The sequence below is a fragment of the Streptomyces sp. NPDC057287 genome (assembly GCF_042667905.1).
GTDB lineage: Bacteria > Actinomycetota > Actinomycetes > Streptomycetales > Streptomycetaceae > Streptomyces.
Genome location: NZ_JBHUYV010000001.1, coordinates 203,698 through 261,368, shown reverse-complemented (window position 1 = coordinate 261,368; position 57,671 = coordinate 203,698). Strand labels below are relative to the sequence as shown.

Genomic DNA, 57,671 nt, shown 5'->3' with positions numbered 1-57,671 from the left:
TCGCGATGATGAACGGCGCGACGGTGGAGGGCGCGCTCCCGCCCGTCGAGCAGCTCTCGGCCACCGACCGCTGGATCCTGTCGCGGCTGAACAAGACCGTCGCCGACGCCGACGCGTTCTACGAGGACTTCCAGTTCGCCAAGCTCAGCGACGCCCTCTACCACTTCGCGTGGGACGAGGTCTTCGACTGGTACGTCGAGCTGTCGAAGACCACGTTCTTCGCCGGGGGCGAGCAGGCGCAGGTGTCCGCCCGGGTCCTCGGCGAGGTCCTCGACGTCACGCTCCGGCTGCTGCACCCGATCGTCCCGTTCGTGACCGAGCAGCTCTGGACGACCCTCACCGGTCAGGAGTCCGTCGTCGTCGCCGACTGGCCCCAGGACAGCGGCTTCCGTGACGAGGCGGCCGAGAAGGAGATCGAGCTCGTCCAGCAGATCGTCACAGAGGTCCGACGCTTCCGCTCGGACCAGGGCCTCCAGCCGGGCCAGAAGGTCCCGGCCGAGCTGACCGTCACCGGCACGGTGCTCGCCCCGCACGAGGCGGCCATCCGCCAGCTGCTGCGCCTCCAGCCGGCCGGCGACGGCTTCCACGCGACGGCCACGCTGCCGGTCGCCGGAGCCACGGTCGCCCTCGACCTGTCCGGCACGATCGACGTCGAGGCCGAGCGCAAGCGCCTCACGAAGGACCTGGGCGCCGCCGAGAAGGAGAAGGCCCAGGCCACCGGCAAGCTCGGCAACGAGGCCTTCCTGGCCAAGGCACCGGACAACGTGGTCGACAAGATCCGTGGCCGGCTCGCCAAGGCGGAGGCCGACATCGAGCGGATCGCCGCCCAGCTGGCGAACCTGCCCCAGGGCTGATCACCTGAGTGCGGAGCCCCCGCGCCCCCGACCGACCGGGAGCGCGGGGGCTTCGTCATGCCCGCACGGGGCCGCTCCGGAGCGGCGCAGCGGGCGCTGCGTGCGATGTCCGCGGCCATCCGTAGACTGACCCTGTGAGTGAGCCCCGCCCTTCAGACCGGCACGACGCGTCCGACCCCGACGACGCCTTCGCGGAGATCGTCGACGAAGAGACCCAGCGCGACCCCGACCTGGCGGTGATCGAGGCCGGGAGCCGGACGCTGCGCACCCAGTCGGGCCCGCCGCAGGGCGAGGCCGTCCCCGACCGCCCGGCCGACCCCGAGACCGACAGGGCACTGCGCGAGGTGGAGCAGGAGCTCGCCGGCCGCTGGGGCGAGACCAAGCTCGAGCCGTCGGTGACCCGTATCGCCGCCCTGATGGACGTGCTGGGCGAGCCCCAGCGCGCCTACCCCTCGATCCACATCACGGGGACGAACGGCAAGACCAGCACGGCCCGCATGGTCGAGGCCCTGCTGAGCGCCTTCGAGCTCCGTACCGGCCGCTACACCTCACCGCACGTCCAGTCGATCACCGAGCGGATCAGCCTGGACGGCGCGCCCATCGAGGCCGAGCGCTTCATCGAGACGTACAACGACATCAAGCCGTACGTCGAGATGGTGGACGCCCAGCAGCCCTACCGGCTCTCCTTCTTCGAGGTCCTGACCGGCATGGCGTACGCGGCGTTCGCCGACGCTCCGGTCGACGTCGCGGTCGTCGAGGTCGGCATGGGCGGTACCTGGGACGCGACGAACGTCATCGACGCCTCGGTCGCCGTCGTCACCCCCATCTCGCTGGACCACACCGACCGCCTCGGTTCCACGGCAGCCGAGATCGCCGGTGAGAAGTCCGGCATCGTCAAGCAGGGCGCGACGGTGATCCTGGCCCAGCAGCCGGTCGACGCCGCGCAGGTCATGCTGAAGAAGGCCGTCGAGGTCGACGCCACCGTCGCCCGCGAGGGCATGGAGTTCGGCATCGTCTCCCGTGAGATCGCGGTCGGCGGGCAGCTCCTCACCCTGCGGGGCCTGGGCGGCGAGTACGACAACATCTTCCTGCCGCTCTACGGGGCGCACCAGGCGCACAACGCGGTGGTGGCGCTCGCCGCCGTCGAGGCGTTCTTCGGTATCGGGGCGGAACAGGCCCGCAGCCTCGACGTCGAAGCGGTCCGCAAGGCCTTCCTGTCCGTCCTCTCACCGGGCCGCCTGGAGGTCGTCAGGTCCAGCCCCACCGTCGTCCTGGACGCGGCGCACAACCCGGCCGGTGCGCTCGCCGCGTCGGAGGGCGTCTCCGAGGCGTTCAGCTTCTCCCGGCTGATCGGGGTCGTCGGCGCGAGTGACGGCAAGGACGTCCGGGGACTGCTCGAAGCGTTCGAGCCGATCTTCGCCGAGGTCGTCGTCACCCAGAACTCCAGCCCGCGCGCCATGGACGCGGACGCGCTGGCCGCTGTCGCCGTCGAGGTCTTCGGCAACGAACGCGTCCAGGTCGAACCGCGTCTGGACGACGCGCTGGAGGCGGCCATCACCCTCGCCGAGGAAGAGGCCGAATACGCGGGCGCCGGAGTCCTGGTGACCGGATCCGTGATCACGGTCGGCGAGGCCCGGCTGCTCCTGGGAAGGCGCTGACCTGTGCGTACGCTCTGTGCATCGACGCTGATCGGTGAATTCTTCGTCATCGGCTTCGCCGGGCTCGTGGCGATGAAGTCCGACGACATGTCCATGGGCACCGTCTGGACGGTCTGCGGCATCGGCATGCTCCTGTCCGTCCTGCTCTGCGGTGTTCTCACCCGGCCCGGTGGCGTACAGCTCGGCTGGGCGCTCCAGGTCCTGCTGGTCCTGAGCGGCTTCTTCGTCCCGATGATGTTCATCCTCGGTGTGATCTTCGCTGCCCTCTGGTGGGCCTCGGTGCACTACGGCCGCAGGATCGACGAGGCCAAGGCGCGGTGGGCCGCCCAGGCCGAGGCACAGGAGAGCACGCAGGCTCCGGCCCGAGGATGACGCTGTGTAAGCCCGGCGGCGGGACCGCCGGCGCGCCCCTGTAATCTCGCCCTCACCCGCCCCGAAAGCCCGCAAGGAGCCGCACATGACTCAGCGCACCCTCGTCCTTCTCAAGCCCGACGCCGTACGGCGCGGGCTGATCGGCGAGATCGTCGGCCGCATCGAACGCAAGGCCGGCTGGACGATCACCGCGCTGGAACTGCGCACGCTCGACCAGGAGACCCTGGAGCAGCACTACGGCGAGCACAAGGGCCGTCCGTTCTACGAGCCGCTCGTCGAGTTCATGGCGTCCGGCCCCGTCGTCGCCCTGGTGGCCGAAGGCGAGCGGGTGATCGAGGGCGTCCGCGCGCTGGCAGGCCCGACCGACCCGATCGCCGCCGCGCCCGGCTCGATCCGCGGTGACTTCGGTTCGATCACCCGCGAGAACCTCATCCACGCCTCGGACTCCGAGGAGTCCGCAGAGCGAGAACTCAAGCTGTTCTTTCCGGGACTTTCCTGACTTCGGCTCCGCCAATCAGCGCTCATGACCTGGGCGACCGAAGTAATTCGGTCGCCCTTCGGCATAGGGTCACGTCTCGCGGGAACGCATCCCTCCGACGTAACGTCACCATGGGTGGAACGGGCAGCCGTTCTGCTCGCCATGGCGAAGGACCCTCGCGCTGTGTCCGTGCATACGGCACTACGATGGAAGCTTCCACGCCCGCAGCGCCAACCCTCGCCTACCTAAAACAAGCCATTCTTCGCTTCTTGGGAAGGCCCGACACATCCTCATGGGGAACAAGGGGAACTCAATGTCGTTCATCGGCCGTGACATGGCTATCGACCTCGGGACTGCCAACACGCTGGTGTACGTCAGGGGGCGCGGCATCGTTCTGAACGAGCCGTCCGTCGTGGCCATCAACACCAACACCGGCGGAATCCTGGCGGTCGGCTCCGAGGCAAAGAAGATGATCGGCCGCACGCCGGGCAACATCGTTGCCGTGCGGCCACTGAAGGACGGCGTGATCGCCGACTTCGAGATCACGGAGCGCATGCTCCGCTACTTCATCCTCAAGATCCACAAGCGCCGCTACCTGGCCCGCCCGCGGGTCGTCGTCTGTGTGCCCTCCGGCATCACAGGGGTCGAGCGACGCGCCGTCATCGAGGCGTCGACGCAGGCCGGCGCGCGCCAGGTGCACATCATCGAGGAGCCCATGGCCGCGGCCATCGGTTCCGGTCTGCCGGTCCACGAGGCCACCGGGAACATGGTCGTCGACATCGGTGGCGGCACCACCGAGGTCGCCGTGATCTCGCTCGGCGGAATCGTCACTGCCCAGTCGATCCGGGTCGCCGGTGACGAGCTGGACAACGCGATCATCCAGCACATCAAGAAGGAGTACTCCCTCCTCCTCGGTGAGCGGACCGCCGAACAGATCAAGATCACGATCGGCTCGGCGTTCGAGATGGAGAAGGACGAGCACACCGAGATCCGCGGACGCGACCTGGTCTCGGGCCTGCCCAAGACCGTGGTCATCTCCGCGACCGAGGTCCGCAAGGCCATCGAGGAGCCGGTCAACGCGATCGTCGACGCCGTGAAGACGACGCTCGACAAGTGCCCGCCGGAGCTCTCCGGCGACGTCATGGACCGCGGCATCGTCCTCACCGGCGGCGGCGCGCTCCTGCGCGGACTCGACGAGCGGCTCCGCCACGAGACGGGCATGCCGATCCACATCGCCGAGGACCCGCTGGACTCGGTGGCGCTCGGATCCGGCAAGTGCGTCGAGGAGTTCGAGGCGCTCCAGCAGGTGCTGGACGCCCAGCCCCGGCGCTAGAACACGATGTTCCGCCGTACGGGCACTGCCGTCCCGTACGGCGGAATGTTGGTATACAGGCACGAACATTCCGACGAGGAAGGCACGGCCGCCGCACGTGAGGGACACACGAGAGAGCCGGCTGCTCCTGGTGCTGCTGATCGCCATCGCATTCGCCCTGATCACGGTGGATATCCGCGGTGGCGAGGAGTCTCCGGTCGACGGAGCCCGGCAGGCCGCAGCCACGGTCTTCGGACCGGTCGAGAACGGCGTCTCCGCGGCGGTGGACCCGGTGGGCAACGCCATCGGCGCCGTACGGGACTCCGGTGACCGGCACGACCGGATCGCGGCCCTGGAGCACGAGAACGCCACGCTGAAGACGAAGCTCGGCAGCGACGACCGCAACGCCAGCAAGGTCCGTCAGCTCGACACCATGCTGAAGAGCGCGGGGGCCGGCCAGTACGGCATCAAGGCCGCCGAGGTCATCGCCATAGGAGCGGCCCAGGGCTTCTCCTGGACCATCACCATCGACGCGGGGGCCGATGACGGCCTCACGCGCGACATGACCGTACTGAACGGCGAAGGGCTCGTAGGCAGGATCACGACCGTCGGCCCGAACACCGCGACCGTCCTGCTGGCCAACGACCCCGACTTCACCGTCGGCACCCGGCTGGAGAAGACCGACGAGCTCGGCTTCGCCACCGGTCAGGGCTCCCGGCCGCTCTCGGTCCAGTTCCTCAACGGCAAGGCCGAGGTGAAGAAGGGCGACCGCCTCGTCACCTTCGGCTCCAGCAAGGACAAGCCCTTCGTCCCCGGCGTGCCGGTCGGCCAGGTCGTCCGCGTGGACCCGTCCGGGGGCGACCTGACCCGGACCGTCTACGTCGAGCCGTTCGTCGGCTTCACCAAGCTCGACATCGTGGGCATCGTCGTCCAGGCGCCCCGCGAGGACCCCCGCGACATGGTGCTGCCGAAGCAGCCCAAGAAGCCGGAGAAGCCCAAGCCCACCCCGACCGTCACCGTCACCGTCCAGCCGAACGGCGACCTCGTCGACGGCAGCGGGAAGGTCGTCGGGAACATCAACGAGAAGCCCGACGCGTCCGCTTCACCCGGCGCCTCGGGCAGACCCGACCCGGCCGCCGGTGACGCGGCGAACGAGCAGGAATAGAGCTGATCCCCATGCGCTTGAACAGGACTCTGCTCTCCGTCGCCCTGGTCGTGGTCGCCCTCGTCATCCAGGTCTCCGTCCTCGCCCGCCTCCAGCTCCCCGGCGCCACCCCGGACCTGCTGCTCCTCGTCGTCCTCGGACTCGCCTTCGTGTACGGGCCCGTCAGCGGCGCCCTCATCGGCTTCGGCGCGGGCCTCCTCGCCGACCTCGCGCCGCCCGCCGACCACGCCGCCGGGCGCTACGCCCTGGTGCTCTGCGTCATCGGCTACCTCGCCGGAATGGCCCGGCCCGAGAACGGCCAGCTCAAGTCGGCCTTCACCCCGATGGCCTTCGTCGTCGCCGCGGCCATCGGATCGACCCTGCTGTACGCCGGAGTCGGCGCCCTCGTCAACGACACGGCCGCCCGTCATGTGGGCCTGGGCAGCCTGCTGTTCACCGCCGCGGTGTACGACCTGCTGCTCGCGCCGTTCACCGTTCCGCTGATCATGGCGCTGGCCAGACGCACGGAGAACGACCCGGTCGCCGACAGCTCCGGCAGCGGTGACGTCGCCGCGGGCTGGCTGGCCTCGGGCACCGGGCTGCGGATCGGCAGCCAGCGCGGCGGGATGCGCCTGAGGGCGGCCCGCAGCCGCGCCGCACGCGCGGGAAGGATCAAGGGGGTCAAGCGACTGTGAGGCCGTACCGGCACCGGACGGGCACCGGGGGCAGCCACCCCCGTACCCCGGGCCGACCCACCACCACCGGGGGCGCACCGTGAGCAACATTCCGGAGACCGGACGGACCCCGCGGGTCCAGATCCGTCTCGTCGTCATCCAGGTCCTCGTCTTCTCCCTGCTCCTGACGCTCGGCGGGCGGCTCTGGTACCTCCAGATCCGCAACGGGCAGGAGTACACCGACGAGGCGAAGAACAACCACGTCCAGCAGGTCGTGCAGCCCGCCGTCCGGGGGGCCATCCTCGACGCGCGGGGCGTCCCGCTCGCGGACAACGAGACCCGCCTTGTCGTCTCCGCGAGCCGCACCGAGCTGATGAAGATGAAGGACGACGGGGTCGGCGTCCTCGCGCGGCTCGCCGACGTGCTCGACATGAAGCCCAAGGACGTGCAGGACAAGGTCCGGCTCTGCGACGCGAAGACCCCGCAGCCCTGCTGGAACGGCTCGCCCTACCAGCCGATCCCCGTCACCGACGAGGCCACCACCCAGCAGGCCCTCACGATCCGTGAGCGCGCCGAGGACTTCCCCGGCATCACCGCCGAACCCACCGCCGTGCGCCGCTACGCCGCACCGGGCAAGGCCAACACCGCCCAGGTCCTCGGCTACCTCTCGCCGGTCACCGACGACGAGGTCACCAAGGCCCAGGACACCGACTCGCCCTACCTCCGCTCCGACCAGGTCGGCCGCTCGGGCCTTGAGCGCACGTACGACAAGGAGCTCCGCGGCAAGGCCGGCGTCACCCGCTACGAGGTCGACAACCTCGGCCGTGTCATCGGCCAGGCGCAGAACGACGAGGCGGAGCCCGGGGCCAACGTGGTCACCTCCATCGACGCCCGTGTCCAGGCCGTCGCCGAGTACGAGCTGAACAAGGCGATGGAGACGGCCCGCAAGGAGATGGACCGCAACACCAACGAGCTGTACAAGGCCGACTCCGGCGCCGTCGTCGTCATGGAGGCCAAGACCGGCCGGATCGTGTCCATGGCATCCCTGCCGACGTACGACCCGAACGCCTGGATCGGCGGCATCTCGGCCAAGGACTACGCCAAGCTCACCGGCAAGAAGTCCAACTTCCCGCTGCTGAACCGCGCCATCCAGGGCACCGCCGCCCCCGGCTCCATCTTCAAGGTCATCTCCTCGACGGCCGCGGTCAACGCCGGGTACCCGTTCGACGGGAACTACCCGTGCCCCAGCTCGTACTCCATCGGTGGCCAGACCTTCAAGAACTTCGAGTCCCAGGGCTACGGAAGCATCAGCATCGGCCGCGCGCTCGAGGTCTCCTGCGACACCGTCTACTACGGCCTGGCGCACAAGGAGTGGGCGAAGGACGGCGGCAACAAGCCGAAGAAGGCCCCGTCGGACTGGTTCTACAAGACGGCCCACCAGTTCGGCCTCGGCAAGGAGACCGGCATCGACCTCCCCAACGAGGTCTCCGGCCGCGTCCCCGACCGCCAGTGGAAGCAGAGCTTCTACGACGCCAACAAGACCTCGTGGTGCAAGCAGGGCAAGAAGGACGGCACGTACGTCGAGAAGATCGCGTACGAGGGCTGCCTCGAGGGCTACAAGATGCGCGCCGGTGACTCGGTCAACTACTCCATCGGACAGGGCGACACGCTCGTCACCCCGATCCAGATGGCGACCATCTACGCCGCGATCTCCAACGGCGGCACCCTGTACGACCCGACCGTCGGCAAGGCGGTCGTCAGCGGCGACGGCCGGACCGTCCAGGAGATCGCACCCCAGGCGCACGGCAAGCTGCCCTTCAAGGGAGACACCCGCGACGAGATAGACGAAGCCCTCGCGGGAGTCGCGACCCGGGGCAGCGCCGCCTGGCGGTTCGGCGGATGGCCCCAGGACAAGATCCCGATGCACGCCAAGACGGGCACGGCCGAGGTCTACGGCAAGCAGACGACCTCCTGGTTCGCCACGTACACCAAGGACTACTCGATCGTCATGACGATCGCCCAGGGTGGTACGGGCTCCGGCGCCTCCGGCCCCGCCGTGCGCAACATCTACAACGCGCTCTACGGGCTCGACGCCAGCGGCAAGCAGAACCTCAAGAAGGCGCTGCTGCCCACGCCGCAGAAGACCCTGCCCAAGATCAAGCCGGACGGACAGATCGAGTCGCCCAAGATCAGGCCGTACGTCCCCGCCCCCGTCGACGACGGCACGCAGGCTCTCGCGGGTGCCCTGCCGGCGACCGTCGGGAGGCGTGACTGATGGCCGGATTCTCCGTCTCGCGCTACGGCCCCGAGGATCGCTCCCTCTGGGTGAGGCTCACCGCCCGCGACTCCGTCGTGCGGCGGCTGGACTGGCCCCTGCTCGGATCGGCCGTCGCGCTGTCCTTCGTCGGCTCGCTCCTGGTCTGGTCGGCGACCCGGGGCCGGGACTCCCTCACCCACGGCGACCCGTACTTCTTCCTCTTCCGGCACGCGCTCAACACCGGCATCGGCCTCGCGCTGATGATCGGCACCATCTGGCTCGGGCACCGGACCCTGAGGGGAGCGGTACCGGTCCTCTACGGCATCTCGGTCGTGCTCGTCCTCGCGGTGCTCACCCCGCTGGGTGCGACCGTCAACGGCGCGCACGCCTGGATCCTCCTGCCCGGCGGGTTCTCGCTCCAGCCGTCCGAGTTCACCAAGATCACGATCATCCTCGGCATGGCGATGCTGCTCGCCGCCCGCGTCGACGCCGGCGACCAGCAGCACCCCGACCACCGGACCGTCGCCAAGGCCCTCGGGCTGGCCGTCATCCCGATGGCGATCGTCATGCTGATGCCCGACCTCGGCTCCGTCATGGTCATGGCCGTCATCGTGCTCGGCGTGCTGCTGGCCTCCGGGGCGTCCAACCGCTGGATCTTCGGACTCCTCGGGGCGGGCACCGCGGGTGCTCTCGCCGTCTGGCAGCTCGGGGTCCTCGACGACTACCAGATCGCCCGCTTCGCTGCCTTCGCCAACCCGGCGCTCGACCCGGCCGGCGTCGGCTACAACACCAACCAGGCCCGCATCGCCATCGGCTCCGGCGGACTCACGGGCACCGGGCTCTTCAACGGCTCGCAGACGACCGGGCAGTTCGTCCCCGAGCAGCAGACCGACTTCGTCTTCACCGTCGCGGGTGAGGAGCTCGGCTTCCTCGGGGCCGGACTGATCATCGTCCTGCTCGGCGTCGTCCTGTGGCGCGCCTGCCGGATCGCCCGGGGCACGACCGAGCTGTACGGCACGATCGTGGCCGCCGGCATCATCGCCTGGTTCGCCTTCCAGTCCTTCGAGAACATCGGGATGACCCTCGGGATCATGCCGGTGGCCGGGCTCCCGCTGCCGTTCGTGTCGTACGGAGGCTCGTCGATGTTCGCGGTCTGGGTGGCGATCGGGCTGCTCCAGTCGATCAAGGTGCAGAGGCCGATGTCGGCCTGACCACTTCGCTCCGCCCTGCATATCCGCGCGCATGACGGAAAGATTCGTCCTATGGCGGACTCCAAGCGTGAGGTCGAGCGGAAGTACGAAGCGACTCCCGAAACCCGGCTGCCGGACCTGACCCGTGCGGCCGGGGTCTCGGACGTCGTCCACCGGGGCCTCGCCGAGCTCGACGCCGTCTACTACGACACCGAGGACTTCCGGCTGGCAGCGGACTCCCTCACCCTGCGCCGCAGAACGGGCGGTGCGGACGCCGGCTGGCACCTCAAGCTCCCCGTCTCCGCCGATGTCCGCGACGAGATCCGGGCCCCGCTCTCCGACGTCCTGCCGCCCGACCTCGGCGAGCTGCTCCGCTCCCGGGTGCGGCACGCCCCGGTGATCCCCGTCGTGCGGATCCTCTCCTCCCGGGACGTCCACCACCTCCTCGACGAGGACGGTGCCCTGCTCGCCGAGCTGAGCATCGACGAGGTCCTCGCGGAGCGCCTCACCGAGGAGGGCCACGGCACCACCTCCGCATGGACCGAGCTTGAGGTCGAGCTGGCCGACGACGGCGACCCGAAGCTCCTCGACGCCGTCGAGCGGCGGCTGCGCAAGGCCGGTGTCCGGCCTTCGGCCGCGCCCTCCAAGCTGAGCAGGGCTCTGGCGGAGACCGCCCCGAAGAAACGGCGGCGGACCGGGAAGCCGCCCTCCCCGCGCACCGCGGGCGACCACGTACTCGCCTACGTGCGCCGCCAGGTCACGGCCCTCGTCGCGCTGGACCCCGCCGTACGCCGCGACCTGCCGGACAGCGTGCACCGCATGCGGGTCGCCACCCGGCGGCTGCGCAGCGCGTTCAGGACGTACCGCGGAGCGCTCGACCGCGCCGTCACCGACCCGCTCCGTGAGGAGCTGAAGTGGCTGGCCGCCGAGCTCGGGGTCGACCGCGACCAGGAGGTCCTCGACGAACGGCTCCGCCGCGATGTCGCCGCGCTGCCGGCGACCCTGATCCTGGGCCCCGTGAGCGCCCGGCTGCAGCTCGCCTCCGTCGCCGGGCGCACCGGTTCGCGGCGCCGTGTGGCCTCCGTGCTCGACGCGGAGCGCTACCTGGCCCTGCTGGACTCCCTGGACGCCCTCCTCGCGGACCCGCCCCTGCTCCCCGCCGCCGCCGGGGCGCCGCGGGACGTCCTGCCGCGCGCCGTGCTCAAGGACCACGACCGCCTGGCCACCCGGATCGGGCACGCCCTGCAACAGCGGCCGGGGGAGGAGCGTGACGTGGCCATGCACGAGGCGCGCAAGGCCGCCAAACGCGTCCGCTACGCCGCCGAGGCCGCGAAGCCCGCCCTGGGGAAGCCGGCCAAGAGGTTCGCCGAACGGATGAAGTCCGTCCAGTCGGTCCTCGGCGACCACCAGGACAGCGTGGTGGCCCGGGACGCCCTGCGCACCCTGGCCGTCCAGGCCCACGACGCGGGGGAGTCCGCCTTCACCTGGGGACTCCTGTACGGCCGGGAGGAGGCCGCGGCGGACGCACGGGAACGCGAACTCCCCGAGGTCTGGGCCCGGGCGTCGCGCCCCGGTCCCCGGGCGGCGCTGAAAGGCTGAGCACCGGGTTACGCTTGATGGTCACCCCTGCCAGCTACGAAGGTCCACAGATGTCTGCCGAGTCGGTCTTCCCGCAGCTCGAAGCTCTGCTCCCGCATGTGCAGAAGCCCATCCAGTACGTCGGCGGTGAGCTGAACTCCACCGTCAAACCGTGGGACGAGTGCGACGTCCGCTGGGCGCTCATGTACCCCGACGCCTACGAGGTCGGACTCCCCAACCAGGGCGTCATGATCCTCTACGAGGTGCTCAACGAGCGTGAGGGCGTCCTCGCCGAGCGCACCTACAGCGTGTGGCCCGACCTCGAGGAGCTGATGCGCGAGCACAAGGTGCCGCAGTTCACCGTGGACAGCCACCGCCCCGTCGGAGCCTTCGACGTGTTCGGCCTGAGCTTCTCCACCGAGCTCGGCTACACCAACATGCTCACGGCCCTGGATCTCGCGGGTATCCCGCTGGAGTCCAAGGACCGCACCGTCGACCACCCCATCGTGCTGGCGGGCGGCCACGCCGCGTTCAACCCCGAGCCCATCGCGGACTTCATCGACTGCGCGGTCATCGGCGACGGCGAGCAGGCCGTGCTGGAGATCACCGAGATCATCCGCGCCTGGAAGGCCGAGGGCCGGCCCGGCGGGCGCGAAGAGGTGCTGTTCCGCCTCGCGCGGACCGGCGGCGTCTACGTCCCCGGTTTCTACGACGTCGAGTACCTCCCCGACGGCCGTATCGGCCGTGTCGTGCCCAACAAGTCCGGTGTCCCGTGGCGCGTGTCCAAGCACACCGTCATGGACCTCGACGAATGGCCGTACCCGAAGCAGCCGCTCGTCCCCCTCGCCGAGACCGTCCACGAGCGGATGTCCGTCGAGATCTTCCGCGGCTGCACCCGCGGCTGCCGTTTCTGCCAAGCCGGCATGATCACGCGCCCCGTGCGGGAGCGAAGCATCACCGGCATCGGCGAGATGGTGGAGAAGGGGCTCAAGGCCACGGGCTTCGAGGAGGTCGGCCTCCTGTCGCTGTCCTCCGCGGACCACACGGAGATCGGTGAGATCGCCAAGGGCCTCGCCGACCGTTACACCGAAGACAAGATCGGGCTCTCGCTGCCCTCCACCCGCGTCGACGCGTTCAACGTGGACCTGGCCAACGAGCTGACCCGCAACGGCCGCAGGTCGGGCCTCACCTTCGCCCCCGAGGGCGGCTCCGAGCGCATGCGCAAGGTCATCAACAAGATGGTCTCGGAGGAGGACCTGATCCGCACGGTCTCCACCGCGTACGGCAACGGCTGGCGCCAGGTGAAGCTGTACTTCATGTGCGGCCTGCCCACCGAGACCGACGAGGACGTCCTCCAGATCGGTGACATGGCGGTCAACGTGATCGCCAAGGGCCGCGAGGTCTCCGGGCAGAACGACATCCGCTGCACCGTCTCCATCGGCGGTTTCGTGCCCAAGCCCCACACCCCGTTCCAGTGGGCCCCGCAGCTCAGCGCCGAGGACACCGACGCCCGGCTGAAGAAGCTCCGGGACAAGATCCGGGACGACAAGAAGTACGGCCGTTCCATCGGCTTCCGCTACCACGACGGCAAGCCCGGGATCGTCGAGGGCCTGCTCTCCCGCGGTGACCGCCGCGTCGGCTCCGTCATCCGCGAGGTCTACGAGTCCGGCGGCCGCTTCGACGGCTGGCGCGAGCACTTCAGCTACGACCTGTGGATGAAGAGCGCCGAGAAGGCGCTCCCCGTGTTCGGCGTCGACGTCGACTGGTACACCACCCGAGAGCGGACGTACGAGGAGGTCCTGCCCTGGGACCACCTGGACTCCGGCCTCGACAAGGACTGGCTCTGGGAGGACTGGCAGGACTCGCTCGACGAGACCGAGGTCGAGGACTGCCGCTGGACGCCGTGCTTCGACTGCGGCGTCTGCCCGCAGCTCGACCTCGACATCCAGATCGGCCCCACCGGCAAGAAGCTCCTGCCGCTGACGGTCGTGAAGTAGACCCTCCGGGTGACAGCCCGGTGACGAACGCCCGGCCCGGGAAACCCTGGGCCGGGCGTTCGCGTCTTCCCGGGCATGGACCTCGACAAGCACAGCACCGCCGCGCCGTACGAGGGCGGGGAGGGCTGTCTGACCATCTTCGTCCGGATTCCGGTGCGGATCGTGGTGCTGGTGCTCGTCCTGCCGGTCCGCATGCTCTGGGACCTGCTCGTCGCGGGCGGCCGCCTCCTCGGCCGGGTGCTGCTGCGGCCCCTGGGCCGGGCGCTCGAGTGGCTCCACGACGAGGTGCTCACCCCGGTCGGGAAGGCTCTGGCATGGCTCGCCCTGATCCTCCTCGTACGGCCCTGGGTGGGGCTGTGGCGGTATGTCGTCGTCCCGGTCGTCCGGTACGGGGTCGTCGTCCCGCTGGTGTGGCTCCACGCGGCCGTGCTCACCCCCGTCGGACACGGGCTGCGGTGGGTGTACACCGAGCTGCTGGTCCCGGCGGTGACCGCGCTCGTCACCGTTCTGCTGGTGTGGCCGGCGGTGGGGGTGTGGCGGTACCTCCTCAGGCCGCTCGGCATCGGGGGCGCGTGGCTGGTGGCGACGCTGGTCGTGCTGCCCCTCGTGTGGGTCTACCGGAGCGTGCTGACGCCGCTGGGGCACGGCGTCGCGTGGGCGCTGGTCATGACGGGACGGGGTCTGGCGTTCCTCGGGCGGGGGCTGTGGACCGGCCTCGCGTGGCTGGTCACGAACCTGCTCGTGGTGCCCGTCGTGTGGGTGGTCACGAACCTGCTCGTGGTGCCGGTCGTGTGGGTGTACCGGAGGGTCCTCACCCCCGTCGGTCGCGAGATCGTGGCGGCGGTCGTCGTCGCCTGGCGGATCGCCGGGTTCGTCTCGCGCGCCGTCGGCCGCGCGCTGGCCTGGCTGGCGTGGCATCTGGTCGGAGCGCCGGTGGCCTGGGCCTACCGCACGGTGTGCATCCCGGTGGGGCACTTCCTGCGGGACGTGGCCTGGGCGCCCGTGAAGCGGGCCGCGCTGGAGGCGGGACGAGCGGCCCGCGCCGCCCTGGCCTCGGCCCGCGTGACCCTGCGCGCGGCGCGCCGGGACGCGTGGCGCGCGCTGGTCGGAGCGCCCCAGGTCACGGACGTGCGGGAACTCGAGGGGTCCGCTGCGCGTACCCTGGGTAGGACAACGACTGTCCCCAGCGCGGCGCCCGCGTCCGAGATCTCCCTGCTCGCCGAGAAAACCGTCGAGCGGGGGTGAGCCGGAGCGGCACCCCGGGGCACCCTGTACTTCGTGGGCGGCACGCCACCGCGGCCGCCCCGCACCGAGGAGAAGAACCACTGGGCAAGCGACAGCCCGAAGGCCCGCCGCCCGCACCGGCGGTGCAGCGCATCCGACTGCGCTACACCAAGCGGGGCCGCCTCCGGTTCACCAGTCACAGAGACTTCCAGCGCGCGTTCGAGCGGGCGCTGCGCCGCTCCGAGGTGCCCATGGCCTACTCGGCGGGCTTCACCCCGCACCCGAAGGTGTCGTACGCCAACGCCGCCCCCACCGGTACGGGCAGCGAGGCGGAGTTCCTGGAGATCGCCCTCACCGAGGCGCGGGATCCGGAGACCCTGCGCAGGCTGCTCGACGCGTCGATGCCCGACGGGCTCGACGTCATCGACGCGGTGGAGGCACGCACCTCCGGCCTCGCCGACCGGCTGACCGCCTCCGTATGGGAGATGCGGCTGGACGGGGTGGCCGTGCAGGACGCGGAGAAGGCCGTCGCCGCCTTCCTGGCCGCCGGGACCGTCGAGGTCCAGCGCCGTGCGAAGAACGGCGTGCGCACCTTCGACGCCCGTGCGGCCGTCGCCGGTCTGCAGGCGCTTGATCCACAGCCTGATAGGTCTGGGGACGGGCCCTGTGCGATACTGCGGCTGGTAGTGCGGCACGTGACACCTGCCGTACGACCCGACGACGTCCTGTCCGGTCTCCGAGCTGTGGCCGACCTAACGCCGCCGGTCCCCGCTGCGGTGACCAGGCTGGCGCAGGGGCTCTTCGACGAGGAGTCCGGCACGGTGACCGACCCGCTCGCGCCCGACCGCGAGGCAGCCCCGGCCGTTTCCACGGCCGATCCGGCCGCCGCCGCGACGGCGCCGGAAGGTGCAGGTTCCGCGTAAGGCGGTCGTTGTAGCGCAGCCCTTGGACTCGGGAGCCACCTGGGTCGGGCCGCGCACCGCCCCATAAGACTTTCGCCAGGCCGTGCGTCACGCGTACGGAACCGGCGAGCCAGACATCAGCTCCCGTGCGGCGCCCGCGCCCCGGACGGCGGTAGCGCGCACATCGCGCGCATCGCGTCGGACCGGAATCAGGCGTGGCGCCCGGGAGCGCGACGGGAGAACCGCCCGCATGCACGAGCCGATCGATTCCGGTATCACCGGAAACACAGAAGACAGCAACGCCCCCGGGGACAAGCTGCCGCCGCGCCGCAGGCGCCGCGCGGCGTCCCGGCCCGCCGGCCCGCCGTCGGGCGCGCCGGGTGCGGCCGCCGCCGAGGACGTCACGCCGGCCGTACCGGCCGCTGCCACCGAGACCCCCGAGCCCGTCGCCGAGGCCGCGCCCCCGGCGCGCCCCCGTCGCCGTGCCGTCCGCAAGGCGACCGCCCCGGGTGGCGCGCCGCAGACCGGCGAGGCCGTGGAGACCGTGGCGGAGACCCCGGTCCCCGAGCCCGTCGCTGCCGAGCCCGCCGAGTCGGCGGAGTCCGCTCCGCCGGCGCGTGCGCGTCGCCGTGCCGTCCGCAAGGCGACCGCTCCGGCGGGTGCGCCGCAGGCGGCCGAGGTCGTGGAGCCGGTCGTGGAGACCGCCCCGGCCGAGGAGGACGAAGAGGCAGCCGAGGCCCCCGCCGCGGAGTCCGCTCCGCCGGCGCGTGCGCGTCGCCGCGCCACCCGTAAGGCGACCGCTCCGGCGGGCGCCGCGCAGGCGGCCGAGCCCGTCGTCCAGGACACCGCCGCGGCCGAGCCGGTGCAGGCCCCCGAGCCCGCTCCGGTCGCCGAGCCCGAAGAGACCGCCGCGCCGCGCGGCCGTGCCAGGCGCCGTGCGTCGGCACCGGCAGGTGCGCCGCAGGCCGCGCAGACCACCGAGGCCCCGGCCGAACCGGTCGCCGAGCCGGTCGTCGAGCCCGCCCGCGCGGAAGAGGCCGACCAGGCCGCGCCCCCGGCACGCTCCCGCCGCCGCGCCTCCCGCAAGGCCAGCGCCCCGGCCGGCAGCCCGCAGCCCGTCGAGGAGGTCGCCGAGGCGACCGCCGAGCAGGCGGAGAGCCTCCCCGCCGCTGTCGCCGAGGAACTGGCCGCCGAGACCGATCAGGTCGAGGAGGCCGCGCCCCGAGGCCGTCAGCGCCGTCGCGCCACCGCCGCGGCGGGCCGTCCCGAATTCACCGGCAAGGCGGAGGAGCCGGCCCGCAAGGGCCGTCGCGCCACGCGCCCCGCCGTGGCCGTGTTCCAGGCCCCGGTCTTCGCCGAGCCGATGTTCCAGACCCCGGAGACCGCGGCCGCCGCAGCTGCCGCCGCGGGTTCCACCCCGGCGTACGACGAGAGCGACGACGTCGAGGAGCAGAAGCCCCAGGAGCGGGCGCCGCGCAAGGCCGAGGCCAAGCAGCAGCCCGCCCCGGCCGCAGCGCCCGCCGAGCCCGCAGAGGCCGCCGAGGCCGCGCCCCAGGGCGGTTCGCGTCGCCGCCGTCGCCGTCGTGGCGAGGCCGTCGAGACCGAGCCGGCCACGACCCCGGTCACCCTTCCGGCCGAGGAGGCCCCCGCCGCCTCCACCGCCGTCGAGGACGAGCACGAGGCCGAGCCCGAGACGGACGCCGAGCACGAGGGCGACGAGTCGGACGAGTACGGGGACCGCCCCTCACGCCGTCGCCGTCGTGGCGGCCGTCGCCGCCGTCGCGGTGAGGCCAACGACACGGACGACGCGGAGCAGCAGGACGACTCCGAGGACGAGCAGCACGCGCAGGACGAGGAGGACGACGAGCACGAGTCCTCCTCCAGCAGCCGTCGTCGCCGCCGTCGTCGCCGCCGCAGCGGGGACGCCTCCGGCGAGGACACCGGTTCGGGCACGGACGACCCGGAGCGCACGGTCGTCAAGGTCCGCGAGCCGCGTGAACGGCGTGCGAAGGAAACGGTCGAGCGCGAGCCCGGCACCGGCTTCGACGAGGTCCAGTCCATCAAGGGCTCGACCCGTATGGAGGCCAAGAAGCAGCGTCGCCGCGAGGGGCGTGAGCAGGGCCGCCGCCGCGTCCCGATCATCACGGAGGCCGAGTTCCTGGCCCGCCGTGAGGCCGTCGAGCGCGTCATGGTCGTCCGCCAGAGCGGTGAGCGCACCCAGATCGGTGTCCTCGAGGACAACGTGCTCGTCGAGCACTACGTCAACAAGGAGCAGGCCACCAGCTACGTCGGCAACGTCTACCTGGGCAAGGTGCAGAACGTACTGCCGTCCATGGAGGCCGCCTTCGTCGACATCGGCAAGGGCCGCAACGCCGTCCTCTACGCGGGCGAGGTCAACTTCGAGGCGCTCGGCATGGCCCACGGGCCGCGCCGCATCGAGACCGCGCTGAAGTCCGGCCAGTCCGTCCTCGTCCAGGTGACGAAGGACCCCATCGGCCACAAGGGCGCCCGCCTGACCAGCCAGGTCTCGCTGCCCGGCCGTTACCTGGTCTACGTGCCCGAGGGCTCGATGACCGGGATCAGCCGCAAGCTGCCCGACACCGAGCGCGCCCGGCTGAAGACCATCCTCAAGAAGATCGTCCCCGAGGACGCGGGCGTCATCGTGCGCACCGCGGCCGAGGGTGCGAGCGAGGACGAGCTGCGCCGCGACGTCGAGCGGCTGCAGGGCCAGTGGGAAGAGATCCAGAAGAAGTCGAAGAGCACCAGCAGCAGCAATGCGCCGACGCTGCTCTACGGCGAGCCGGACATGACCGTCCGGGTCGTCCGGGACATCTTCAACGAGGACTTCTCGAAGGTGATCGTCAGCGGTGACGATGCCTGGGAGACCATCCACGGCTATGTCTCGCACGTGGCACCCGACCTGACGGACCGGCTCTCGCGCTGGACCTCCGAGGTCGACGTGTTCGCGACGTACCGCATCGACGAGCAGCTGATGAAGGCACTGGACCGCAAGGTCTACCTGCCGAGCGGCGGCTCGCTGGTGATCGACAAGACCGAGGCGATGGTCGTCGTCGACGTCAACACCGGCAAGTTCACCGGGCAGGGCGGAAACCTCGAGGAGACCGTCACCAAGAACAACCTGGAGGCGGCCGAGGAGATCGTGCGGCAGCTGCGCCTGCGCGACCTCGGAGGCATCGTCGTCGTCGACTTCATCGACATGGTGCTGGAGTCCAACCGGGACCTGGTGCTGCGCCGGCTGCTGGAGTGCCTGGGACGCGACCGTACGAAGCACCAGGTCGCCGAGGTCACGTCGCTGGGCCTGGTCCAGATGACCCGTAAGCGGGTGGGCCAGGGTCTGCTGGAGTCCTTCTCCGAGACCTGTGTCCACTGCAACGGGCGCGGCGTGATCGTCCACATGGAGCAGCCCACGGCCGCCGGTGGTGGCGGTGGCAAGCGGTCCAAGAAGCGCGGCCGCGGCGGGGCCGGTCACGAGCACGAGCACGGGCAGGAGCACGAGCACGCCGAGCAGCCGTCCGAGGGCGAGACCGAGGCCGAGGTGGCTGCCGAGGTCGCCGCTCCGGTGGCGCTGCCCGAGCCGGAGTTCGTCGCCGACGAGGAGCTGTACAGCAGCCCGGCCGAGGCCGAGGCGGCGGCGTCGCGCGGCCGTGGCCGCCGGCGTGCGACCCGCAAGGTCACGGCCCCGGCCGGCACGCCCGCCCCGGTGGCCGAGACCGCTCCCGCGGCCGAGACCGCCCCGGCGGCCCCGGTCGCCGAGGAGGAGCCGCAGCCCGAGCCGGTCGCCGAGTCCCCGGTGGCGGCATCCGCCCCCGAGGCCGAGGCCGCACCTCCGGCCCGTACGCGTCGCAGGGCGACCCGGAAGGCGACCGCCCCGGCGGGATCGCCCAAGCAGGCCGACGTGACGCCGCCGGTCCAGCCGGCCGAGCCCGCGGCGGAGCCCGTCGCGGTCGAGGACCCGGTCGTCGAGGCCCCCGCGGCTCCGCAGCCCGCTCCCTCGGAGCAGGCGACGGCGCCCGAGGCTCCCGCCGCCGGCGAGGAGTCCGCCCCGGCGGCCCCGCCGCGTGCCCGTCGCCGGGTGACCCGCAAGGTCACCGCCCCGGCCGGTTCGCCGGCCGGTGCCGAAGAGGCAGCGGCCGTCGTGGTCACCGCAACCGACTCCGACACGGCCGGTGCCCCCGGCACCGAAGAGACGGAGTCGGAGGCCCCGGTCAAGAAGACCGCGGCGCGGAAGACCGCGAAGAAGGCCACGGCGAAGAAGGCGGCCCCCAAGAAGACCGCCGCCAAGACGGTCGCGAAGAAGACCGCCGCGAAGAAGACGACGACGAAGAAGGCGGCGTCGAAGAAGACCGTCGCGGCCGAGCAGTCGTCGCCGTCCGCGGCAGCCTCCGCGCGTACCGGTGACGGTGAGTCGTCGGGTCACTGATGACCGCGTGACGTTCGTCCGCACGTGTCCCGCCCCGAGCACTTCGGGGCGGGACACGTGCGTTGTGGCGGCTGCCGTGCCCCGGACGGCCGAGGAGCCTCACTCCTGCGCACATATGTCCGGTGTGTCATGATTCGATGCACCCCTGGTGTGGCAGGCCGAGGAGCGCGCGATCGGCGCACTCGTCAAGGAGGCGTCGATGACGAGCATCAGCGAGCAGCCGGTTCCCGCCGCCGGCCCCTTCATCGGAGAGGCCGAGATCGCGGCCGTGGTCCGTGTGATGCGCAGCGGTCGCGTCGTGCAGGGCCCCGAGGTCGCCGCCTTCGAGGAGGACTTCTCCGGCCTGGTGGGCGGGCGGCACTGCGTCGCGGTCAACTCCGGCACCTCGGCCCTGCACCTGCTCCTCCTCGCCCTGGGCATCGGCCGGGGAGACGAGGTGATCGTCCCCTCGTTCTCCTTCGCGGCGTCCGCCAACGCGGTACGGCTGACCGGCGCGGACGTGGTCTTCGCGGACATCGAGCCGGAGAGCTTCGCTCTCGACCCGGCGGCGGTGGAAGCCGCGATCACGCCGCGCACCGCCGCGGTCATGCCGGTGCACCTCTACGGTCATCCGGCGGCGATGGACCGGCTCATGCGCGTCGCCGACAGGCACCGGATCGCCGTGGTCGAAGACGCCTGCCAGGCGCACGCCGCGGCGCTGAACGGGACCCCGGTCGGCGCGTTCGGCGCGGGCGGCGCCTTCAGCTTCTACCCGACCAAGAACATGCACTCCCTCGAGGGCGGCATGGTCACCACGGCCGACGCCGGGCTGGCCCGCACGCTGCGGCTGCTGCGCAACCAGGGCATGGAGCAGCGCTACGCCAACGAGATCATCGGTGCCAACATGCGGATGACGGACGTCTCCGCCGCGGTCGGCCGCGTGCAGCTCGGCAGGATCGGGGCCTGGACGGAACAGCGCCGGGCCAACGCCGCCTTCCTCGACTCGCACATCACCGTGCCGGGCGTCACCACGCCGCCGGTCGCCGAGGGGGCCCGGCACGTCTACCACCAGTACACCGTGCGCGTCCCCGGTGCCCGGGACGCCGCGACGGCGTCCCTCGGCGAGGCGGGCATCGGCCACGCGGTCTACTACCCGACGCCGATCCACCGGCTCAAGCCCTACTGGGAGCCGGACCAGAAGGCCGGCCGGATCTGGGACCTCCCCGAGACCGAACGGGCCGCCGCCGAGGTCGTCTCGCTCCCCGTGCACCCGTCCCTGACGCCGGAGGACCTGAAGCGCGTGGCCGCCGCCGTCAACGCTCTGGAGGTGATCCTGTGAACGCAGGACTGCGGGCCGGCCTGATAGGCCTCGGCTCCATGGGCCGCCACCACGCCCGTGTTCTCGTAGCCCTGGAGGGTGTCGAGCTGGTCGGTGTCGTCGACCCGCTGGGCGACAAGAACGGCTGGGCCCAGGGAGCACCCGTCATGCCGGGTGTCGAGGACCTCCTGGCGCTGGGCATCGACTACGCCGTCGTGGCCTGCCCGACGGGACTGCACGAGGAGGTCGGCCTGCAACTGGCCGCGGCCGGGGTCTGCGTGCTCGTCGAGAAGCCGCTCGCGGACACCGTCGAGGGCGCCCTGCGTCTCGTGCACGCCTTCGAGTCACAGGACCTGGTCGCGGGCGTCGGTCACATCGAGCGGTGCAACCCCGCCCTGCGTTCGCTCCGCAGCCGCCTGGAGGCGGGCGAACTCGGCGACGTCTACCAGGTGGTGACCCGGCGCCAGGGTCCCTACCCGCACCGCATCGCCGACGTCGGCGTGGTCAAGGACCTGGCCACCCACGACATCGACCTGACGGCCTGGACGACCGGCCGGTGCTACGTGTCCATCGCGGCCCACACCGTGTCGAAGTCGGGCCGCCCGTACGAGGACATGGTGAGCGCGGTGGGCCGGCTCTCCGACGGGACGATGGTCAACCACCTCGTCAACTGGCTGAGTCCGCTCAAGGAGCGGTTCACCTCGGTCACCGGTGAGCGGGGCTGCCTCGTCGCCGACACCCTGACCGCCGACCTGACGTTCTACTCGAACGCCTCGGTCGCCACCGAGTGGGAGGCCCTGCGCGCGTTCCGCGGGGTCTCCGAGGGCGACATGGTCCGCTACGCGATACCCAAGCGTGAGCCACTGCTCGTCGAACACGAACTCTTCCGGGACGCCGTGCAGGGGATCTCCTCCGACATCTGCACGCTGCGCCAGGGACTGCGCACCGTGGAGGTGGCCGCCTCCCTGCTCGACTCGGCCCGGAGCGGCCGCACGGTGGTCTTCGAGGCGCAGGAGGAGGCCGGCCATGGTGCCTGACACTCCGGCCGAGGAGCCCCGCGCCCGCCGCGGGAAGATCGTCATGCTGGTCGAGAACGGCGTGAAGGGCGACTCCCGGGTGCAGAAGGAGGCCCGGTCCGCCGCGGCGGCCGGCTGGGACGTGGTGCTCCTGGGCAAATCGCCCGACAGGAAGGCGAGGAGCTGGCGGCTGGGGGAGGCCCGGGTGCGTCTGCTGCCGGTCCCCACGCCCCTGCACCGGCGCCGCCACGAGTACCGAAGGGCGGTGCTCCGCGCGCCGCTCGCCTACCCGCCGGGTCCACTGGCCGAGTACCGCAAGCAGCGGATGAAGGCGTGGCGCGCCGAGCTCAACCTCCAGGTCATCGAGACCGGGCGGAGCGGGTCCGCCCTCGCACGCACCCGGCTGCTGCCGACGCGGCTGCTGTCGCGGGGCATGGGCAAGTGGGTCCGGCTCCGGGCCCGGCACACCGCCGCGCTGGAGCGTCGCCGCAAGGACATGGACACCCCGCTCGACCGGTTCACCACGGCCTTCTGGGTCCGGGCGATGGGGGAGAGGGCCTGGCGCCGGCTCGACCCCGGTCTGTGGGACCTGGAGCTCGCCTACGGGAAGGTCATCGACCGCCTCGAACCCGACCTGATCCACGCGAACGACTTCCGGATGCTCGGTGTGGGCGCTCGTGCCAAGCTACGGGCCGAGGCCAGGGGCCGCACCGTGAGGCTGGTGTGGGACGCGCACGAGTACCTCCCCGGCATCAAACCCTGGAACCCGCATCCCCGCTGGCACGTCGCCCAGTGCGCCCACGAGCGGGAACACGCGAAGTACGCGGACGCCGTCACGACGGTGTCGGCCACCCTCGCGCAGATGCTGGCCGAGCACCACGGGCTGGGCACCCTGCCGGAGGTGGTGCTCAACGCCCCCGACGCCCTGGTTCCCGAGGACCGGGCGGCCGAGCCCGTCCCCGACCTGCGGGCGCTGTGCGGCATCGGTCCCGAGGTGCCGCTGGCGGTCTACAGCGGCTCCGCGGCTCCGCAGCGGGGGCTCGACATCATGGTCGAGGCCCTGCCGCACCTCCCGGGCACACACGTCGCGTTCGTCGTCCCGCGCGGCGATTCGCCCTACATGCACGCACTCAGGGCGCGAGCGGCCGCACTCGCCGTGGCGGACCGTGTGCACGTCCTGCCGTACGTGCCCCACGACCAGGTGGTCCGCCACCTCGCCGCGGCGGACGTCGGCGTCATCCCGATCCACCACTGGCCGAACCACGAGATCGCCCTGATCACCAAGTTCTTCGAGTACTCGCACGCGCGGCTCCCCCTCGTCGTCAGCGACGTCCGGACCATGGGCGCGACGGTCGCCACCACGGGACAGGGCGAGGTCTTCACGGCCGAGGACGTCGCGGACTACGCGCGGGCGGTGACAGCGGTCCTCGCCGACCGGCAGCGGTACCGGGACGCCTACGACCGGCCGGGCATGCTCACGGAATGGACCTGGGAGGCGCAGGCGGCGGTCCTCGACGGCGTGTACTCCCGGCTCGTCGAGGGTGTGCGCACCCCGGTGGGCGGACGGATGGCCCCGGTGACGTCATGACGGCGTGCCCCGACGTCACCGTGATAGTGGCCGTGTACAACACGATGCCCTACCTGACCGAGTGCCTGAACTCCCTGATGGGGCAGAGCATCGGGCTGGAACGCCTCGAAGTGATCGCGGTCGACGACGGCTCCACGGACGGCAGCGCCGGCGAACTCGACCGGTTCGCCGAGCGGTACCCGGGCGTGGTGACGGTGCTGCGCCAGCCCAACTCGGGCGGCCCCGCCGCCCCCAGCAACCGCGCGCTCGACAGGGCCACCGGGCGCTTCGTCTACTTCGTCGGCTCCGACGACTACCTCGGCGAAGAGGCCCTGGAGCGGCTGGTCGCCTACGCGGACACGCACGAGTCGGACGTCGTCGCGGGCAGGATGGTCGGCGTCAACGGACGGTACGTGCACCAGAAGCTGTACACGGAGAACGCCCCCGACATCAGCCTCTACCACTCACCTCTGCCCTTCACGCTGGCGAACACCAAGCTGTTCAGACGTGAGCTGGTGGAGAAGCACCACCTGCGCTTCCCGGAGGACCTGCCGGTCGGCAGCGACCAGCCGTTCACCATCGAGGCGTGCGTGCGGGCCCGAAGGATCTCGGTGCTCGCCGACTACACCTGCTACTACGCGGTGAAGCGAGGCGACGCGAGCAACATCACCTACCGTGCCGACCACCTGGCACGGCTGCGCTGCACCACGCGGATCATGGACCACGCCGCGGGCCTCGTCCCGCCCGGCCCGCGACGGGACGCGCTCTTCGCACGCCACTTCGCCTGGGAACTCTCCAAGCTCCTGCTGACGGACTTCCCCGCACTCGGCGTCGAGACCCGCCGGCAGCTGTGCGCCGGGCTCTCCGTGCTGCTCGACGCGTACTACACCGATGCGCTGCGCGACAGTACGGGAGTGAGACGCCGGGTCCGCTTCGGTCTGGCCCGGCGCGGGGCCGTGGAGGCCCTGAGCAGGGCCATCACGGACGAGGCCGAACACGGAGCCCCGCCCTTCCTGCTGGAGGGCGACCGGGCCTTCGCCGCCTACCCGGGCTTCCGGGACCCCGCGGTGGGGCTGGACGACCGCTACTACGAGGTCCTCGGCGAGACGGTCGCCGGCCGGCTCGCGGCGGGTACGCGATTCGAGTCGGCCGACTGGGAGCAGCTGGGGGCGGACCTCCTGCTCACCGTGCGGCTGCGGCTCGGTGTCACCGGGGACGTGTCCTCGGCGGCGGTCGCCCTGGTGCAGGGGGCCATGCCGCCGAGCGCGGACCGGCCGGGCGCCCGCAGGCTGCGGGGGGAGGACGGGCGCCCTCCGGCACCCGGCGACCTCACCGCGGTGGCGGCCGCCGACGGGCACGGCACGCAGGTGCGCGCCCGCGTCCCGGTCCCCGCCGTCCGGGCCACGAAGGGAGTCCGCGTCTACGTCGACGTCGCCGGGTCGGCCTACGAGATCCCCGTACGGACCGAGGGGCGGCCCATGCCGCTGGCCCGACGGTGGGGCGAGGCCGATCCCTACCGCGTCGCCGCGCGTCCGAACACCAAGGGCCGGCTCGTGATCACGACAGCTCCGCTGGTGGAGCCCCGGCACGGACCGGGTACCAGGCTCCGGAGGCTGTTGAGACCGAAGAGGAAGCGAAGCCGATGAACATCTGCGTAGTCGCACTGGGCAAGATCGGGCTCCCGCTGGCCGTGCAGTTCGCCGCCAAGGGCCACACCGTCATCGGCGCGGACGTCGACGAGAGGGTCGTCGGCCTGGTGAACGCCGCCGCCGAGCCGTTCCCGGGCGAGCACGACCTGGCCGCCGAGCTCAAGGAGGCGGTCGGCGCGGGCCTGCTCTCCGCGACGACGGACACCACGGCCGCGGTCGCGGCGTCCGACGCCGTCGTGATCGTCGTCCCGCTCTTCGTGGACGGCGAGGGCACCCCGGACTTCGGCTGGATGGACGCCGCGACGAAGGCCGTCGCCGCCGGTCTGCGCCCCGGCACCCTGGTCAGCTACGAGACCACCCTGCCGGTCGGCACCACCCGCACCCGCTGGGCGCCGATGCTCGCGGAAGGTTCCGGTCTCGCACCGGGGCGCGACTTCGCCCTCGTCTTCTCCCCGGAGCGGGTCCTGACCGGGCGCGTCTTCGCCGACCTGCGCCGCTACCCCAAGCTGGTCGGCGGCATCGACGAGGCGTCGACGCTGCGCGGCGTCGAGTTCTACGAGGCCGTGCTCGACTTCGACGAGCGCGACGACCTGCCCCGCCCCAACGGCGTCTGGGACCTCGGTACGGCGGAGGCCTCCGAGATGGCGAAGCTCGCCGAGACCACCTACCGGGACGTCAACATCGGTCTGGCCAACCAGTTCGCCCGCTTCGCCGACCTGCACGACATCGACGTCGAGCAGGTCATCGACGCCTGCAACAGCCAGCCCTACAGCCACATCCACCGGCCCGGCATCGCCGTCGGCGGCCACTGCATCCCGGTCTACCCGCGGATGTACCTGTGGAACGACCCCGAGGCGACCGTCGTCCGGGCGGCCCGCGAGGCCAACGCCGCGATGCCCCGTTACGCCGTCGACCTGCTTGCCGCCGCCTACGGCGACCTGCACGACGTCGGGGTCCTCGTGCTGGGCGCCGCCTACCGCGGCGGCGTCAAGGAGACCGCGTTCTCCGGTGTCTTCGGCGTGGTCGAGGCGCTCCGGGAGCGCGGCGCGGTGCCCTTCGTCTCCGACCCCCTGTACGGCCCCGAGGAGCTGAGGTCCCAGGGGCTGGTCCCGCACGAGAACCAGGCCGTCACCGCGGCCATCCTGCAGACCGACCACCCCGAGTACCGCGAGCTGTCCGCGGACAGCCTGCCGGACGTCCGCGTCCTCGTCGACGGCCGCCGTACGACGGACCCGGCCCGGTGGGCGGGCGTGCGCCGGGTGGTCATCGGCGGCTGACCCGCCGGCCGGAGGGCCGGGGCGCCGGCCGGGATCAGCCGTGCCGGGGAGTGAGCGCCGTGGGCCTCCCGCGCGTCAGAGCGCCAGGGAGGCCCGCTCCGTGAGCACCCCGCCGGACTCGTCGTACAGCGCGCCGGTCCGCGGGCACTCCCAGACCCCCGGTTCGTCCGCCCGCGCGACGAGCTTGACGCCACTGCGCCCCACCCAGCCGATCCGACGGGCCGGCACCCCCACGACCAGGCCGAAGTCGGGGACGTCCCCGGTCACCACGGCCCCCGCCGCGACCATGGCCCAGCGGCCGATCCGTACGGGTGCGACACACACGGACCGTGCGCCGAGCGAGGCGCCCTCGGCCACCTTCACGCCCACGGCCTCCCAGTCCCCGCCCCGCTTCTGCCTGCCCTCCGGGTCGACGGAGCGCGGGTTGCGGTCGTTGGTGAGGACCACGGCGGGGCCGACGAAGACACCGTCGCCGAGTTCGGCCGGTTCGTAGACCAGGGCGTAGTTCTGCACCTTGACGTTGTCGCCGATCCGCACGTCCGTGCCCACGTAGGCGCCGCGGCCGATCACGCAGCCCTCGCCGAGCCGGGCGCCCTCACGGATCTGGGCGAGCTCCCAGACGCTGGTGCCGTCCCCGATCTCGGCACTCGCGTCGACCTGTGCGGTGGGCTGGACCCTGTAGTTCACCTGTGGCACCTTTCGGGGAGCGGACCGGGACAAAAGCGTACGGTCGCCCGCCCGTGAGCTCCGTGACCGGCCGCCGTGCGGGCGGAACGAGTCCCTCCGGGTGCCGTGGAATTCCGGGCCGGAGCGACGGTCCGGCGCGAAGCCCGGGGCGCGCGTCGGGGTGGAGGCGGCGGGGGGAGACCCGGTTTGACCCCCTGCGGTCCGCCCCGTAGCCTTGACCCTCGGCGTGGTTCTGTGCGCCTACCCCTGAGCACATCCCTCCCGGTGATTCGTCCCCGGGGGAGGCCGCTCATCCTTCCGGACTGTCGTGGGCCCCGGCCCGCGCGGGCGGCTGGCTTCAGGGGATCCGTTCCGAGTGAGAGAGAGATCCGCGTGTACGCCATCGTGCGCAGCGGTGGTCGCCAGCACAAGGTTGCTGTCGGCGACATCGTTGAGGTTGACAAGATTTCCACCGCCAAGGTTGGCGACACGGTCGAGCTCTCGACCCTGCTCGTTGTCGACGGCGACGCCGTGACCAGCGACCCGTGGGTGCTGGACGGCATCAAGGTCCAGGCCGAGATCGTGGACCACCACAAGGGCGCGAAGATCGACATCCTTCGCTACAAGAACAAGACGGGTTACCGCCGTCGCCAGGGTCACCGCCAGCAGTACACGGCGATCAAGGTCACCGGTATCCCCGCGGCTGCGAAGTAAGGGACTGAGGAGACATGGCACATAAGAAGGGCGCATCCTCCACTCGGAACGGGCGCGATTCCAATGCTCAGCGGCTCGGCGTGAAGCGCTTCGGCGGTCAGGCCGTCAACGCCGGTGAGATCCTGGTCCGCCAGCGCGGTACCCACTTCCACCCGGGCACGGGCGTCGGCCGTGGCGGCGACGACACGCTGTTCGCGCTGACCGCCGGTGCGGTGGAGTTCGGTACGCACCGTGGCCGCAAGGTCGTGAACATCGTTCCCGTCGCTGCCTGAGTCAGGCAACGGCTGAACGACACAGCACCTTCCGAGGGCGGATCTCAGCTTTCCCGGTAAACGGGGAAGCGGGTCCGCCCTCGGCGCGTTACGTCAAGAGACATTCCCGTATTTTTCCGCAGTACCTGGAGGCACCCACCCATGACCACCTTCGTGGACCGCGTCGAGCTGCATGCCGCCGCGGGTAACGGAGGCCACGGCGTGGCCTCCGTACACCGTGAGAAGTTCAAGCCGCTGGGCGGCCCCGACGGGGGCAACGGCGGACGCGGCGGCGATGTCATTCTCGTCGTCGAGCAGGCCGTGACCACGCTGCTGGACTACCACCACCACCCTCACCGCAAGGCCACGAACGGCCAGCCCGGCGCCGGTGACAACCGTTCCGGCAAGGACGGCCAGGACCTGGTGCTGCCGGTCCCGGACGGCACCGTCGTGCTCGACAAGGCCGGAAACGTCCTCGCGGACCTCGTCGGCCAGGGCACCACCTTCGTCGCGGGCCAGGGCGGCCGCGGCGGCCTCGGCAACGCCGCGCTGGCCTCGGCCCGCCGCAAGGCCCCCGGCTTCGCGCTGCTCGGCGAGCCGGGTGAGAGCCGGGACATCGTCCTGGAGCTCAAGACCGTCGCCGACGTCGCGCTCGTCGGCTACCCGAGCGCCGGGAAGTCCTCGCTGATCTCCGTGCTCTCCGCGGCCAAGCCGAAGATCGCGGACTACCCGTTCACGACGCTCGTCCCCAACCTCGGCGTCGTCACCGCGGGCTCGACCGTCTACACCATCGCGGACGTCCCCGGCCTCATCCCGGGTGCCAGCCAGGGCAAGGGCCTCGGCCTGGAGTTCCTGCGGCACGTCGAGCGCTGCTCCGTCCTCGTGCACGTCCTGGACACCGCGACGCTCGAGTCGGACCGCGACCCCGTCTCCGACCTCGACATGATCGAGGAGGAGCTGCGGCTGTACGGCGGCCTCGAGAACCGCCCGCGCATCGTCGCCCTCAACAAGGTCGACATCCCGGACGGCCAGGACCTCGCCGACATGATCCGCCCGGACCTGGAGGCGCGCGGCTACCGCGTCTTCGAGGTCTCGGCCATCGCGCACAAGGGCCTCAACGAGCTCTCGTACGCCCTCGCCGGGATCATCGCCGAGGCGCGTGCGAGCAAGCCGAAGGAGGAGTCGACCCGGGTCGTCATCCGCCCGAAGGCCGTCGACGACGCGGGCTTCACGGTCAACAGGGACGACGAGGGCATCTACCGCGTGCGCGGCGAGAAGCCCGAGCGCTGGATCCGCCAGACCGACTTCAACAACGACGAGGCCGTCGGCTACCTCGCCGACCGGCTCAACCGCCTCGGAGTCGAGGACGCGCTCCGCAAGGCGGGCGCCCAGGCCGGCGACGGCGTGGCCATCGGCCCCGAGGACAACGCGGTCGTCTTCGACTGGGAGCCGACCATGGCCGCCGGTGCCGAGATGCTGGGCCGCCGTGGTGAGGACCACCGCATGGAGGCTCCCCGCCCTGCCGCGCAGCGCCGCCGTGAGCGTGATTCCGAGCGTGACGACGCGCAGCGCGAGTACGACGAGTTCGACCCCTTCTAGGGCCGGTCTCCCGGGCGCCCCCGCACCGCGGGGGCGCCCCTTTCTTCAGGGGAGAACTGCCAGGTGGCGAGCCTGCTGCGGCCGCTCATGTGGAGATTGCGTCACACATCTGTGGAGTCCGTCACTGCGGGTCGCGGCCCCGCGGAGGCCAATCTGCCTGGCCAGGCGGTGAACTGCGGGTTTCCCAGGGGCGAGCGCCGGTAAACGTCCGCCTTGCGAGACGGTCGCGGAGAGTGCGACCATCACACTGTTCCCCCCTGTCATCGCAAGGTAGGTCGTCTGTGTCTGTGCCGCATGAAGCCAAGCCCCGGACCACAGCGGTCGTGCTCGCCGGTGGGACCGGCCAACGTGTGGGCCTGTCGATCCCCAAGCAGCTGCTGAAGATCGCCGGTAAGGCAGTCATCGAGCACACGCTGACCATCTTCCAGAACGCCGAGGGCATCGACGATGTCATCGTGCTCATGGCGCCGGGCTTCGTGCCCGACATCGAGAAGATCGTCGCCAAGGCCGGGCTGACCAAGGTCACCAAGGTCATCGAGGGTGGCAGCACCCGGAACGAGACCACCGAGCGTGCCATCTCGGCCCTCGGGGAGGGACTCGCCGAGGGCGAGGACCGCAACGTCCTCTTCCACGACGCGGTCCGCCCGCTCCTGTCGCAGCGTGTCATCAAGGACTGCGTCGACGCCCTCGACCGCTACCAGGCGGTCGACGTCGCCATCCCGTCCGCCGACACGATCATCGTGACCCGCACCCACGGCGAGGACGGCGAGTTCATCACCGACGTCCCGGACCGGTCCCGGCTGCGCCGCGGCCAGACCCCGCAGGCGTTCAAGCTGTCCACGATCCGCAAGGCGTACGAGGTCGCGGCCGGCGACCCGAACTTCCAGGCCACCGACGACTGCTCGGTCGTCCTGCGGTACCTCCCCGACGTGCCGATCTACGTGGTCGCGGGCGACGAGTACAACATGAAGGTGACCCAGCCGGTCGACGTCTTCATCACCGACAAGCTCTTCCAGCTGGCCTCCACCGCGGCGCCCCGCCAGGCCGACGAGGCCGCCTACCGCGAGCTGCTCTCGGGCAAGACCCTGGTCGTCTTCGGCGGTTCGTACGGCATCGGCGCCGACATCGCCACGCTGGCCGAGCAGTACGGCGCGAGCGTCTACGCGCTGGGCCGCTCCACCACGGGTACGCACGTGGAGAACCCGGAGCACATCGACGACGCGCTGTCCAAGGCCTACGCCGAGACCGGCCGCATCGACTACGTCATCAACACCGCGGGCGTGCTGCGCATCGGCAAGCTGGCGGAGACGGACACCGCGACGATCCAGGAAGCGCTGAACGTCAACTACCTGGCGCCGGTGCAGATCGCCCGCGCCTCGTACAAGTACCTGGCCGAGACCCAGGGCCAGTTGCTGCTGTACACCTCCAGCAGCTACACCCGGGGCCGTGCCGAGTACAGCCTCTACTCCTCCACCAAGGCCGCGATGGTGAACCTCACCCAGGCGCTGGCCGACGAGTGGGCGGGCGAGGGCGTCAGGGTCAACTGTGTGAACCCGGAGCGCACCGCGACCCCCATGCGGACGAAGGCGTTCGGCCAGGAGCCGGACGGCTCGCTGCTCTCCTCCGAGGCCGTGGCGCGCACCTCGCTCGACGTCCTCCTGTCCGCGATGACGGGCCACGTCATCGACGTGCGGCAGCAGGACCCCACGCGTGATGTCACCGAGGCCTCGGGATTCGAGCAGGCCCTGGCCTCGGTGCTGGACCGTCAAGAAGATGTGTAATAATTCTTGACAAATGTTCTTTTGCGGGCCTCTGTAATCACTGAAAGGTGATTGCGGAGGCCCGTTATGCGTGAAGCCGCATCTTCACATTTCCCTCAATACGTGAATCAACCGGCACCCCCTGGAGCAGGTTCTTCGTGATCTCGACAGCCATCCGCCTGGCCCGTGTGGGCAGTCGGTCAGAATTGGCGGCAGCGATACTGATGATGCTGGGTTATCCCTGCGTCATGATCGCCGCTCTTCTCCCCGATATCTGGTTCTTCGCGGCGGCCACGGCTGTCACGTACATCGCGGACTGGTACCTGCACCAGCGCGGCAGCTATCTGGTCAACCGGCTCGGAAAGGTGCGGGCGGGACTCTCCATCCGCTTCCTGCTCCGCCAGCTGATGATCATCCTGCTCCTGGCCCGGCTGGACCTCGCCCAGGAGCCGCTCTTCTTCGCGGCCGTCGCGTGCTTCCTCCTCTTCTACGGCCTGCAGGCTCCGCACGGCGCGCTGACGACGCTGATCCGGCTCCGCCGCAGCCTGCCGATCGTCACCCGGAACGTGGACCTGCACTCCGTCCGCATCCCGGACGGCCCGCCGCGCGCGCTGCTGCACCGGGCCAGCGAGAAGATGCTCCACCTCGACCTCCCCGCGGTTGCGGGCGTCCTGATCGCCGCGGGCACGGGCGAGGACCTCTTCGGGTACATCGGCGCCGCCGTGACGCTGCTGCTGGCCCTCGGTTACAACGCCCTGCTCGTCCCGTACCTGCGCCGGAACCGGCAGGCGCCCTCGGCCCCCGCCGTGCTGAAGGCCCTGGACACCTGGCTCGGCGAGTACCAGCCGACCGTCGTGCTCTACTTCTCCGGCTCCAGCGAGTCCGCCTACCAGGGCAACATGTGGCTGGACACGATGGCGGCCGTCGAAGGGCGCCCGCTCATCGTCATGCGCGAGCGCAACCTGGTGTCGCAGCTCGCGGACACGTCCGTGCCCGTCGTCTGCGTGCCGGCCGGCACCCACCTGATGAACCTGGACCTCTCCACCGTCCGCGTGTGCCTGTATCCGGCCAACGTCGGCAAGAACATCCACATGCTGCGCGTCCCGACCATGAAGCACGTCTTCATCGGCCACGGCGACAGCGACAAGCTGGCCAGCGTCAACCCGTACTCCAAGGTCTACGACGAGGTGTGGACGGCCGGGCGCGCGGGCCGTGACCGCTACGCCCTGGCCGATGTCGGTGTCCGCGACGAGGACATCGTCGAGGTCGGCCGGCCGCAGCTGGCGCCGATCAGGAGCTGGGCCGGAGCCACGAAGAACCCCGTCCCGACGGTGCTGTACGCCCCCACCTGGGAGGGCTGGGACGACAACCCCGGCAACACCTCGCTGCTCCTGGCCGGTGAGAACATCGTCCGCCGTCTGCTGACGGCGGACAGCCCGGTCCGGGTCATCTACAAGCCGCACCCCTTCACCGGTATCCGCAGCGCCAAGGCCAAGGCCGTCAACGCGAAGATCAAGAGCCTGATCGCCGCCGCCGCGCAGGCGCGCGCCGCCGACCCCCGATGGGTGAAGGAGGCCGCCGCCGCCGCTGCCGGGCAGAGTGCGGCGAAGGCGGAGCTGGTCCGCATCGAGGCCCGTCTGGCGGAGCTTGCGAAGCCCGGCCGTGCCGGGAGCGACGAGTCGGAGGAGTCCCGGCTCTCGCTCGCAGATCCGGCCCGCCAGGCCGAGATCGACACCCTGCGGGCCGAGTGGAACGACGCCTACTGGCGTTCCTTCGGCTGGTGGGAGCACATCACGGTGACCGGCTCGCAGCCGAAGCTGTACGACTGCTTCAACGAGTCCGACGCCATGGTCTCGGACATCTCCAGTGTGGTGTCCGACTTCATCGCGAGCGGGAAGCCGTACGCGGTCACGGACTCGGCCGGGCTCGGCGCGGAGGAGTTCAAGCGCCACAACACCGCCGTGAGGGCGGCCGTCATCCTCTCCAACGGCGCCGCGGAGATCGACGAGCTGCTGGGAGCCGTCGCCGATCCGGCGGCGGACCCGCTGGCCGAGGCGCGCCACGAGCTGAAGACGTATCTGCTGGGTCCGGACGAGCCGACCTCCATGGAGCAGTTCAACGCCGCGGTCCTGGCGCTCACGGCCAAGGCCGAGATCCGCAACGCGGGCGTCGCGCAGCGTGTGGGCGGCCAGCAGCCCCCCGCGCCCCTGCCCGACGCCGAGGCGGAGACCAGCGGTGCGGGCGACGGCACGGCCGAGATCATCGCCGAGGCGGACGCCGCGGTCGACCCGGACGTGCCCGACGCGCCCGACGCCGATGCGGAGATCGGCGCCGGCCCCTCGGCCATCCGCTGAGCGCGCTGTGACCGGCAGACAGCCGACGTGACCGGACCGACCGGATGCGGAGATGACGAGCAGGTGTGATCCAGCCGTCTTCCCGTTGTTCGAAATTCGTCCGAATCGCGACGCAACCCACCGAACGGCCCGTCCGTCTCCTCCTGAGGGAGGGGAACGTACGGGCCGTTCGGCGTGCCTGTGCCCGGAGCGGGGGGCATCCCACGGTTCCGTCATTTCTCCCGATTAGTACGCTTATGTGTGAACTGGGGAGAGATGGGCACCACCACCGCACCAGACGTGACCGTGATCATCGGCGCCTACGAGGCGATGCCGTACCTGATCCGCTGCCTGGAGTCCGTAGAGGCGCAGACGCTTCCGGCCGGGCGCATGGAGATCGTGGCCGTCGACGACGGGTCGACCGACGGCACGGGGGAGTACCTGGAGGAGTTCGCGGCCCGGACCGCCATCGAGATGCGCGTCGTCCGCCAGGAGAACTCCGGCGGCCCCAGCGGCCCCCGCAACGTCGGCCTGGGCCTCGCGCGCGGCCGGTACGTCTTCTTCCTCGACGCGGACGACTACTTCGGCGAAGAGGCCCTGGAGCGAATGGTCGCGATGGGCGACCGAGCCGGCACCGATGTGGTGCTCGGCAAGGTGGTCGGCGTCAACAGGGGGGCGCCCAAGTCGATGTGGGGACGGACCGAGGAGCGCGTCGACGTGCACCGGTCCAAGGTCATCTACACGCTCAGCGCACAGAAGCTCTTCCGCCGTGAACTGCTGGAGCGCATCGGCCTGCGCTTCGACGAGGGGCTCGAGACGGGGGAGGACGCCCTCTTCACGATGGAGGCGTACCTGCGCGGTGCGGGCGTCTCCGTGATCGCCGACTACACCTGCTACCACCTCGTGGGACGCGACGACGGCAAGCACGCCACCAAGCGGGGCAGTTACACCCTGCGCTTCGACGCGATGGAAGCGATGATGGCGCTCATACACAGGCTGGAGCCGGCCGGCTCCAAGCGCGACAGCCTCATGGTGAGGCCCTTCACGGTCGGAATGCTCCAGCAGTTCGGCCCCGGTCTCCTGAAGCAGTCGGCGGACGAGCAGCGGCACAAGATGGAGCTCGCGGCTCCTCTGATGCGGAGCTACTGGACGAACGGCGTGGCCCGCCGGATCAAGGTGGCCGAGCGGCTGAGACTCGCCTGCGTCGCACACGGCCGCCTCGACCTGCTGGTGGACGTGCTGACGTTCCTCCGGGCCAAGAAGGTCCCCGACCTGGTCCGCTCGGACAGGGGCGACAAGCTCTTCCTCGCCTACCCCCACTTCCGGGACGGGGCCGCCGGACTCCCGGACGCGGACTACCAGGTCACCGTGCCCGACTGGCACGGCGCGGACCGGGTCATGAGGCCGAAGGCCGCGGCGAAGGCGGCGCGGCAGCAGTCGTCCACGACGAGACGCGCCGCGCGGTGGCTGCGCAGGAGCGCCCGTGGCTGGCGCGCCCGCCTGAGCGTCGGCTGAGACCCGGGCCGCCGTACACCGGAGGGGCTGTTCGCGGGCGCTGCGGGCGCCTGGTGACGGGGCGTCGGGATGCGCGGGGATAAACTCGCACAATATATTCAAGTTCTCTCACACGACCGGCATATCATCGGAGCAGGATCAACGTGAAGGCTCTCGTACTCTCCGGTGGGGCGGGCACCCGCCTTCGCCCCATCACGCACACGTCGGCCAAGCAGCTGGTTCCGGTGGCGAACAAGCCGGTCCTCTTCTACGGCCTCGAAGCCATCGCCGAGGCCGGGATCACCGACGTCGGCATCATCGTCGGGGACACCGCGCCGGAGATCCGGGAGGCGGTCGGTGACGGCTCCGCCCTCGGCATCGACGTCACGTACATCCCGCAGGACGAGCCCCGGGGCCTCGCCCACGCGGTGCTCATCGCACGCGACTTCCTGGGGGACGACGACTTCGTCATGTACCTCGGTGACAACTTCATCGTCGGAGGTATCGCCGGGCTGGTCGAGGAGTTCCGCCAGGACCGCCCCGAGGCCCAGATCCTGCTGACGAAGGTGCCCAACCCCACGGCCTTCGGTGTCGCGGAACTCGACGCCGAGGGCCGGGTGGCCTCCCTCGAGGAGAAGCCGAAGGAACCGAAGAGCGACCTGGCGCTCGTCGGCGTCTACCTCTTCACCCCGGCCGTCCACGAGGCCGTGCGCTCGATCGAGCCGTCCTGGCGCGGCGAGCTGGAGATCACCCACGCGATCCAGTGGCTGATCGACCAGCGGCGCGACGTCCGCTCCACGACCATCTCCGGGTACTGGAAGGACACCGGCAACGTCACCGACATGCTGGAGGTCAACCGCTCCGTCCTGGAGACCCTGAAGCCCTCCACGGAGGGAACGGTCGACGAGAGCAGCGAGATCATCGGACGGGTGCGGATCGAGGCGGGGGCACGCGTCACCAGCAGCCGCATCGTCGGCCCGGTGATCATCGGAGCCGACGCGGTCATCAGCGACTCCTACGTCGGCCCGTTCACCTCGGTCTCGGAGGGGTGCCGGATCGAGGACAGCGAGATCGAGTACTCCATCGTCCTGCGCGGCGCGTCCATCTCCGGAGTGCGCCGGGTCGAGGCCTCGCTCATCGGCCGGGACGTCGAGGTGACCCCCGCGCCCCGCAACCCCTCCGCCCACCGACTCGTGCTCGGCGACCACAGCAAGGTGCAGATCTCTTCATGACGACCAACATCCTGGTGACCGGCGGGGCCGGATTCATCGGCTCCCACTACGTCCGTACCGTGCTGGGCCCCCAGGGGCCGGGCGACGTCGCGGTCACGGTCCTCGACAAGCTCACGTACGCGGGCAACCCCGCCAACCTCGACGAGGTCCGTGACCACCCGGGCTTCGCCTTCGTGCAGGGTGGCATCTGTGACGCCGAGCTGGTCGGCAAGCTGATGGCCGAGCACGACCAGGTGGTGCACTTCGCGGCCGAGTCCCACGTGGACCGCTCCATCGACGGCGGCGCCGAGTTCGTCCGTACGAACGTCGTGGGCACGCACACCCTGATCCACGCCGCGCACCTGGCCGGCGTCAGGACCTTCGTGCACATCTCGACCGACGAGGTCTACGGGTCGATCGACGAGGGCTCCTGGCCCGAGACGCACCCGCTGGAACCCAACTCGCCGTATTCCTCGGCCAAGGCCTCCAGCGACCTGATCGCCCTCTCGTACCACCGCACGCACGGTCTCGACGTGCGGGTGACCCGCTGCTCCAACAACTACGGGCACCACCACTTCCCCGAGAAGGTCATCCCGCTCTTCGTCACCAACCTCCTGGACGGCGGGACCGTGCCGCTGTACGGCGACGGCGCCAACGTGCGCGACTGGCTGCACATCGACGACCACGTGCAGGGCATCGAGCTCGTCCGCACGAAGGGCCGCGCGGGCGAGGTCTACAACATCGGCGGTGGCACCGAGCTCTCCAACAAGGAGCTGACCGGGCTGCTCCTGGAAGCCTGCGGCGCCGACTGGGAGACCAGCGTCACCTACGTCGAGGACCGCAAGGGCCACGACCGCCGCTACTCGGTCGACTGCACGAAGATCCGCGAGGAGCTCGGCTACGAACCCCGCAAGGACTTCGCCACCGGCCTCGCCGAGACCGTGCAGTGGTACCGCGACAACCGTGCCTGGTGGGAACCGCTGAAGAGCCGGGCCGCGCTGTGAGCGCGGTCTGGCTCGTCACCGGAGCCGGCGGGATGCTGGGCCAGGACGTCCTGGCCCGTCTCGCAGGCGCGGGCATCCCCGCCGTGGCCGCGGGCCGTGACGCCGTGGACATCGCCGACCGGGCCTCGGTCCTCGCCGCCTTCGAACAGCACCGCCCCGCGGTGGTCGTCAACTGCGCCGCCTGGACGGCCGTCGACGACGCCGAGACGGACGAGGAAGCCGCGCTGCGCGTCAACGGCACGGGTCCCGCGGTCCTCGCCGGAGCGTGCCGGGAGTACGGCGCCGTGCTCCTGCAGGTCTCCACGGACTACGTCTTCGCCGGCGACGCCGGACAGCCCTACCCGGAGGACGCCCCCACAGGGCCGCGCAGCGCGTACGGCCGGACCAAGCTGGCCGGGGAGCGCGCGGTGCTCGGCACCCTGCCGGACAGCGGATACGTCGTCCGGACGGCCTGGCTCTACGGCGCGGGCGGCGGGAACTTCGTCCGGACGATGATCAAGCTGGAGGGGGTCAAGGACACCCTCGACGTGGTGGACGACCAGCGCGGGCAACCGACCTGGACCACGGACCTCGCCGACCGGCTGGTCCTGCTCGGACAGGGCGCTCTCGCCGGTACCGCTCCCGCCGGTGTCTACCACGGCACCAGCGCCGGCGACACGACCTGGTTCGGGCTCACCAGGGAGATCTTCCGGCTGCTGGGCGCCGACCCGGAGCGGGTCCGCCCCACGACCAGCGAAGCCTTCGTGCGGCCCGCCCGCCGGCCCTCGTTCAGCGTGCTGGGGCACGACCGCTGGAAGGAGGCCGGGATCGAGCCGGTCCGCGACTGGCGTTCCGCGCTCGGCGAGGCCTTCCCGGCGCTGCTCGCCGCGGAACGGCCCTGAGCCTCCGCGGTGGCGACAGCGGCGACGGCCGGGGCCTTCCCACGAGGGGAAGGCCCCGGCCGTCGCCGTACCCGGACGTCATCTTCCGTACCCCGGGGAGCTGTCGCGCGGAAAGGCTCCCGTGCGACACATTGATGGGATAGCTTGCTCGAAAACCTGGCCAGATGGTCCCTGTCGAAGGGCTGCTCCACGTGAACCGCCATGAGTTCCTCCGGTCTCTGCACCGTGTCTACCGTCCCCGGAACTACCTGGAGATCGGAGTCAACGACGGCCGGAGCCTGGCCCTCTCCAGGGTGCCCTCCGTCGCCATCGACCCGGCCTTCCGCGTGGTGACGGACATCAGCTGCGACGTCCACCTCGTGCGGGCGACGAGTGACGACTTCTTCGCCCGCAAGGACCCGCTGCTGCACCTGCGCAACGGCCGGAACCCGTTCCGTGCTCTCGCCCGGCGGGATCCGCTGAACCTCCTCGGCGCGGACCCCAAGCTGGAACTCTCCTTCATCGACGGCATGCACCTCTTCGAGTACGCCCTGCGCGACTTCATGAACGTCGAGCGGCACTCCCGCTGGTCGAGCGTGATCGTCCTGGACGACATGCTCCCGCGGGACGTCGACGAGGCCGCCAGGGACCGCCACACCCAGTTCTGGACCGGGGACGTCTACAAGGTGGCCCAGGTGCTGCGCCGCTTCCGCCCCGACCTGCTGGTCATCGAGGTGGACACCGAGCCCACCGGCGTCCTGGTGGTCCTCGGCGCCGACCCCGAGAGCCGGGTCCTGAAGAACGCCTACGACAAGATCCTCGAGGAGTACGTCGTACCGGACCCGCAGAACGTGCCGGACGAGGTGCTCGTCCGCAAGAACGCGGTCAAGCCCGAGGTGCTCCTCGGCTCGGACATCTGGCCGGCCCTCGCGCGGGCGCGCAACCTCCGGCGCCCCCGCTCCGCGTTCGCCCCGCTGCGCAGGAGCGTGGAGAGGGTCACGGCCTGATCCGGCACCGCCCACGTGAAAGCCCCTGACCGTCGAGGACGGTCAGGGGCTTCGTGCTCGGACCCGCGGGCTCAGCCGCGGGCGCTCAGCTCGGCGTAGTGAGCCAGGCAGTCCTCGTAGGAGGGCAGGAGGCCCTGCGCCTCGGCCTCGGCCAGGGTGGGAGCCGCCGCGTCCTTGTCGGAGAGCAGCGGGGCGACGTCGGCGGGCCACTCGATGCCCAGCTCCGGGTCGAGCGGGTTGATGCCGTGCTCGCGGCCGGGGGAGTAGCCCTCCGAGCAGAGGTAGACGACGGTCGCGTCGTCCGTCAGCGCCATGAAGGCGTGGCCGAGGCCCTCCGCGAGGTACACCGACCGGTGGTCGACGTCGTCGAGCCGCACCGCTTCCCACTGCTTGTACGTCGGTGAACCGACGCGGATGTCCACGATGACGTCGAGCACGGCGCCGCGGACGCATTTGACGTACTTGGCCTGGCTCGGCGGTACGTCGGCGAAGTGGATCCCGCGCAGCGTGCCGAGGCTGGACACGCTGCAGTTGGCCTGTTCGAGCCGCAGCCGGTGTCCGGCGCCCTCGGCGAAGGACGGGGCCTGGAACCACTCGTGGAAACTGCCGCGGCTGTCCGGGAAGACCTTCGGTTCGTGGACCAGGGCCCCGGCGATGGAGAGCTGCCGCATGTCGATCACGTCCTTGTACTGGTGATGGTGCTGGTTCTCTGGCTCGGGCGCGAGATCAGCCGACGATCCGTGCGGCGAGTCGGCGTGCGCGCTTGCGCGCCCCGCTGGGCAGCCTGCGGGCGATCGGACCGCCGACCCGGCGCAGCGCACGGCGGATGATCGTCTTCCGCTGCTGTGCGGACACCCTGCGGGTGAGCTCCGGGTCGGCCTCGGGCAGCCCGGTCGGCAGCGTGATCCGTCCGCGCGGGCCGACGGTGACGTCGAAGAGGGCGAGCGGGGCGTTCTTCGCCCCGTCCAGGTGGACGGAGAGCTTCCAGGAGCCGGACGGTACCTTCGGCGCCTCGGTGGGCAGAGGCAGGTGGGCGCGCCCCTCCAGGGGCCGCAGCACCGCGGGCAGGGTGTGCGACGCGGAGGACGAGCTCAGCGTCAGCTGCACCGTCGAGGGGGCGGTGCCCTCGCCCGTGAGGAGGTCCAGCCTGAGTTCGGGCCGGCCGGACGGGACCAGCAGGACGGGCCGCGTCTCGAGGTAGGTGGCCAGCTTCTTGCTGCGACGGGCGACGTCGAGCGTGAGGTTGCCGTGCGGCTCGGTGAAGTAGGGGATCACGGATCGGGCCGGGGACCCCAGCGAGGCGGGCAGGCAGGCCGCGTCCACCTGCTCGCCGCGGTCGGCACCGAGCCGGGCCTTGCGCACCAGCCCGAGGCCCCGCAGCGGGACCCACACGTCCCAGAAGCCGCGCGACACGGGGCCGCGCCCCTTGACGCGCTCCGAGGAGACGGTGCCGGAGCCGCGCAGGACGACCTCGCAGACACCGTCGCCGAGGTCCTCGACCTCGGCCGTGAACTTCGAGGGGCACGGCCATTCGACGGCCGTCTCCCGGTTGCGCAGCGAGATCTCCGCCGTGTAGCCGCCGATGTCGTCGGTGACGTCCAGGAGCTCGCCCTCGGGCATCAGCCCGTCCGTGAAGTCGGGGTGGAGGTAGTAGCGGCCCTCGCGGCTGAGCAGCCGCAGCGGCGCCTTGTCGTCACCGTGCACGAGGCGGCCGCTGACGGCCACGGCGATCCGGCCGTCCGGCTGCCAGGCGAATTCCTCCAGCCGCGCGGCCGCCTTGACGGACGCGGCGAACCGGGCGAGGCGCAGGAGCCCCTGCCGGTCGTCGTTGCGCAGAAGCGTCGACCGCAGCCGCTGGACCGGGCCGAGACCGTCGTGGACACCGTCGTCCATGAAGTCCTTGGCCACGTCCTCGACGGCGTCGCACATCTCGTCGAGGAACTCGGGCGTGTACTTGAGGACGGCGGGTTCGCTGAGACGGCTCAGCATCTCCACGCGGTAGAAACGGCGGAGGAGGAGGTCGCGGAACTCCCCGGGCTCGGTGTTCTCGACGACCACGTCGAGCACTTCACGGAGATTCCCGTAGTAACCGGACGGGACGATCCTCGCCGATCCGGCGTTCTTCCCGTCGTCGCGCTTCGAGTAGTGGTAACAGGTGTAATTGCCGAGGATGGAGACGACCTTCGCGGGGAAGTAGGCCTGCATCATGTAGAGCTGGTCCTCGAGACGCCGCTTCCCCTCCGGGTAGGCGATCCCGTTCTCGCGGAGGAACTCCGTGCGGAACATCTTGTGCGGGGTCAGGCTGTCGTACAGCGGGGCGTCGCGCAGGGTGCATTTCTCGCGCGACTTCTTGAAGACGCCGTGCGGGACGCCGCGGAAGTTGCTGGCCACCTTGCCGATGACGATGTCCGAGCCGTTCCGGTGGCCCATCGCGTACAGGCGCTGCAGCGCCTCGGGGGCGAGGTAGTCGTCCTGGTCCACGAACTGCACGTACTCGCCGGCGGCCTCCGCGACCCCGATGTTGCGAGGCTTTCCGGGCCATCCCGAATTCGGAATGGTGATCACCCGGAAATGGGAGTGCTGGGTGGCCAGCTTCTCCAGCCGATCGCGGGTGTCGTCCGTCGACCCGTCGTTCACGAAGACGACTTCGAACTCGTCCGCGGGGAGGGTCTGGCAGAGCAGGGAATCGATGCAAGGATCGATGTATTTGCCCGGGTTGTAGACCGGGATAACGACACTCACTTTGACTGACACGACTGTGCCCCATCTCTGAGAACCATGGACGACAAGGTGGGGGTTGGGACCGGCGGCCGACTTCGAACACGGGGGGCTGCCGCCCGCATGCACTCTAGCGCTTGCACGGGATCGAACAGTTCGGATCCGGGTCTGGCGGTAGGGTGCCTTGGGCCGACCGGCCGGGGCGGATGGCCGATCGCTTCCGGCCACCGGCAGGGCCTCCCGGCCCCTCGACATCCCGATACGCATGACCAGCGGGTTACGGCACGTGCTGCCCGTCCGATTCAGGGAGCCTCCTATTCCTTGGCGCAATATGAGCGGTCCAGGTGATGTGCGCTGGTCGCACGGCACGGTCGCCGAACTCTTCTCCGGCAGGAACAACAGTCTGGGTTTCCTGCGGCTGTCCCTGGCCTCCGCGGTCGTGGTCTCCCATGCCCGGATTCTCGGATTCGGGGAAAAGGAGTTCGGGCACCACTTCAGTCACGGCCAGACCGACCTCGGTAAAATGTCGGTCTACGGCTTCTTCGTCCTGTCGGGAATCCTCGTCACCCGCAGCGGGAAGAGGCTGCCCCTCGGGCGCTTCCTGTGGCACCGGGCACTGAGGCTGCTGCCGGGGCTGTGGGTCTGCCTCGCGGTGACCGCTTTCGTGGTCACCCCGTTCCTGTACTGGAGGCAGCAGGGCGCCCTGGACGGCTTCTGGAGCCATTCCGAGGGGCCGTGGAGCTACATGGCGTCCAACTGGGCGGTCGCCCCCCGGCAGAACGACGTGTCCGGCGTGGTGGCCACCGCCGGCGAGTCGGGCCTCGCGCACAGCCCGAGCATCGACGCGGCTCTGTGGTCACTGCGCTACGAGGTGCTCTGCTACATCGGGGTGGCCGTGCTCGCCACGACGGGTGTGCTCGTGCGGGCCCGCCGGGTCGTGCTGGTCGTCGTCGGGGTCATGGGCCTGCTGATCGTCCGGGACGCGATGGACGTGCCGTTCTGGTCGGGCTTCGACGACTCCGACTACCACGCGAGCATCGAGTTCTTCCAGGTCACCGGACGTTTCGACCCGGACGTCGTGCTCTACCTCGGTTTCGCCTTCGCTCTCGGAGCCGCGATCGAGCTCTACCGCGAACGCGTTCCGGTCAGCGACGTCCTGGGCGTGGCGTCGGGACTGGTGCTCCTCGGCAGCCTCCGCTTCGGATACTTCTTCGTCGCCGGGCTGCCCGCCTTCGCCTACCTGCTGCTGTGGCTCGCCATCCGCCTGCCCGCGCCGTTCCGGCGCATCGGCGCCCGGCACGACTACTCGTACGGCATGTACATCTACGGCTTCGTCGTCCAGCAGTCCCTGGTGGCGGTCGGATTCGCCCGCTGGGGTTTCTGGCCGTACCTCGCGATGTCCCTCGTGGGTGCCCTGACCGTGGCGGTGCTCTCGTGGCATCTGGTGGAGCGTCCCTCGATGCGCCTGAAGGATCTCGGATCGGCCCGTACGGTCCGGCGGGGCGAGGTGGGCGCGGGCGGCACGGCAGGCGCGGGCCACGCGGAGGGAGCGGGCGGTGCGGACCGGTCGGCGGTCTCCGGCCCGCACGGCGTCGGGTCCCCTCCGGCCGGCCTGGCTCCCGGAGGCGCTGACGCGGCCCGCGTCGAGGGCGCGGGCGAGAGGGTGTGAGGCGGTAGCGGGTCTACGGATCCGGCCCGCCCGCCGCTCTGCTGCGCCGTGGGGGCGCGGGCGACGGACGGGCCGGACGCAGTGACGGGCGGGTCCGCCCGTCACTGCTCCGGGCGCAGCAGCCTCCGGACCGGGCGCCCCACCACGCGCCGGGCGCGCCGGTAGGCGGACGGCCACGCGGGAGCTGCGTCACTGCCCTGGAGCTTGATGCTGATCGGCCGGCCGGCCTTCCCCTCGAGCTGGCTGAGCAGAAGGGCGTTCTGTTCGGTGAGCTCCTCGATCCGGCTCTGCATGAAGCCGAAACGGCTGCTGAGCGAATCGGGGTCGGTCTCCGTCCACGGGCGGACGGCGGCCGGCAGGGCGCGCTTGGAGAGCAGCGCGTCGAACGCCTTGCCGCTGTCGCCGTGGTGGAAGGTGTTCTCCAGGCCGTTCTTTTCCATGAAGCCGGTGAAGCGGAGGAACCGTTCCTTGTGGCCGTTCACCAGGTCACCGAAGTCGGCCGCCTCGTAGAGCTCGGCGGGATCGATGTTCCTGGGCGTCTCGGAGATCTTGCGGTGCGGGATGCCGAAGTACCGGCAGAGCTCCAGGGTCCGCGAGTCGCTGCAGAGCACGGTGCTCGGGACTCCGGCGAGCAGTGCCGCGATGTTGCCGTGGATGCGGGAGCCGAACGAGAAGTCGAACGCGCGTAGCTCCTCGATCCACGTGGCCGGGTCGATGTAGAGACGGACCTTGCCCTCGCGGTACATCGGGTGGGACGGGTGGGTCGGCATCGAGGTCTGGGCGCCGATCGGGTTCGACGTCTCCCGCCAGTGGAGCAGCTGGGCCTCGAGCAAATTCTGCCCGACGAACCGGAGGTGCGGATAGCGCTCGTGGGCCTGCCGGATGATGGCGTCGAGCCCGTGGGACCGTACGGCGCTGTGCGAGCCGTTCACCGAGATGCGGGATTCCGCGGTGAGCGACTCGGACCGCTTCTGGAGCGTGAACGTCTCGCCGTTCATGAACATGGACGGGCAGCCGATGACCTCGACGTCCCGGAAGCCCATGTTCTTCAGGTACTGCTCGGTGAACTCCCCCCGCACGCCGATGGACGCACTGCGGTTGAGCACCTCTGTGACGAATTCCCTGACCGTCGGCTCCATCGGCTTCAGCCGGGCCGCGTCGTACTTGAGGTCGGCCTGTGCGCCGACACCCAGGACGACGACGGGAATGCGCAGCTTCTTGATCAGCTGCGTCATCCGCTTCAGGGGCCGCTCGAAAGTCGGACGGAACGCGTTCGCCAGAGGCACGACGAACGCGTCGAACTCCTCGTTTATGCGGTCGGCGGCCGACGGGTCCGTGCGGATGCCGTTGGAGAAGACCTCGGCCCGCGGAGTCGTCAGAATCTTGTGCGCCGCGTCGCTGAAGATCAGGTTGCCGGCGTTGGTCGCGAAGACGTCTCTGTGGAGGGACTGTTCCAGCGAAGCCACGTCGAAGGGGCTTTTGCCTGATCTGAGGAGAATGCGCTTCTGGCGGGTCGGTTCATCTGTCACGTAAAAGAGGGTAGCCCGATGAACGGCACGTGGAGATTACGTAAATGACTCCATTCGGGCGCATGTCGGTCAGCGGCCCACCGTGCCCCTCCCGCGTACGGGGAGGGTGCCGGGCCCCGCTGTGACAGCAGTTGAGACGGCCCCGGTGCCCGCATGCCGCCTCGCGTAGATTGAGAGGACCGAGCAGAACGACGTGATGTGGGGACGGGCGTACGTGTCAGGGGCAAGGGAATCTCAAGGCGCGGCAGGTGAATCCGAGGGCGCGCTCCGCACGCCGTCCGGCGGCGGCACGGAGCACAGACCGGGTGTGACCGCTGCCCGCAGGATCGTCGTCAAGGTCGGCTCGTCCTCCCTCACCACCGCCGCGGGAGGGCTCGACGCCGACCGGGTCGACGCGCTGGTCGACGCGCTCGCCAAGGTCAGGAGCGGCGGCGAGCGTGAGATCGTCCTCGTCTCCAGCGGTGCCATCGCGGCGGGTCTCGCGCCCCTCGGGCTCGTCCGGAGGCCCAAGGACCTGGCCCGGCAGCAGGCCGCCGCCAGTGTCGGACAGGGCCTGCTCGTGGCGCGCTACACCGCCTCCTTCGCGCGGTACGGCGTACGGGTCGGGCAGGTGCTGCTCACCTCCGACGACACCAGCCGGCGCGCCCACTACCGCAACGCCTACAGCACGCTCGACCAGCTGCTCGAAATGGGCGCGTTCCCCGTGGTCAACGAGAACGACACGGTGGCCACCGACGAGATCCGCTTCGGGGACAACGACCGGCTCGCCGCGCTCGTCGCCCATCTGGTCCATGCCGACCTCCTGGTGCTCCTGTCCGACGTCGACGGCCTCTACGACGGCGACCCGAGCACACCGGGCACCTCGCGCATCGCGGAGGTGAGCGGACCGGCCGATCTGGAAGGCGTCACCATCGGCAGTGCGGGGAAGGCGGGCGTCGGCACCGGGGGCATGGTCACCAAGGTCGAGGCGGCACGGATCGCCACCGCCGCGGGGATCCCGGTCGTCCTCACCTCGGCGAGTCACGTCGCCGACGCCCTCGCCGGGCGGGACACCGGCACGTACTTCCACCGAACGGGGCGCCGCTCCGCGGACCGGCTGCTCTGGCTGGCCCACGCCTCGACGCCCCAGGGCGCTCTTACTCTCGACGACGGAGCCGTGCGGGCGGTCGTGGAGCGCCGCACCTCCCTGCTGCCCGCCGGGATCTCCGCGGTCGAGGGCGAGTTCTCCGCGGGGGACCCGGTGGAGCTCCGGGACACCGCCGGCCGGGCCGTCGCCCGCGGGCTCGTCAACTTCGACGCCAAGGAGATCCCGCAGCTCCTCGGCCGGTCCACGCGTGACCTCGCACGCGAGCTTGGCCCCGCCTACGAACGGGAAGTCGTACACAGGGACGATCTCGTCGTCCTCACCCCCCGCACGGCCCCCTGAAACGGCTGAAAGTCCAGCCTTCGGGCGGAGACCTTCACGAAAACCGCCCCACACCGGGCCCCGGGCTGGTCAACTTTGTCACGGGGACACAAAGGGGTCAGCACAGCTACGCATTCACAGGAGGCCGCCGGTGAGACGAGCGCGCCCGGGGGCGCTGCCCCGCGGAACGGGCAGCCGCGCCCTGACCAGTGTCGGAGCGGGGGCCGACTACGTCGGTGCGCCCACCGACCAGACCCTCGAGCAGGAACCGGTGGTGACGGACGAGGAACTGACCCGCTCCAAGCTGTGGCACATCACCCTCAGCGTCTCCGGCGGCGAGACACCGCTGAAGGAGGTCAGGCGCGGGCTGGAGCAGCTGGCGCACGATCACCCCTTCCTCCTGACCAGCAGGTACGCCAACGACCACGCGGAGATCCGCTACTGGGAAGAGGCCCGCGACCTCCACGACGCCGCGGCGGTGGCGCTGCGGCTGTGGGGTGAGCACCGCTCCAGCGCGAAGCTTCCGCCCTGGGAGATCGTCGGCCTGGAGGTCATCGACCGGGAGACCTACCACCTGCGCATCGCCGAGGGCTACGGCCCGCCACCGGCGGCCCCGGTCGGGGTGCACCCGTACTGACCGGGTGTGGCGGACCGGGTGCACAGGCGCCGATACGCCTGTCTCGCATCACGGGATACGTGACGGATGCCCGCAGCGTGCGCACTACCCTGCGGGCATGACCACGCTCTCGCCGTACGACAACATGTCCCCGGTCGCCCAGGCCGCCTACCGGGCACGCGCCGCCGCCGACGACATCGCGCCACTCCCGCGTGCGGCGAAGGACGACGCCCTGCTGGCGATCGCGGACGCGCTCGAGGTACGCACCAGCGAGATCGTCGAGGCCAACGCCGAGGACGTCGAGAAGGCCAGGGCGGCGGGGACGAGCGAATCGGTCGTCGACCGGCTCACGCTCACCCCCGAACGGATCCGCGCGATCGCCGCGGACACCCGTGACGTGGCCGCACTCCCCGACCCGGTGGGCGAAGTGGTCCGCGGCTCCACCCTCCCCAACGGCATCGACCTGCGCCAGGTACGGGTGCCGCTCGGAGTGGTCGGCATCATCTACGAGGCGCGGCCCAACGTGACCGTCGACGCCGCCGCACTCTGCCTGAAATCGGGCAACGCGGTGCTGCTGCGGGGGTCCTCCTCGGCCTACGCCTCGAACACCGCACTCGTGAGGGTCCTCCGGGATGCCGTGGGCGGGTCCGGCCTCCCCGCGGACGCGGTGCAGCTCGTCCCGGGCGAGAACCGCGACTCGGTGCGCGAACTGATGCGGGCCCGCGGCCTCGTCGACGTGCTGATCCCGCGTGGTGGCGCCTCCCTGATCCGTACGGTCGTGGAGGAGTCGACGGTCCCCGTCATCGAGACCGGCACCGGCAACTGCCACGTGTACGTCGACGCGCAGACCGACCTCGGCATGGCCGTCGACATCCTGGTCAACTCCAAGGCCCAGCGCCCCAGCGTCTGCAACGCCGCCGAGACCCTGCTGGTCCACAAGGACGTCGCGGCGGACTTCCTGCCGCTGGCCCTGGACGCGCTGGCCGAGGCCGGCGTGACGGTGCACGGCGACGAGCGGGTGCTCGCGCACGCCGAGGGGTCCAAGGCCACCGTGGTGGCGGCGACTCCGGAGGACTGGGAGACCGAATACCTCTCGTACGACATCGCGGCGGCGGTCGTGGAGTCGCTGGAGGCCGCTGTGGCGCACATCCGGCTCTGGTCCTCCGGCCACACCGAGGCGATCGTCACCACCTCGCAGGCGGCGGCCCGCCGGTTCACCCAGTTGGTGGATTCCACGACGGTCGCCGTGAACGCGTCCACGCGCTTCACGGACGGCGGCCAGTTCGGGTTCGGTGCCGAGATCGGCATCTCCACGCAGAAGCTGCACGCCCGCGGGCCGATGGGGCTTCCGGAGCTGACGTCCACCAAGTACATCGTCACCGGCGACGGCCACATCCGTTAGAGCGGTGCTCCGGCGAGGCGGGGTGAATTCGTGGACTCTCTGCCCAAAACGCCCCGCCGGGGCTACGCTGAGGCTGTGCCGGACGACGTGGGGGGCAAGCCGTTCCCGGACGGCTGGGAGCCCGACGACGACCGCGGGGGCGCGGACGAGGACTTCGCCTCCGTGGTGTTCGACGAGGACTTCGTCCGGTCCGCCGAGATCCACGAACCGACCGCGGTCGAGCGGATGCTCGCCGCCGCGCAGGCGCGCGCCGACGCCGAGGCGACCAGGGCGCGCTCCGGCGCAGGATCCCTGGACGACGACCTCCACGACGAGGGCTACGGGTCCGACGGCCTGTACGGGCGCGAGAGGGCCTTCGGCGGCTCCTTCGACCCTGATGACCCCGACGGTGCCTACGAGGACGACAACGGCCCGTACGGGCCGCACGGTGGTTCCCTGCGCCCGTACCGAGGGGCCGTCCGCTGGCACCGCCCGGTCGCGTGGCTGCTCGCCCTGCTGATGGGGATCGGGATGGTGGCGCTGGCCTTCAGCGCCGTCTACCGGGGTGCGGCCGACAACCAGGAGGACCAGGTTCCGCCGCCGGTGACGAGCGGCGTCGACAAGCCGGGCGCGGCCCCCTCGGTCCCCTCCGCCTCGGCCGAGTACTCGCGCCCCGCGTTCTCCGCCGTCCCCCGCACGCCGTGAGGGTTGCCGCGCCGGCTGCGGGGCTTCCAGGGACTTCCAGCGGGTGACGGCCCGGCCGGCGCCGAGCGTGCCCCCGGGTGAACCGGTCCGGCCGTGCGGGAGCCCCGTGGTGTGACCAGCCCGGTGCGCGGCGCTCCCGGCCCGGCGCCGACACGGGCCGCGCCTCGCGGCAGCCCCTCCCGGACGCGCTCCACCTGCGCTCCCACCTGCGGGGCGTTTACCGTGATGACGATCGACCCAATCTGAAGGTATGACCCCGTGACCCCTCCTCCCGTCCCCGTCCCCGGGGTGAGGGCCAGCCACTTGTCCCTGTGTCGAACCCGTGACGGACAGGTCCGCCCGACGCCGAGCGGCTGAGGCGGATCCCGGTGCCACCCCCCGCCGGTGGCGCGGAGATCGGGAGAAGTCATGACAGGCCGCGGAGAACCGCCGGAAGGGCCGCCCGAGAACGCCTCGGGCGGGGAGGACGAGTACCGCTCCCTCGTCTTCGACGAATCGTTCGTGCGCGCTGCCCGGCTGCAGGAGTTCTCGGCCCAGGAGCGCATGGGTGAGCACGCGCGCGCCGTACGCTCGCTCCCCGGACGCGGCACCCGCCGGCATCGCTCCAGAGCGGGGATCACTCTCGTCGTGCTGATCGTGCTGGCCTTCGCCACCGCCGTCTACATAGGCTTCCGCAACCCCTACCCGACGCCCGTCGGCAGACGTGCCGAACCACTCCAGACCACGGTGGTCCCCCTTGCCCCGCGGGGTGCCGTACCCGGAGGGACCGCCGCGTCGCTCCTCGCCGAGGGCCCGGCAACGGGACACCGCACCGGAGCCTCGGGCATCAACCTGCCTTCGGTCCGGCGGACGAAGAACTTCTCGGACAGCCAGGTGACCATGGCCCTGACCACGGTCAAGGACTACCTGGTGAACTCCTCCCTCGACCCCGACGTACTCACCGGCGGGGTCGTCCGGCCGGTGGGACGGCTGCTCGACCCGGACCAGACGGCGCAGTTCGACCGGAGCGTGGACCCGCCTGCTGACGGCGGCGAGCAGAGCGTCACCGGCTGGCTGGTGCGCTTCGACCCCGCCGAGGTGGAACTGGCCGCCCCCGACATCCGGGTCCAGGGCACCCTCGCCTACACGGAGGCGGGGGCGGACACCTTGGAAGTGGTGTCCGACCACACCTTCACCTACGCACTGAGGCCCGCTGTGCCGGGGCCCCACCGGGCGGACGGAGCCTCGCTGTTCACCGTGCGCCGAGTCCTGCATTTCCTGCTCGACCGCGAAGACATCCGGCTGCACCGGCTGGAGATCCGCACCGCCTACGTCCAGGCCGGTCCGCAGTCGTGCTCCGCCGGAGCCACGGGTGCTCTGCGCCCTCTGCTCGCCGGAGAGCGGGCGGACACCCGGGGCCCGGCCGGGACCGATCCGTACGCCACGGGCGTACCCACGGCGGCGCTCTGCGGCACGCTGGCCGTCAGCTCCCCGATTCCGGGCTCTCCCCGGGCTCAGGGCGCCGCCAAGTCCCCTCGGAGCCGTCCGTAGCGTCAGGGGCGGGTGCGCCGTCCTTGCCCGTACCCCCGGCGCCGGTGCTGCCGCCGCCCGCGCCGGTGAACCTGTCCCGGAGCTTGCCGCCCAGGTCGCCCGCACCGCCGGCGATGTCACCGACGAGCTTCATCAGCGGGTCCTTGCTGGTGCGGACCGTGTCGGCGTAGTGCGCCGCGGACTCACGGAAGGAGTCCGTCACCGACGTGTCCTTGTCCTCTTCCCGCTTCGGGTAGTGGCCGTCCATGATGCGCTGGAAGTCCCGGGTCTCCGACCACTTCTTCAGCTCCGCAGCCCGGACCGTCGTGAACGGGTGGGTGCGCGGCAGCACGTTGAGGATCTTGAGCACGGAGTCGCGGAGGTCGCCGCCCTTCTCGTACTCGTCCGCCTGGGCGAGGAAGGCGTCCACATTCATCTCGTGGAGATGGTTGCCACCGGCGATCTTCATCAGTCCTCGCATCGAGGCACGCAGATCCTGCCCCACCAGGAGTCCGGCCCTGTCGGCCGACAGCTCCGACTTGCGGAACCACTCGCGCAGCGCCGTCACGATCGCCATGATCGCGACGTTGCCGAGCGGAATCCACGCCACCTTGAGCGCGAGGTTGGTGAGGAAGAGCAATATCGTGCGGTACACCGCGTGACCGGAGAGCGCGTGACCCACCTCGTGGCCCACGACGGCCCGCATCTCCTCCTCGTCGAGCAGCTCCACCAGCCCGGTCGTCACCACGATGATCGGCTCGTCGAGCCCGATGCACATGGCGTTGGGCTGCGGGTCCTGGTTCACGTACATCGGCGGGACCTTCTTCAGGTCCAGGATGTAACAGGCGTCCCGCAGCATGTCGTTGAGATGGGCGAACTGGGCGTCGCTCACCCGGACGGAGTCCGACAGGAAGAGCAGCCGCAGACTGCGCTCGGGAAGCAGGCCGCTCAGCGCCTTGAACACGGTGTCGAAACCGCTCAGCCTGCGCAGGGCCACCAGGGCCGAGCGGTCCGCCGGGTGTTCGTAGGCCCGGGAGGAGATGCCCGGGAATCGCTTGCGGTGCCTGCTCGGCACGCTCTCGTGACTGGCGTCGGTCATGGATGGCCCCCTGTTCGTACGAGACGTCGCTCGTCCCCCTGACAAAAGCCAGCGTATGTGCTGGCGCTACGGTGTGCGGGGGGCTGTGGATAACTTTGAGGAGCGCCCGGAATGCCGCATACCGCCGTCATGCTCGCCGCCGTGTCCGAGGACCAGGGGCCGGGCGACACGCTTCGCATCGTGCTGCTCGTCTCACTCGTCGGAGCCGCCGTGCTCGCCTGGTTCCTGCTTCGCGGATACCGCAACGACGACAACAACGACTGAGTCGGCGTGAGCGTGCCCATGGCGCCCGCATACGATGTGCGCGACGTCTCCCTCCTGATTCCCGATGGATAGGTCCTGCAGAAGATGAGCCTCTCGAGCACCGCGCACCAGCTGGTCACCCTCGCCGCCGAAGGCGAGCAGGGTGGCAACCACGAAAGCCTCAGCCCGTACCTCACCGGTGGCGGCGCGTTCGTCGCGCTGCTGCTCCTGCTGTGGATCACCACCCGCTTCAACCGAGACCGCTGAAGCAGAGGCGAACAGCTGTGCCAGTAGGGTCTGCACGCATGGGAGAGCAGGAAGTGCCTACCGGCCGCACCAAGCGCCGACTCGGTGTGATGGGCGGGACCTTCGACCCCATCCACCACGGACACCTGGTGGCGGCCAGTGAAGTGGCCGCCCACTTCCACCTCGACGAGGTCGTCTTCGTCCCGACCGGGCAGCCGTGGCAGAAGAGCCACAAGCAGGTGTCCCCGGCCGAGGACCGCTATCTGATGACGGTCATCGCCACCGCGTCCAACCCGCAGTTCTCGGTGAGCCGGAGCGACATCGACCGTGGCGGTCCGACCTACACGATCGATACGCTGCGGGACCTGCGTACGGCGCACGGCGACGCGGACCTCTTCTTCATCACCGGCGCCGACGCGCTGTCCCAGATCCTGACCTGGCGTGACGCCGAGGAGCTTTTCTCGCTCTCCCACTTCATCGGTGTGACCCGGCCGGGTCATGTACTGACGGACGACGGGCTGCCCGAGGGCGGGGTCTCGCTGGTGGAGGTGCCCGCGCTGGCGATCTCGTCCACGGACTGCCGCGCCAGAGTCGCGCAGGGAGAGCCGGTCTGGTACCTGGTGCCGGACGGCGTCGTCCGCTACATCGACAAGCGCCAGCTGTACCGCGGCGAATGAGCCACGCAGAGGGGCACCTGTGAACGACCGACAGAACCCGTACGACCCGTACCAGCAGCAGCCGCAGATCGTCGGCTACGACGAGTACGGGCAGCCGGTCTATCAGCAGCAGGGGCAGCAGCAGTACGACCCGTACGCCCAGCAGCCCCAGCAGGACGTGCAGCCCCAGCAGGGCTACGGCTACGACCCGTACGCCGGTGCGCAGCAGCAGTACGACCCGTACGCCGCCCAGCACACTCATCAGCAGGCGCCGCCGACGCAGCAGGGGTACGGGTACGACGACGGCGGTCAGCAGACGTACGGCGCCTACGGCACGTACGGCCAGGACACCGTTGGCGGGACCGCCGTGGACGGTTCCACCCAGCAGTGGAACGCGCCCCAGGCCCCCGCCGCGCCCCAGGCCCCCGCCGCGCCCCAGGCCCCCGCCGCGCCGCCGGTGCCGGAGCCGCGCCGCGAACCCGAGCCGGCGGCCGACGCCGCCATGCCCGGACAGCGCCGCGCCGACCACGTCCACGGCACCGAGCAGTTCTCCTTCATCGAGGAGCCCGACGAGGACTCCGAAGACGTCATCGACTGGCTGAAATTCACCGAGAGCCGCAGTGAGCGGCGCGAGGAGGCACGCCGGCGCGGGCGCAACCGCATGGTCGCGCTGATAGTCGTCGTGGCTCTCGTGGTCGTCGGCGGAGCGGGCTACCTCTGGTTCGCCGGAAAGATCCCGGGGGTCTCGGGGCAGGACGAGCAGGGCACCACGGCGACCGGCCCGCAGAAGCGGGACGTCATCGTGGTCCATCTGCACAACACCAAGAAGGGCGGCACCTCCACGGCGCTGCTCGTCGACAACGTCACCACCGGGCAGGGGACCACCGTCCTGCTCCCCAACTCGCTGGCAGTGGCCGCGGACGACGGTTCCACCACCACACTCGGCAAGTCGGTCGACGACGACGGTTCCACCGGCACCCGTGAGTCGATCGACACCCTCCTCGGCACCAGCATCAGCGGTACCTGGCGCCTGGACACCCCGTATCTCGAGAACCTCGTCGAGCTCGTCGGCAACATCGAGGTGGACACCGACACGGACGTGCCCGACGCGAAGAAGGGCGCATCGCCGCTCGTGCGCAAGGGCGAGGGGCAGACACTGAGCGGCCAGATGGCCGTCGCGTACGCCACCTACCAGGGCACGGGCGAACCGGAGACCAAGCAGCTGGAGCGCTTCGGGCAGGTGATGCGCAGCGTGCTGCGCAAGCTGTCGGAGGACCCCAAGGCCGCGACCGTCACCATCGAGACCCTCGCGCAGATCCTCGACCCGTCCCTTCCGGAGCAGGATCTCGGTGCCTCCCTGGCGAAGCTCGCCGGACACGCCAAGGTGGGCGCCTACAAGACGGAGCTGCTCCCGGTCCAGAGCGACGGGACCCTCACCGACAAGGCCACCGAGAGCGTCGTCAAGGACGTCCTGGGCGGCAAGGTGAAGGCCCCGGAGCAGGGTGCGGCTGTACGCGTCGGCATCAGGAACGCCACGGGGAACACCAAGGGCACGGAGCATGCCAGGGTTCAGCTGGTCAACGGCGGCTACGCCTTCGTCGACAGCGGCAAGGCGGACGCCGCGGTGTCGTCCGAGGTGGTCTACGGGGCCGCGGAGGACAAGGCGAAGGCGGTCGAGGTCGCCAAGACCCTGGGCCTGCCGGAGAGCGCCGTGAAGAAGGGCGAGCCCGCCGCGAACGCCGACGTTTCCGTGGTCCTCGGGCAGAACTACGAGATCTCCGGGCAGACGTCGTAAGGGCTGTCGGCGGTCCGTGAGACCCTAGAGGTTGATCTGACCGCCGACGAAAGCCTGCATGTGACCGCCACGGACCGCTCCATCGAGCTCATCAACGCCGCCGCCCAGGCGGCGGCCGACCGGCTCGCGCACGACATCATCGCCTACGACGTCAGCGATGTGCTGTCGATCACCGACGCCTTCCTGCTGGCCTCGGCTCCCAACGACCGCCAGGTCAAGTCGATCGTCGACGAGATCGAGGAGCGGCTGCAGAAGGAGCTCGGCGCCAAGCCGGTACGCCGCGAAGGTGACCGCGACGCCCGCTGGATCCTTCTCGACTACGTCGACATCGTGATCCACGTCCAGCACAGCGAGGAGCGTGTGTTCTACGCGCTCGAGCGGCTGTGGAAGGACTGCCCCGAGATCGCCCTCCCCGAGGACGCCCTCAAGACCCGGGGCAAGGCCGAGGAGCACGCCCAGCTCAACGGCGGCACGGAAGGTGACCAGAGCTGAACGGCAGCGGCAGCGGCAGGGGCCGCAAGATCGTCCTCTGGCGGCACGGCCAGACGGCGTGGAACCTCGAGCGCCGATTCCAGGGCTCCACCGACATCGAGCTGACCGACACCGGAGTCGGCCAGGCGCGTCGTGCCGCCAGACTGCTCGCCTCGCTGCAGCCGGACGCGATCGTTGCGTCCGACCTGCGGCGGGCAGCGGCCACGGCTGCCGAGCTCGCCGCGGTGACCGGTCTCGACGTCGCGCACGATTCCGCGCTGCGTGAGACGTACGCCGGTGCCTGGCAGGGCCTCACGCACGAGGAGATCGTCGGGCAGTACGGCGATCAGTACGCCGCGTGGAAGCGCGGTGAGCCGGTCCGCAGGGGCGGCGGCGAGCTGGAGACCGAGGTCGCCGACCGGGCCGCCCCGGTCGTTCTGGAGCACGCCGGCAAGCTGCCGGACGCGGGCACGCTGGTCGTCGTGAGCCACGGCGGCACGATCCGGACGACCATCGGCCGTCTGCTGGGACTCGAGGCCCACCACTGGGAGGGGCTCGGCGGGCTCTCCAACTGCTGCTGGTCCGTGCTGGGCGAGGGCGCGCGCGGCTGGCGCCTGCTCGAACACAACGCGGGGACGCTCCCCGAACCGGTGCTCGGGGACGACGATTAGCGGGTGCCCGGAGGCCCTCTCCGGGCGGCGGGGGCCGGATTTCACTTTCCGGCTCGTCGCAGGCTAAAGTTCTTCTTGTTCGCAGCGCGGAAACGCAGGGAAACACAGCGGACAGCGGGGCTATAGCTCAGTTGGTAGAGCGCCTGCATGGCATGCAGGAGGTCAGGAGTTCAATTCTCCTTAGCTCCACAGTCAAGATCCCGTCCCCGGCAGGGGGCGGGATCTTTTTTTGCCGGTCGCGCGGATCCTCGCGGTGACCGGTGCCGACAGCGCCTCAACTGCCCTGGCCCGCCTGGGACAAGGGCCGTCGGGGTGCCCCGGGGGTGTCTTCGCAGGTACGCCGGGTGGTCCCGTGCCTCTGCTTCAGGACAAAGGCGGGCCGCGGGGCGCTCGTCGGGCTGACCCCCTTGCGGCGCCATGGCAGAATCGGAGCGCCGGAGGGGGCGACGGACCGATCGGGAGGGAGCGCGATGCCTGCGAGCCGCGTACGGGCCCCGGGCCCGCCCCTTACCCCCACGGCGACCCACAGCTGCACCGGCGTTCACGTCCCCACCGCGACCCAGGCCCTCGGCACCTCGCGAGAGTGCTCCTTCGCGTGCACGGCCTGCGGCCACCCTCGGAGCTGACCGGATGGGTGCACACAGGCGGAAGTGCGACTGGTGCGGCAGCGGTACGCCCATCGTCAGGGACATGGACCCCGTCAACGCGGAGTTCCAGTACTGGTGTGAGGAGTGCGCGCGGGCGCTGATCATAAAAGGCGACCCCATCGAGACGTACCGGGAGCTCGAGGGGGAGCCCATCTACGGCCGGCTCCTGGAGGAGCACTGCACCCTGAAGCGGTTCTACTCCTTCGCCACGGCCTGACGCGGCACCTCGTGCCGGTCGCTCGCGAACAGAGCAACCGCTGGTCAGAGCGGCGCCCGCCGGTGATTTCCGGACAGACCGGAAACGATTTTTGATGGGCCGGGGGGACCGTGTAATGTTCTCGATGTCGCCAGGGAAACCGGGCGGCGAGCAGCACGGGGCTATAGCTCAGTTGGTAGAGCGCCTGCATGGCATGCAGGAGGTCAGGAGTTCAATTCTCCTTAGCTCCACAGTGAAGAAGCGGGGCAACCCAAAACGTTTTGGCCCGTCTTTTAGTTTTGGTAAAAACCGGGCGGGACCCCCCCCGG

The 57,671-nt window shown here is 70.7% G+C and carries 47 protein-coding genes and 2 tRNA genes (1 of these 49 running past the window's edge); 44 read left to right on the top strand and 5 right to left on the bottom strand.

Features of this window, described 5'->3' with window-relative positions:
* From ACFUNE_RS01195 to ACFUNE_RS01105, 19 genes are all read left to right on the top strand, one after another.
* Positions 1 to 854, top strand: partial view of a valine--tRNA ligase gene (locus ACFUNE_RS01195; RefSeq protein WP_383560904.1) — the final stretch only. It extends 1,768 nt beyond the left edge of the window; only the last 854 of its 2,622 coding nucleotides appear in the window; the start codon falls outside the window, past its left edge; the stop codon is at positions 852 to 854.
* Positions 855 to 988: 134 nt separating this feature from the next.
* Positions 989 to 2,512 (top strand): bifunctional folylpolyglutamate synthase/dihydrofolate synthase, encoded by a 1,524-nt coding sequence (locus ACFUNE_RS01190; RefSeq protein ID WP_383560902.1) that lies wholly within the window; start codon positions 989 to 991, stop codon positions 2,510 to 2,512.
* A gap of 3 nt (positions 2,513 to 2,515) precedes the next feature.
* Positions 2,516 to 2,884 (top strand): DUF4233 domain-containing protein, encoded by a 369-nt coding sequence (locus ACFUNE_RS01185; RefSeq protein WP_383560900.1) that lies wholly within the window; start codon positions 2,516 to 2,518, stop codon positions 2,882 to 2,884.
* Between the two features lie 85 nt (positions 2,885 to 2,969).
* The gene (ndk, locus tag ACFUNE_RS01180) at positions 2,970 to 3,383 is read left to right on the top strand and encodes a nucleoside-diphosphate kinase (protein WP_376378281.1); all 414 of its coding nucleotides are present in this window, start codon (positions 2,970 to 2,972) and stop codon (positions 3,381 to 3,383) included.
* Between the two features lie 292 nt (positions 3,384 to 3,675).
* Positions 3,676 to 4,695, top strand: a complete 1,020-nt coding sequence (locus tag ACFUNE_RS01175; protein ID WP_031091955.1) for a rod shape-determining protein — start codon at positions 3,676 to 3,678, stop codon at positions 4,693 to 4,695.
* A gap of 97 nt (positions 4,696 to 4,792) precedes the next feature.
* Positions 4,793 to 5,839, top strand: coding sequence for a rod shape-determining protein MreC (mreC, locus tag ACFUNE_RS01170; RefSeq protein ID WP_383560897.1), 1,047 nt, complete (start codon positions 4,793 to 4,795; stop codon positions 5,837 to 5,839).
* An 11-nt stretch (positions 5,840 to 5,850) separates the two neighbouring features.
* Positions 5,851 to 6,513: a rod shape-determining protein MreD gene (gene mreD / locus ACFUNE_RS01165; protein WP_383560895.1), complete on the top strand. Its 663-nt coding sequence runs from the start codon at positions 5,851 to 5,853 to the stop codon at positions 6,511 to 6,513.
* Positions 6,514 to 6,592: 79 nt separating this feature from the next.
* Entirely contained in the window at positions 6,593 to 8,767 is a 2,175-nt protein-coding gene (gene mrdA, locus ACFUNE_RS01160) for a penicillin-binding protein 2 (protein WP_383560893.1), read from the top strand.
* On the top strand, positions 8,767 to 9,960 hold the full coding sequence (gene rodA, locus ACFUNE_RS01155) for a rod shape-determining protein RodA (protein ID WP_383560891.1): 1,194 nt from the start codon (positions 8,767 to 8,769) through the stop codon (positions 9,958 to 9,960). The genes mrdA and rodA overlap by 1 nt, the downstream gene beginning before the upstream one ends.
* A 51-nt stretch (positions 9,961 to 10,011) precedes the next feature.
* Positions 10,012 to 11,538 carry a CHAD domain-containing protein gene (locus ACFUNE_RS01150; protein ID WP_383560889.1) on the top strand — a complete coding sequence of 509 codons (1,527 nt, stop codon included), beginning with the start codon at positions 10,012 to 10,014 and terminating at the stop codon, positions 11,536 to 11,538.
* Between the two features lie 50 nt (positions 11,539 to 11,588).
* On the top strand, positions 11,589 to 13,514 hold the full coding sequence (locus ACFUNE_RS01145) for a TIGR03960 family B12-binding radical SAM protein (protein ID WP_383560887.1): 1,926 nt from the start codon (positions 11,589 to 11,591) through the stop codon (positions 13,512 to 13,514).
* Between the two features lie 75 nt (positions 13,515 to 13,589).
* Positions 13,590 to 14,759, top strand: a complete 1,170-nt coding sequence (locus ACFUNE_RS01140) for a hypothetical protein (RefSeq protein ID WP_383560885.1) — start codon at positions 13,590 to 13,592, stop codon at positions 14,757 to 14,759.
* 122 nt (positions 14,760 to 14,881) lie between these two features.
* Positions 14,882 to 15,661 carry a TIGR03936 family radical SAM-associated protein gene (locus tag ACFUNE_RS01135; protein WP_383560884.1) on the top strand — a complete coding sequence of 260 codons (780 nt, stop codon included), beginning with the start codon at positions 14,882 to 14,884 and terminating at the stop codon, positions 15,659 to 15,661.
* A 229-nt stretch (positions 15,662 to 15,890) separates the two neighbouring features.
* Entirely contained in the window at positions 15,891 to 20,081 is a 4,191-nt protein-coding gene (locus ACFUNE_RS01130) for an Rne/Rng family ribonuclease (protein WP_383560882.1), read from the top strand.
* 199 nt (positions 20,082 to 20,280) lie between these two features.
* A complete protein-coding gene (locus ACFUNE_RS01125; protein WP_383560880.1) occupies positions 20,281 to 21,399 on the top strand; it encodes a DegT/DnrJ/EryC1/StrS family aminotransferase in 1,119 nt (372 codons plus the stop codon).
* Positions 21,396 to 22,415 carry a Gfo/Idh/MocA family protein gene (locus ACFUNE_RS01120; RefSeq protein WP_383560878.1) on the top strand — a complete coding sequence of 340 codons (1,020 nt, stop codon included), beginning with the start codon at positions 21,396 to 21,398 and terminating at the stop codon, positions 22,413 to 22,415. Before ACFUNE_RS01125 ends, ACFUNE_RS01120 begins: the two co-directional genes overlap by 4 nt.
* The gene (locus ACFUNE_RS01115; protein ID WP_383560876.1) at positions 22,405 to 23,982 is read left to right on the top strand and encodes a glycosyltransferase family 4 protein; all 1,578 of its coding nucleotides are present in this window, start codon (positions 22,405 to 22,407) and stop codon (positions 23,980 to 23,982) included. Before ACFUNE_RS01120 ends, ACFUNE_RS01115 begins: the two co-directional genes overlap by 11 nt.
* Positions 23,979 to 25,607: a glycosyltransferase family 2 protein gene (locus tag ACFUNE_RS01110; protein ID WP_383560874.1), complete on the top strand. Its 1,629-nt coding sequence runs from the start codon at positions 23,979 to 23,981 to the stop codon at positions 25,605 to 25,607. Before ACFUNE_RS01115 ends, ACFUNE_RS01110 begins: the two co-directional genes overlap by 4 nt.
* Complete coding sequence (locus ACFUNE_RS01105; protein WP_383560872.1) at positions 25,604 to 26,887, top strand: nucleotide sugar dehydrogenase; 1,284 nt, start codon at positions 25,604 to 25,606, stop codon at positions 26,885 to 26,887. Before ACFUNE_RS01110 ends, ACFUNE_RS01105 begins: the two co-directional genes overlap by 4 nt.
* Before the next feature lie 75 nt (positions 26,888 to 26,962).
* Here ACFUNE_RS01105 and ACFUNE_RS01100 read toward each other — a convergent pair whose 3' ends face one another.
* A complete protein-coding gene (locus ACFUNE_RS01100) occupies positions 26,963 to 27,574 on the bottom strand; it encodes an acyltransferase (protein ID WP_383560870.1) in 612 nt (203 codons plus the stop codon).
* 372 nt (positions 27,575 to 27,946) lie between these two features.
* On the opposite strand from ACFUNE_RS01100, the gene rplU reads away from it, so the two are divergent.
* The 10 genes from rplU (at position 27,947) to ACFUNE_RS01050 (ending at position 39,786) form a co-directional block, all read left to right on the top strand.
* Positions 27,947 to 28,267 carry a 50S ribosomal protein L21 gene (rplU, locus tag ACFUNE_RS01095; protein ID WP_015577124.1) on the top strand — a complete coding sequence of 107 codons (321 nt, stop codon included), beginning with the start codon at positions 27,947 to 27,949 and terminating at the stop codon, positions 28,265 to 28,267.
* A gap of 14 nt (positions 28,268 to 28,281) precedes the next feature.
* Positions 28,282 to 28,539 (top strand): 50S ribosomal protein L27, encoded by a 258-nt coding sequence (rpmA, locus tag ACFUNE_RS01090; RefSeq protein WP_014045902.1) that lies wholly within the window; start codon positions 28,282 to 28,284, stop codon positions 28,537 to 28,539.
* Positions 28,540 to 28,680: 141 nt separating this feature from the next.
* Positions 28,681 to 30,117, top strand: coding sequence for a GTPase ObgE (gene obgE / locus ACFUNE_RS01085; RefSeq protein ID WP_383560867.1), 1,437 nt, complete (start codon positions 28,681 to 28,683; stop codon positions 30,115 to 30,117).
* A gap of 281 nt (positions 30,118 to 30,398) precedes the next feature.
* Positions 30,399 to 31,898, top strand: coding sequence for an SDR family NAD(P)-dependent oxidoreductase (locus tag ACFUNE_RS01080; RefSeq protein WP_383560865.1), 1,500 nt, complete (start codon positions 30,399 to 30,401; stop codon positions 31,896 to 31,898).
* Positions 31,899 to 32,125: 227 nt separating this feature from the next.
* A complete protein-coding gene (locus ACFUNE_RS01075) occupies positions 32,126 to 34,231 on the top strand; it encodes a hypothetical protein (RefSeq protein ID WP_383560863.1) in 2,106 nt (701 codons plus the stop codon).
* Between the two features lie 255 nt (positions 34,232 to 34,486).
* Positions 34,487 to 35,725, top strand: a complete 1,239-nt coding sequence (locus tag ACFUNE_RS01070) for a glycosyltransferase family 2 protein (protein WP_383561665.1) — start codon at positions 34,487 to 34,489, stop codon at positions 35,723 to 35,725.
* Positions 35,726 to 35,868: 143 nt separating this feature from the next.
* On the top strand, positions 35,869 to 36,936 hold the full coding sequence (locus tag ACFUNE_RS01065) for a glucose-1-phosphate thymidylyltransferase (RefSeq protein ID WP_383560861.1): 1,068 nt from the start codon (positions 35,869 to 35,871) through the stop codon (positions 36,934 to 36,936).
* Positions 36,933 to 37,919, top strand: coding sequence for a dTDP-glucose 4,6-dehydratase (gene rfbB, locus ACFUNE_RS01060; protein ID WP_383560859.1), 987 nt, complete (start codon positions 36,933 to 36,935; stop codon positions 37,917 to 37,919). Before ACFUNE_RS01065 ends, rfbB begins: the two co-directional genes overlap by 4 nt.
* Positions 37,916 to 38,800, top strand: coding sequence for a dTDP-4-dehydrorhamnose reductase (gene rfbD / locus ACFUNE_RS01055; protein ID WP_383560858.1), 885 nt, complete (start codon positions 37,916 to 37,918; stop codon positions 38,798 to 38,800). The genes rfbB and rfbD overlap by 4 nt, the downstream gene beginning before the upstream one ends.
* 191 nt (positions 38,801 to 38,991) lie before the next feature.
* Complete coding sequence (locus ACFUNE_RS01050; protein WP_383561663.1) at positions 38,992 to 39,786, top strand: class I SAM-dependent methyltransferase; 795 nt, start codon at positions 38,992 to 38,994, stop codon at positions 39,784 to 39,786.
* 71 nt (positions 39,787 to 39,857) lie between these two features.
* Here ACFUNE_RS01050 and rfbC read toward each other — a convergent pair whose 3' ends face one another.
* Both rfbC and ACFUNE_RS01040 read right to left on the bottom strand, forming a co-directional pair.
* Complete coding sequence (gene rfbC / locus ACFUNE_RS01045; protein WP_383560856.1) at positions 39,858 to 40,457, bottom strand: dTDP-4-dehydrorhamnose 3,5-epimerase; 600 nt, start codon at positions 40,455 to 40,457, stop codon at positions 39,858 to 39,860.
* Positions 40,458 to 40,512: 55 nt separating this feature from the next.
* Positions 40,513 to 42,528, bottom strand: a complete 2,016-nt coding sequence (locus ACFUNE_RS01040; protein ID WP_383560854.1) for a glycosyltransferase family 2 protein — start codon at positions 42,526 to 42,528, stop codon at positions 40,513 to 40,515.
* Between the two features lie 307 nt (positions 42,529 to 42,835).
* Here ACFUNE_RS01040 and ACFUNE_RS01035 point away from each other — a divergent pair, with 307 nt between their 5' ends.
* On the top strand, positions 42,836 to 44,173 hold the full coding sequence (locus ACFUNE_RS01035) for an acyltransferase family protein (RefSeq protein WP_383560852.1): 1,338 nt from the start codon (positions 42,836 to 42,838) through the stop codon (positions 44,171 to 44,173).
* Between the two features lie 101 nt (positions 44,174 to 44,274).
* On the opposite strand, the gene ACFUNE_RS01030 is transcribed toward ACFUNE_RS01035, so the two are convergent.
* Positions 44,275 to 45,702, bottom strand: a complete 1,428-nt coding sequence (locus tag ACFUNE_RS01030) for a polysaccharide pyruvyl transferase family protein (protein ID WP_383560849.1) — start codon at positions 45,700 to 45,702, stop codon at positions 44,275 to 44,277.
* Positions 45,703 to 46,009: 307 nt separating this feature from the next.
* On the opposite strand from ACFUNE_RS01030, the gene proB reads away from it, so the two are divergent.
* The 5 genes from proB (at position 46,010) to ACFUNE_RS01005 (ending at position 51,339) form a co-directional block, all read left to right on the top strand.
* Positions 46,010 to 47,128 carry a glutamate 5-kinase gene (gene proB, locus ACFUNE_RS01025; protein ID WP_383560846.1) on the top strand — a complete coding sequence of 373 codons (1,119 nt, stop codon included), beginning with the start codon at positions 46,010 to 46,012 and terminating at the stop codon, positions 47,126 to 47,128.
* Positions 47,129 to 47,258: 130 nt separating this feature from the next.
* Positions 47,259 to 47,744 (top strand): hypothetical protein, encoded by a 486-nt coding sequence (locus tag ACFUNE_RS01020; protein ID WP_383560843.1) that lies wholly within the window; start codon positions 47,259 to 47,261, stop codon positions 47,742 to 47,744.
* Between the two features lie 97 nt (positions 47,745 to 47,841).
* Positions 47,842 to 49,125: a glutamate-5-semialdehyde dehydrogenase gene (locus ACFUNE_RS01015; protein WP_383560840.1), complete on the top strand. Its 1,284-nt coding sequence runs from the start codon at positions 47,842 to 47,844 to the stop codon at positions 49,123 to 49,125.
* A gap of 75 nt (positions 49,126 to 49,200) precedes the next feature.
* Positions 49,201 to 49,809, top strand: coding sequence for a hypothetical protein (locus ACFUNE_RS01010; RefSeq protein WP_383560837.1), 609 nt, complete (start codon positions 49,201 to 49,203; stop codon positions 49,807 to 49,809).
* Between the two features lie 408 nt (positions 49,810 to 50,217).
* On the top strand, positions 50,218 to 51,339 hold the full coding sequence (locus ACFUNE_RS01005; protein ID WP_383560834.1) for a hypothetical protein: 1,122 nt from the start codon (positions 50,218 to 50,220) through the stop codon (positions 51,337 to 51,339).
* Here the strand turns inward: ACFUNE_RS01005 and ACFUNE_RS01000 are convergent.
* Entirely contained in the window at positions 51,272 to 52,417 is a 1,146-nt protein-coding gene (locus ACFUNE_RS01000) for a M48 family metallopeptidase (protein WP_383560831.1), read from the bottom strand. The genes ACFUNE_RS01005 and ACFUNE_RS01000 overlap by 68 nt on opposite strands.
* Positions 52,418 to 52,528: 111 nt before the next feature.
* On the opposite strand from ACFUNE_RS01000, the gene ACFUNE_RS00995 reads away from it, so the two are divergent.
* The 9 genes from ACFUNE_RS00995 to ACFUNE_RS00955 all read left to right on the top strand — a co-directional run bounded on the left by ACFUNE_RS00995 (position 52,529) and on the right by ACFUNE_RS00955 (position 57,593).
* A complete protein-coding gene (locus tag ACFUNE_RS00995) occupies positions 52,529 to 52,681 on the top strand; it encodes a hypothetical protein (RefSeq protein WP_383560829.1) in 153 nt (50 codons plus the stop codon).
* Positions 52,682 to 52,765: 84 nt separating this feature from the next.
* Complete coding sequence (locus ACFUNE_RS00990; RefSeq protein WP_376368592.1) at positions 52,766 to 52,927, top strand: hypothetical protein; 162 nt, start codon at positions 52,766 to 52,768, stop codon at positions 52,925 to 52,927.
* A 38-nt stretch (positions 52,928 to 52,965) separates the two neighbouring features.
* A complete protein-coding gene (nadD, locus tag ACFUNE_RS00985; RefSeq protein ID WP_383560826.1) occupies positions 52,966 to 53,583 on the top strand; it encodes a nicotinate-nucleotide adenylyltransferase in 618 nt (205 codons plus the stop codon).
* Between the two features lie 19 nt (positions 53,584 to 53,602).
* Entirely contained in the window at positions 53,603 to 55,357 is a 1,755-nt protein-coding gene (locus ACFUNE_RS00980; protein ID WP_383560824.1) for an LCP family protein, read from the top strand.
* Positions 55,358 to 55,417: 60 nt separating this feature from the next.
* Complete coding sequence (gene rsfS / locus ACFUNE_RS00975) at positions 55,418 to 55,849, top strand: ribosome silencing factor (protein WP_099172529.1); 432 nt, start codon at positions 55,418 to 55,420, stop codon at positions 55,847 to 55,849.
* On the top strand, positions 55,846 to 56,499 hold the full coding sequence (locus tag ACFUNE_RS00970; protein WP_383561661.1) for a histidine phosphatase family protein: 654 nt from the start codon (positions 55,846 to 55,848) through the stop codon (positions 56,497 to 56,499). Before rsfS ends, ACFUNE_RS00970 begins: the two co-directional genes overlap by 4 nt.
* Positions 56,500 to 56,615: 116 nt before the next feature.
* Positions 56,616 to 56,688 (top strand) — tRNA-Ala (locus ACFUNE_RS00965).
* A 441-nt stretch (positions 56,689 to 57,129) separates the two neighbouring features.
* The gene (locus ACFUNE_RS00960) at positions 57,130 to 57,363 is read left to right on the top strand and encodes a hypothetical protein (RefSeq protein ID WP_033305681.1); all 234 of its coding nucleotides are present in this window, start codon (positions 57,130 to 57,132) and stop codon (positions 57,361 to 57,363) included.
* 157 nt (positions 57,364 to 57,520) lie between these two features.
* Positions 57,521 to 57,593, top strand: a tRNA-Ala gene (locus ACFUNE_RS00955).
* Positions 57,594 to 57,671: the final 78 nt, after the last annotated feature.

What these genes read in the sequence shown, in the direction of transcription:
- ACFUNE_RS01105 (WP_383560872.1), top strand. Translation starts at nt 25,604, where the DNA reads ATGAACATCTGCGTAGTCGCACTGGGCAAGATCGGGCTCCCGCTGGCC.
- ACFUNE_RS00960 (WP_033305681.1), top strand. Translation starts at nt 57,130, where the DNA reads ATGGGTGCACACAGGCGGAAGTGCGACTGGTGCGGCAGCGGTACGCCC.
- mreD (WP_383560895.1), top strand. Translation starts at nt 5,851, where the DNA reads ATGCGCTTGAACAGGACTCTGCTCTCCGTCGCCCTGGTCGTGGTCGCC.
- rodA (WP_383560891.1), top strand. Translation starts at nt 8,767, where the DNA reads ATGGCCGGATTCTCCGTCTCGCGCTACGGCCCCGAGGATCGCTCCCTC.
- ACFUNE_RS01175 (WP_031091955.1), top strand. Translation starts at nt 3,676, where the DNA reads ATGTCGTTCATCGGCCGTGACATGGCTATCGACCTCGGGACTGCCAAC.
- ACFUNE_RS01000 (WP_383560831.1), bottom strand. Translation starts at nt 52,417, where the DNA reads ATGACCGACGCCAGTCACGAGAGCGTGCCGAGCAGGCACCGCAAGCGA.
- obgE (WP_383560867.1), top strand. Translation starts at nt 28,681, where the DNA reads ATGACCACCTTCGTGGACCGCGTCGAGCTGCATGCCGCCGCGGGTAAC.
- ACFUNE_RS01150 (WP_383560889.1), top strand. Translation starts at nt 10,012, where the DNA reads ATGGCGGACTCCAAGCGTGAGGTCGAGCGGAAGTACGAAGCGACTCCC.
- rpmA (WP_014045902.1), top strand. Translation starts at nt 28,282, where the DNA reads ATGGCACATAAGAAGGGCGCATCCTCCACTCGGAACGGGCGCGATTCC.
- ndk (WP_376378281.1), top strand. Translation starts at nt 2,970, where the DNA reads ATGACTCAGCGCACCCTCGTCCTTCTCAAGCCCGACGCCGTACGGCGC.
- rfbC (WP_383560856.1), bottom strand. Translation starts at nt 40,457, where the DNA reads ATGCGGCAGCTCTCCATCGCCGGGGCCCTGGTCCACGAACCGAAGGTC.
- ACFUNE_RS01145 (WP_383560887.1), top strand. Translation starts at nt 11,589, where the DNA reads ATGTCTGCCGAGTCGGTCTTCCCGCAGCTCGAAGCTCTGCTCCCGCAT.
- ACFUNE_RS01035 (WP_383560852.1), top strand. Translation starts at nt 42,836, where the DNA reads ATGAGCGGTCCAGGTGATGTGCGCTGGTCGCACGGCACGGTCGCCGAA.
- rfbB (WP_383560859.1), top strand. Translation starts at nt 36,933, where the DNA reads ATGACGACCAACATCCTGGTGACCGGCGGGGCCGGATTCATCGGCTCC.
- ACFUNE_RS01005 (WP_383560834.1), top strand. Translation starts at nt 50,218, where the DNA reads ATGACAGGCCGCGGAGAACCGCCGGAAGGGCCGCCCGAGAACGCCTCG.
- ACFUNE_RS01110 (WP_383560874.1), top strand. Translation starts at nt 23,979, where the DNA reads ATGACGGCGTGCCCCGACGTCACCGTGATAGTGGCCGTGTACAACACG.
- ACFUNE_RS01115 (WP_383560876.1), top strand. Translation starts at nt 22,405, where the DNA reads ATGGTGCCTGACACTCCGGCCGAGGAGCCCCGCGCCCGCCGCGGGAAG.
- ACFUNE_RS01075 (WP_383560863.1), top strand. Translation starts at nt 32,126, where the DNA reads ATGATCGCCGCTCTTCTCCCCGATATCTGGTTCTTCGCGGCGGCCACG.
- ACFUNE_RS01070 (WP_383561665.1), top strand. Translation starts at nt 34,487, where the DNA reads ATGGGCACCACCACCGCACCAGACGTGACCGTGATCATCGGCGCCTAC.
- ACFUNE_RS00990 (WP_376368592.1), top strand. Translation starts at nt 52,766, where the DNA reads ATGAGCCTCTCGAGCACCGCGCACCAGCTGGTCACCCTCGCCGCCGAA.
- ACFUNE_RS00995 (WP_383560829.1), top strand. Translation starts at nt 52,529, where the DNA reads ATGCCGCATACCGCCGTCATGCTCGCCGCCGTGTCCGAGGACCAGGGG.
- ACFUNE_RS01015 (WP_383560840.1), top strand. Translation starts at nt 47,842, where the DNA reads ATGACCACGCTCTCGCCGTACGACAACATGTCCCCGGTCGCCCAGGCC.
- ACFUNE_RS01130 (WP_383560882.1), top strand. Translation starts at nt 15,891, where the DNA reads ATGCACGAGCCGATCGATTCCGGTATCACCGGAAACACAGAAGACAGC.
- ACFUNE_RS01140 (WP_383560885.1), top strand. Translation starts at nt 13,590, where the DNA reads ATGGACCTCGACAAGCACAGCACCGCCGCGCCGTACGAGGGCGGGGAG.
- nadD (WP_383560826.1), top strand. Translation starts at nt 52,966, where the DNA reads ATGGGAGAGCAGGAAGTGCCTACCGGCCGCACCAAGCGCCGACTCGGT.
- ACFUNE_RS01125 (WP_383560880.1), top strand. Translation starts at nt 20,281, where the DNA reads ATGACGAGCATCAGCGAGCAGCCGGTTCCCGCCGCCGGCCCCTTCATC.